This window comes from Stutzerimonas kunmingensis (genome assembly GCF_002929225.1).
GTDB lineage: Bacteria > Pseudomonadota > Gammaproteobacteria > Pseudomonadales > Pseudomonadaceae > Stutzerimonas.
In genome coordinates, this window is sequence record NZ_PISM01000018.1 from 682,832 (window position 1) to 738,600 (window position 55,769).

The following is a 55,769-nucleotide window of genomic DNA, read 5'->3' on the forward strand; positions in this document are numbered from 1 at the left end:
CCGAAGTAGCGGCTGTCGAACGACGCCGGATTGGTCACGCTCAACAGGAGCAGTTCGCCAGGCGCAAGGCGGCGGCATTGCGGCCAGGATGGCAACGGCCGGCCCAGCCGGTCGGCAGGCAGCACGGCGGCCGAAGGCACGCCGTCGATGCGAACCTGACCGGCGACGATGCAGACGTGTTGCGGCGCGACCGCGCCCACACGTTTGAGCAGCGGAACGTGAGCAGGCAGGTAGCCGCGCTGCGCAGCGAGCGCGGCAGCGTTGGCAGGCAATCGGGTCAGGACGATGCTGCCGACCGGCAGCGAGGCGGCCCGATGGTCAAGCGGCTGCACGTGATACCAGCCGACCGGAACGCTGTCGGACGGGTTGTAGATCAGGCGCGGCAGCGGTTGCACGAACGCGGCCCAGGCCAGCGCAGCGAGGCCGACGGCGGCGAAGCCCGCCAGCCCGATGCGAGCGCGCAGGCGCGAGCGAGGATGCGGCGCGGCTTCGGGCGTGCATGCGGTGGTGGAATCAGCGGTCATGGCAGCGCCCTCCCGGCCAGCCAAGCGGCGTGCCGCTCGGCGGTGTATTCGGGCAGTGGCAGGCGGGCCGCCAGACGGTTGCCCAGCGTGCGCCAGTACGCGGGGGACACGTCGATGGCGGCGATGCCTTGCGCCTCGATGCCGTCGATGCGTTCCAGCACGGCACGCACCGCGTTCTCGCCTTCTGCGTGCAGCAGCAGGCGTGCGCCGGGCCGCACGCCGGGGATGCGCTGCACGGTATCGAGCGGCGTGGCGGCTTGCATCACCATGAGCTGCCAGCGGATCGTGCCGTAGTCGTTGGCCTGCCAGCGGATGCGACACAGAACCGCGTTTGGCAAGAACACCGCGCAGCGCCGCCAGCGGTCGAGCTGGAGCGTGCGCGCCGGTTCGCCGAAGCGCAGGTAGAGCTTGAAGCGCGGCTCGATGTAGGCGAGCGATACGCGAGTCAGGGGCACGCTGCCAGCTTGGCCAGCGAGCGTCGAAAGCGAAGGCGGCGGCACGGTAGCCGGTGCAGCCGTCGCCGCATGAGCGGCAGGCAAGGCGGATGCGTTCATGGCAGGTTCTCCGGGCGCTTGTCGGGAAACTCCCGCTCCAGCAGGCCGCGCAGCAGTTCGGCCACGGTCACGCCCTGGCCGAAGGCGGCGATCTTGATGCGCGCGCGCAGCGCAGGCGTCACGTCGAGGGTCAGGCGTGCGGTGTAGAGGTCGCCTTTGTTGAGCGCATCGGCATCGCCCTGGCGAATCCACGCCTCGGCGTGCGGATTCGCGGGCGGACGTGCGCCGATGCCGACGCGCTTGCTGCGCGGGCTGCTCATGTCGGCCACCGCAGCAGTTCATCGACCAGCGCAGCGATCTCGCGTGTGGCGGCGCTGTCAGGCGCCGTTTCGCGGGCGAGTCGGCCAGCGGCCACGCTGTCGGCGAAGACGATGCGCTGACGTACTTCGCTGCGCAGCGCCGGCAGCGGCTGTTCGGCCAGCGATTGCCGTGCTTCCCTGCCGATGATGGTGGTACTGACGCGCCGGTTGATGACGAAGGCCGCGCGCAGCGCAGGCCGGAACACCTGTGCCTCGCGGATCAGCGCCACCATCTCGGCGCTGGCCCAAAGGTCATACGGGCTGGGCTGCACGGGAATCAGCACGCGCTCGGCCGCCAGCAGCGCGGAGCGCGCCAGGGCGGCGATGCGCGGCGGGCCGTCGATGATGACGTGATCTGCGCGGCGGGCGAGTTCTGGCGCTTCCTGGTGCAGCGTTTCGCGGGCCAAGCCCACGGCGCTGAACAACCGTGGCAAGCCCTGCTGGCTTCTGCGCTGTGTCCAGTCCAGCGAGGAACCCTGCGGGTCGGCATCCAGCAGGATGACGTGCTGGCCGCGCATCGCCAGTTCGCCGGCGATGTGCGTGGCGAGCGTGGTCTTGCCGACGCCGCCTTTCTGGTTGAGCAAGGCGACGATCATTGCATGGCCCTCCACGCTGGAAAGCCAGGCTTTGCCTGCCGTGCGAAACGCTGTTCGCCGTGCCGTTCGGTGGTTGTCCACTGAATCGGCGCGCTTCTACCAAAAGTTAGAGATTTATAGTTAGGTAAGTTAGAGGGGACGCAAACCCGCGCCGTTATTGGCTTTCCGGCGTTTTCGTACTCCTGATAGCACGATAGGCGTACTCCTGATAGCACGATACCCGGTACTCCTGATAGCACGAGGCCGTCCACAGGCTTTACCGCAGTTATCCCCGTGCCGTATGCAGCACGGGCCGGAAGGTCAGCAGTTCCAATCCTTCGTCCGGCATCGCCTCGATGCCGAGAACGTAGCCGGGCAACGACTGCCGCGCCACCAGGACGCGCAGGTCGTAGGCGAAGTCCGAGAAGCGTGCCGCGCTGCCCGACTTGCGGTGCAGGTGCCGGAAGTCGAACTGCCAGCCGTCCGGCTGCTTGCCGCCGTGCTTGCGCACGAGGCGGTACAGCCAGCGTTCGATGCCGCCTTTGAGGCGGAAGTACGCGGGGTCGATGGTCAGCACCAGGGCGGCGTCCACCACGCCCGCGTAGAACCAGTCCGGCAGGATCAATTCGAGGCCCAGCGGCACGCCGCTGGCGTCGGCCAGTTCCTTCCACTCGTTGATCCACGAGAAGCGATGCAAGCGCCTTCCCGTGGTTTCGCGGATGGACGTGGCCACGCTGGTCGATTGCAGGCGATCCAGCGCGGCCTTCAGGCGCAGGTAGTCGTTGAGGGATGTTCCTCGTCCAATGAAGCGCAAAATCTCGTAAGGCGTGGCGCGTATCCAGCGCGACGGGCGTATGCCCGCGTCGCGCGCTTCCACGATCTGCGAGGCCGCCCATATCAACACGTCGGCATCCCATATCGTGGCGATGCCGTGCTCGGCCGTGCCTTCCACGCGGATGGTGATGTTCCCGCTGCGAAAGTCGATCGGCGCCGTGCGCCGCGACTTCGCCAGCGAGAAGAACGGAAAGGCCATCAAGTCCTGGCTGTCGCGCGGTGCTATGTCGCCGGGCAAGGCACGGAACAGATCGAGCTGTTCGCGCTCCTGCCGTGGGCTGGACATGACGGCAGCCACCGGCAAGCCAACGATCAGCGGCCATCACGGTAGTCGCCCGCGTGGCGTTCGGCGTATTCCGGGTCGGACGTGGCCTCGTAGCTGCGCTGGTCGGCCCAGGCATCGAGGTCGGCCACCGCGTACATGACACGGCGGCCGAACTTGCGGAACTTCGGGCCGCCGCCGATCACGCGCTGCTTTTCGAGCGTGCGCGGCGACAGGCGCAGATACTCGGCGGCTTCGTCGTTGGTCAGGTAGCGTTGGGGCTGCGCGGGCGCAGCGACAGCAGCGGCGGCAGGCCGCAAGGGTGCGGGTCGCATGGTGTGAACCTCCATCGGTCGGCAAAGCCCGGCCACACAACGCGGCCGGATGGAGGCAGTCTCAAGAAAGCAAGGCTTCCTGCTCAGGGACGTTTTGCAGGGGATGCAGCGCGTCCCTGTGCAACGGACGGAAGCTGTGCCAGGCGGCGATAGCCGCCGCGCATCAGCGCATCGCCCCGGCGCACCAGCCGGCGAACGCGGGCGCGCAAGGCGCTGTCCGCGTGCCAGTCGTTCGCGACCGCATCGGCGCCGAACAGCCCTTCGGCCACGTCGCGCAGGGATGCGCCCGCAAGGGTGCCATCGAGCGCCTGGAGCGTGTTCAACTCCAGCAGCGCAGCGGGTGTCGGCCGCGACCGTGCCGTTCCCGCCGGCGCTGCATCGCCGGCGGCGGCCAGCTTGTCCAGTTCGGCCGCCAGCGCCTGATAGCGTCCGCAGGATGCGGCGCAGGCGCGAATGGCATAGGCGTAAGCCATGCCGTCGGCCAGGGCGGGAGCGATCACCAGCCGCAGGCAGCACCCCGGCCAGCGTGCCAGCACCACCAGGCGCTTGCCATCGTGGATCAGATGCTTCTGGCCGGGAATGCGCCAGAACTCGAAGGCCAACGCATCGGGTGGCGGGTCGGCATCCGGGTAGAGCTGAACCACTGTGTCGGCATCGGGGAACCAGATCGGATGCGCGTCGCGCGCATCCAGGGCGGGATCTTCCAGCAGGCGCAATCCCCAGCGCGCGGCGGCCTCTGGCCGACGGCGACGGCGCAGCCAGTCGCTGCGGTAGTCGGGGTGGCGGCGCAGGTATTCCCACGCCAGCGCGGGGCCGTCGAGGTGCAGCGTGTAGAGATACGCGGCGGTCGGATACCAGTATTCGGCGCTCGGGTCAGCCATGACGCAACCTCCTGTCGTTTAGCAGGAACGTCGCCACGGATTCCGGCGTGCAAGAGCTATCGAGTCGCCATCAAGTCGTCATCAAGATCGGGGTAAGCTGTAACTGCTGGTGTCAAGACTGATTCGCTCCAGGGCATTGCGGAAATCGTCTGAATGCGACGGCTGCACCTCCGCAAAAATGGTGCGCAGCATGGAGCACCGTGCAGCAGCCCGCGCCAAAGATCATGACTGTTTCCAGCAGAAGCGCACCGCTTCGGTGCAAGAGTGTGGATTCAGACCTTCCGGGTCTTGAGTAAGACTGAAATAGTCAGAATGCGCTGTTGTTGACTGGGGTTGGTCAGTCAGTGATCGAGCCGTTTTCCTCGGCCAGCCGCAGGTACTCCGACAGCAGCCGCACCGGCTGGAAGTGGCGATCGCGCATCACCGGCTGCTTGCGCGGCCCGACGATGGACGCCAGATCGGACAGCTTCACATGGCCCAGGCCGGGCATGCCTATTCCCAGGTCGAACAGACCCCATGCCGTATCGCCATCGGCCGGGTCGAGCGCGGCCAGCAGCCAAGTGGCGTGCGCGTCAGGAGTGAACAGCCGTACCGTCGGCATCGGGTCGATGCTCCGACCAGCGGCGCGTGCCTCGCCGACGGCGAGCAGTTGCGCCCGCTGTTCAGCGGTGACGAGCGGCTGGGTCATGGCTCGAATCCCCACGCACCCGAGCATGCACGGATACGATTTTCCACCGAAGCGCGGAACCGCTGAAGCGGATGCGTGCTTTGGCGGAAAAGCACGAAGGCGCAAGCCATCGAATCCGTACATGCACAGAAACGACGAAGCGGAATTGCGCAGGCCAGGAAAGACACGGAGGCGGTTCCCCGCTTTTGAAGAAAGCCGCCGATGCGGATTTCAGTAAAGACACAAAAACACGAAATGAACACTATAGATTGTAGCCCTATAGGATGCAAAAGGTTGTCATTCTGGATTTTGGGGAAAGTTCAGAATGACAGCGTTTAAGCCATCGTTGCCCGATGCACTGCGGCGGATCAGAAAGGCGCGTGGTCTGAGCCAGGAGGCGTTCTCGGATGTGTCCAGCCGAACTTACCTCAGCTCTCTGGAGCGAGGGCTGAAAAGCCCAACATTGAATAAGATTGAAGATGTTTGTGCCGTGCTGGATGTTCACCCACTCACGCTGCTGGTCCTTGCGTATGCAGGTAGTGATCCAAAAAGCGTCCACGAACTGATGGATCACATTGCTCGGGAAGTTTCATTATTTTCCGAGCCTCCGAATAAATAACAGGAGGTGAGTCGTGTTCAAAATTACCGGACTGGATAAGCTTCAGAAAAACCTGAAAGATGCGCAGCGCGCCTTGAGTGAGTTAGACGGCGAACTGGGGGTCGTAAACTTTGATCCACATGATCCCGCCAGCATTGAGGGCGCAATTCAATCGGTCAATCGAATGATCGACGAGCGCTTAGGGGAATATTCTTCGAACCCTATCGTTGGCCCTCTCGCAGAACAAATGAAGGAAAAGTATCGGGAGAGTATTCTTGAAAAATCGGCAGAAGCTAGATTAAAGTCGGATGAGGATGAGTGATGGCTAAAGACTTATTCTCGGAAATAAACAATGCAGTTCTAGACTTGCAGTCCTCACAGCTTCAAACCTACGAAAGACCGCTCAAAAAATTGGCTCAACTGCTACGGCATCCCGACCTTGAGCCATACAACGCCGAGCTCACGGAAGGTCTCGACGTTGAGGCGTTCATCGCTGAAAGTGAAAAGACCGGGGGCAGCATGGTTGGAAGCGCCCAGCTTGCTTGGCCAGATGAGCCCAATCAGGTGCTGGGGTTGACGTTGCTTTTAATCGAGAAGCTGGCGGCAGACCCCGGCTACGCTACCAACTTCGGACACCATTTTTTCTATTCCGGAAAAAAGATCATTGCTGGAATCCACGCACTTACTGGCCAGCTAATCATTCCCTTTGTGCGAGATTACAAGAGTTATATCCAGGCCAAGGGGAGCACGGATGTCATGTTAAAAGCTCAATTTTCGCGCAAGGTCTTTATTGTTCACGGTCACGATGATGGTGCTCGTGAAACAGTGGCACGATTTCTTGAGCGAATCGGACTTGAAGCCATCATCTTGCACGAACAGGCTAACCAAGGACGAACGATTATCGAAAAAGTGGTCGCACACAGTGATGTTGGTTTCGCAGTAGTTCTGCTTACGCCAGATGATGAGGGCTGCGTAAAAGGAGGAACGCCTGAGCCCAGAGCCCGTCAGAATGTGCTTTTGGAGTTGGGGTACTTTATTGGTCGCCTGGGCAGAGACAAGGTATGTGCTCTCAAACGCGGGGCGGTGGAAATTCCAAGCGATTTCGCCGGTGTCGTTTGGGAGACGATGGATAGCAGCGGGGGCTGGAAACAGGCACTTGCGCGTGAGCTTGAAGCTGCCGGTCATAGCATCGACTGGAATAAGGTCATGCGTGCATAGAGTTGTGCCCCGCCGCAATGGGCGGGGCGCGGTGGGCGGCCGTCAGGCCGCCTTGGGCTTGCTGCGCGACCAGATCAGGTCGTGCGTGCTGTCCTCCCGCCGCGTCAGGATAGTTGTCGTGTGAGTTGATTCGATGAGTCTTGGTCGGTGGGCGGAAGTGAGAGCCGTGTGGCGCGTTATTCGATAGAGCATCGGGAGTGGGTGGTGCGGCAGATGATGCTGCTCGATACGCGAATGAGTTGAGGCTTCTAGCCCGGAATTCTCATGGTTACCCAGCCAGTTTTATTGGGTGCCTATGAGAAGTACGGGCTAGAGCGATAATCAACCATATTTTCCGGATACCCCCAATTTAAAAGGCCACTCAGATGAGTGGCCTTTTTTGTGCGCGCAGAACTCTGAGACGCTCGTGTTGGCACCAGACCTTGCAGGACTCGCTAACCTTTTGAATGAAATACGATTTTTTTCCTTCCTTTTGATTGACAACGGGTAACCGGGCTGTAGAATGCGCCCCACAGACGCGGGATGGAGCAGTCTGGTAGCTCGTCGGGCTCATAACCCGAAGGTCGTCGGTTCAAATCCGGCTCCCGCAACCAAATCACGAAAAGGCCACTCAGACGAGTGGCCTTTTTCGTTTGCGCGTCTTTTTTGTCAGACCAGCGCCCCTCTTCGGCCAGTAAGCCGCATCTTGTAACAACAGGTCCGTAGAATTAACTCTTTATCGGAATAGTTGCTCAGCATAGTCGGAATAATATTCCCTTTGTTTATGCATACGTCATTTATGGCCAGCAAAGGAGCAGATGGTTTATTCAGCTTAGAGCTAATTACCGCATTCGCTATAACCATTGATGATAGCTCTAGGCCATCCTGCGTCAAAAACAAAACTCCTTTCAACTCAATAAGTTGGCTCTCATAAACACCTCGCGACCTCCATCCGCAACTTTTTTTTGGCTCCCTAGCTTGACTTGGTTCACGTTATGACGGATATCTAGTCGCAACAGGGAGCAATACGTTGCAGAGCAGTTTAAGACCAACTGGACAGGTCAAGTTTTGCGGCGCAAGAGTTAAACCCCCTGCCTGATTAGTATCGCTTTTAATAAAGCGATGCGGGCTCGTTCGCCATAAGCATTGAGAGAGCCGGGGCTCGCAGAGTGCCCGGAGTGCGGTAGCCATGCCCGATTCTCTCAAGGTCACACGCGGACGTTGGCCGATCGCAGATGACGGGAATACGTACAAGTTATTCAAATCGACATATAAATAAGTCGATGGCGGTAGCTTTGTCTAAATAAAACATTTTAGACCGGCATTAACTTTCGTCACAGGCTAAAAGCCTACTGCCAGGCATTACGCCGTAATTCTTTATTCCCACCCAGGACGCCGATCAGCAGCGGCGCGGCAATAGCTGCGGTTCGACAAACCGTTTCGCCTCGCCTTTGCGCAGGGAGAACTACAGTGTCAACAATCTTTTATGGAACGGAAGATCAGGACAAGGCATTGATTGCGCGGGATATCAATCAGAATGGCTACGCCTGCATACCCGGATACTTGAACAATCTGCAACTAACTCAACTGCGCGAGCAAGTTTACGAGCAGGCTCGACAGCATCACGGGGAATATTTCGCTCATCACGACGGTGAACAGGTTGCGGGCTCGCTGCTTGCCACGTTGAGCAGCGCGCCGGAATTCCAGTCGCTGCTGGACGACGTGTATCAGCTCGGCGCTGGCAAGGCGGCGCCAAGCAAGCGCATCTACCTGGTGATGCGATGCGTGCAGGGGCAGACAGGACGCAAGGAGTCGAACTGCTTCCACTACGACGCTTCTCTGGTAACGGCATTGCTACCTGTGGAAATCCCGCAGGACGGCGACCAGCGCGGCGACCTGCTGCTGTTTCCCAATCTGCGCAAGCTTCGCAAGTACGTGCTGGTCAACGTGGTGGAGAAAGCACTGCTGCAGAACAAGTTGAGTCGCAAGCTGATTAGCCGCGCGATAGGCCTCGGACTGCTCAAGCCACAGCGCCTGCAGCTGGTACCCGGCAATCTCTACCTGTTCTGGGGCTACCGATCCCTGCATGCCAACGAGCCTTGTGATCCGGCGCAGCTGCGCGCTACCGCGATCTTCCACTACGGCGATCCCCACGCCGGCAGCCTGATGACCCGAATGATCCTCAGACACAACCAACGCAGGGCACGGCGGGCTAGCGCGATCGGCGCGCATCAACCTGTCTGAGCGCGCATCTGTAGCACCCAGCGATAACCCCCGAATGCCATTCGGGGGCGGCTGAGCTTCGATAAGGAAATCACCATGATCAACGTGACCAAGTCGTACCTGGGCAGCAAAAACAAGTTCAAGGCTTACATCGACAGGATCTACAACACCGGCTGGCTCACCAACAACGGACCGTTAGTGACTGCACTCGAGCAACGACTCAAGGACTACCTCGGGGTGAGGAACATCATCCTCACCAACAACGGAACCATCGCGCTGCAGATTGCCTATCGAGCGCTGGGATTGACCGGCAGCGCCATCACCACCCCCTTCAGCTTTGTCGCCACCACCAGCTCGCTGCAATGGGAAGGCATCAAGCCGATCTTCGCCGACATCGATTCGGCGACCTGGAATCTGGACCCGGAACAGATCGAGCGAAATATCCAGCCCGACACCTCCGCCATCGTCGCGACGCACGTATTCGGCAATCCTTGCGATGTCGAACGCATCGAGCAGATCGCGCGCAAGAACAATCTGAGGGTCGTCTACGACGGCGCCCATGCGTTCGGCGTTCGTCACAAGGGGCGGTCGGTCTACGACTGGGGCGATATCAGCACGCTGAGCTTCCATGCGACCAAGCTGTTTCACACCATCGAGGGTGGCGCCATCGTCACCAACGACGACGCACTGGCCGACCGCATCCGTCTGCTCTGCAACTTCGGCATCGTCGACACCGACCAGATCGAAGGCATCGGCATCAACGCCAAGCTCAACGAGTTCTCTGCCGCGATGGGCATGTGCGTACTCGACGACATCGAGCTGATTTTCGAATGCCGGGCGGAGATCGGCCATCGTTACGAGCGGCGCCTCGGCGAGCATTTCGAGCTGCAACGAGCGCAGCCCGAATCCCAGTGCAACTACAGCTATTTTCCCGTTGCCCTTGCCGATGAAAGCCAGCTGCTGCGCTGCCGCTCGCAACTGAACGAGAACGGCATCAACCCCCGCCGCTACTTCTACCCCTCGCTGGACACGCTCGACCATCTGCAGCCGCAGGTACCACAACCACGCTCGCGAGCGTTGAGTCGCAAGGTCCTGTGCCTGCCAATCTATCCCGGGCTGCCGCGCAAGGTGCAGGAGAAGGTCATGCAGACGTTGATCCAGGAGGCAATCCACAGTGAGCAGTCGAGCCGCACGCTGTTCCAGCCCCTTGCCGAAGCGTTCGGGCTGTTCAGCGCCACGGAGCGCCTGCCGGGCGCCGAATACCCGCGCATGCCCCTGACATCCGGAGGCCAGCAGTAACCCATGTCAGATCCCAAGCGGTTATCGGTGATCCGCAACACCAGCCTGAACTACCTCGGCCAGGCGTACGCCCTGCTGATCGGCATCCTGATCCTGCCGTTCTACCTGAGGCATCTGGGTGCCGAAGCCTATGGTCTGATCGGTTTCTTCGCGGTGCTCCAGGCCTGGTTACAGTTGCTCGATGCCGGGATGTCGCCTGCACTGGTCCGACAGGTCGCGCACTACCGCGGGCAGGGCGACCTGTCCGCGGCGCCCGGCCCAGCGGGACGACTGCTGCGCTCGTTCGAGCTGCTGTTGCTGCCGATTGCGCTGGCGACCTGCGTGGCGATCTACCTGAGCAGCGGCTGGATCGCCGGAACCTGGCTGCAGGCCCGCGAATTGGGTACCGGCACCATCATGCAATGCATCAGCCTGATGGGCCTGATGGTCGGGCTGAGGCTCTACGCGACGCTGTACAAAAGCGGCCTGCAAGGTGTCGAGCTGCACGGCTGGCTGAACGCAACGAATGTACTGATCGCTACCCTGCGTTACTTCGGTGGCCTGTTTCTGGTCGCCCTCGTGTCGCAAGATCCGCTGGACTTCTTCCTGTTCCAGACGGCCGTCGCCCTGGTGGAAACGCTCGCCTTCGCCAGCAAGGCTTATGTGCAACTGGCCAGCCCACGTTTGCTCACCGGCATCGACTGGCGCGTGGTCAAGCCGGTGCTGCCTTTCGCCGGCGGCATGTTTTTCACCTCGCTGCTGTGGATCGTGCTGACCCAGCTGGACAAAGTGCTGCTTTCCAAGGTGCTGCTGCTCAAGGAGTACGGCTACTTCTCGCTGGTGGCGCTGATCACCACCGGCATCATGACCCTGACCAACCCCCTGGTGCAGACGCTGCTGCCGCGCATGACCATGCTCGTGGCCGAAGGGCGGATCGCCGAGATGGAGCGGCTGTACCTGAACGCCACCCGCTTCGTCTGCAGCGTGCTGTTTCCGATGGCTGCGGTGATCGCCTGGCACGGTCAGGCGCTGATCTACGCCTGGACTGGCGACGCTGCCGCTGCCCAATGGAGCGAACGCATGCTGTTCTGGTACGTGCCGGGCAGCGCACTGATGGCGGTCGGCGCCTTCCAGTTCTACCTGCAGTACGCCTACGGCCAGCTACGCCTGCACATCTGGTACAGCGTGGTTTCCACCGCCATCAGCATGCCGATCGTGATCTACGCAGCGCTTGCACACGGCGCTTACGGTGCCGCACTGGCGTGGTTCTTCCTGCGCCTGGCGACCTTCGTGATCTGGCCGCCGGTGGTGCACCGGCGCTTTGCTCCGGGCCTGCAGGGCGTCTGGGCACGAGACATGTTGCGGATTACCGCCGCGACCGTGATCGGCGTGGCGCTGGGCGAGCCGCTGTTCCTGCTGATCGTCAGCGACAACCGCTTCGACATTCTGATCGCGCTGGCCGTAAGCGGGTTCATCTGCCTGCTGCTGGTCGCGGCGACCTCGAAATCACTGCTACTCAAGCTTCATCTACTCATCACCAAGCGAGCATCCAAAAATGGAATTGAAGAGCGAGCAAGCCTTGATTGAACGTTGGGGCGGCAAGACCGAACCGCTGCTGAGCATCGTCTGCCTGGCCTACAACCACGCATCTTTTATAAGGAAGGCGCTGGAGAGCTTCCTCCAGCAGGAAACGGATTTCCCTTTCGAGGTGATCGTCCACGACGACGCCTCGACTGACACCACCGCCGCGATCATCGCCGACTACGCGGCGCGCTACCCCAGCATCATCAAACCGATCTACCAGACGCAGAATCAGTTCAGCCTCGGCGTGCCATTCAGCACGCGGCTGTTCGCCCGTGCGGGGGGCAAATACATCGCCTATTGCGAAGGCGACGACTACTGGACTGATCCGACCAAGCTGCAGCAGCAGGTGGACTTTCTCGAGCAGCATCGTGACTACGTGATCACCTATCACGATGCGTTCATGTTCAACAGCCAGGGCATCATCCAGAGCCCGCAGCTGACCGGAAAACTGCGCAAGGACGCCACGGCGCTGGAACTGATGCAGGGCCGCCCGCTCTCGACGCTGACCGTGTGCTTTCGCAACCTGATTCAGGAACTGCCACCGGAATTGCTCGGCGTGAAGGTGCTGGATATCTGCTGGTGGTCGCTGCTCGGCGCCTACGGCAAAGGCAAGTTCATGGAAGGCATCAGCCCCGCCGCCTACCGGGTGCACGAGGGTGGCATCTTCTCCATGCAGCCGAGCCGGCAGCGCATCCAGATGGCCATGCATGCCCACTACTCCCTGGCGCGCTACTACAACCGCATCGGCAACAACGCGCTTTACGAGTACTTCCTGATCCAGGTGTTCGGCGAGTGCCTGTCGCTGATCTCGCCGTTCAGCAAGATCCAGGCGCTTTCAACCATCGCCCAAAACATCAGCCTCAACCTGCTGCGCCGGTTGAGCCCACGGCTGGCCAGGAGCTGATCAGCCCGACCCCGCTTCTTTGCAAAAACGCACCATGAGGAAGGATTCCCAATGACTGCCTTGACCCGCTCTTCGCTGGAATATGACGCGGACAACCGCATCGACCTCGCCGGAATAATGCGCACCGCCTACGATCACAAGGCGCTGATCATCACCATTACCGGCTTTTTCGCTGCACTGGGCGTGCTCTATGCCCTGATCGCCACGCCGATCTACCAGGCGACCGCGATGATCCAGATCGAACCGAAAAAAGCCGCGATCACCGGCGTGCCGGAAATATCGGCCCGGCCGGATTCGGTGTCCCAGGCGGTCACCGAAATCTCCCTGCTCAAATCCCGCGCCGTGCTCGGCAAGGCAGTCGAGGAGCTCAAGCTCTACATCGTCGCCAAACCCCTTCACTTCCCGGTGTTCGGCGCATTCATGGCGCGCAAGCACGACCCGGCGACTGATGGCGCGCTGGCCACCCCGCTGTTCGGCTTGACCGGCTATGCCTGGGGTGGGGAAAAGCTCGAAGTATTCCAGCTCGATGTGCCCGAAGCGTATCTGGGCGTAGAGCTGACGTTGATCGCCGGCACTGCCGGCAGCTTCACGCTGCATGACGACGAGCAGCAACTGATTCTGCGCGGCCAGGTCAATCAGGCCGTGGAGAACCAGGGTTTCAAGGTGCAGATCGCCCAGCTGGAAGCGCGTCCTGGCACCGAATTCCAGCTAGTCAGGAACCGCCCGCAGACCACCGCGCTGGATTACCAGAACCGCTTGAAGGTCGGCGAGGCCGGCAAGGATTCCGGGATCATCTACATGTCCCTGGAAGACCCGGACCCGCAGCTGGCCAGCCATGTGCTGGACGAGATCAGCCGGCTGTACGTCAGCCAGAACATCCAGCGCAGCTCGGCAGAAGCGGCCCAGCGCCTGGACTTCCTGCGCTCGCAACTACCTCAGGTGCGCAAGGAGCTGGAGAAGGCCGAAGCCGCGCTGAATGCCTACCAGACCAGCTCCAAATCGGTGGATATCAGCATCGAGACCAAGGGCGTGCTCGACCAGATCGTCGCGCTGGAAACGCAGATATCCGAACTGTCGCTCAAGCGCGTGGAGTACGACCGCCTCTATACCCGCGAGCACCCGACCTATCGCACGCTGATCACCCAGATGAACGAGCTGCAGGCGCAAAAGGCGCAGCTGCTGAAGAAGGTCGACGCCCTCCCCATGACGCAGCAGGAGTTGCTGCGCCTCCAACGTGACATGGAAGTCACGACCCAGACCTACACGCTGCTGATGAACCAGGCACAGGAGCAAGACATCCTGCGCGCCGGCACCATCGGCAACGTGCGCATCATCGACAACGCCTACTCGATGATCGAGAAGCCGTCGAAACCGGTCAAACCGCTGGTGGTGGCCATCGCAATCTTCGTCGGCCTGCTCGTCTCGGCGGCAGTCATCCTGCTGCGCCAGGCCTTCTACCGCGGTGTGGAAAGCCCGGACGTGATCGAGAAGCTTGGCGTACCGGTCTATGCCGGCCTGCCCTACAGCGCCTCTCAGGATCAGCTCAATCGCAGCCGCAAGAGCCGCGACGGCAAGACCCGACTGCTCAGCCTCACCGAACCGACCGATCTGGCGGTCGAATCGCTGCGCAGCCTGCGTACCAGCCTCAAGTTCGCCATGCTCGAGGCGCGTAACAAAGTGCTGATGATCACCAGCCCGACCCCTTCGGTTGGCAAGTCGTTCGTGTCCAGCAACCTTGCTGCGGTGATCGCGCAGACGGGCCAGCGCGTGCTGCTGATCGATGCCGACATGCGCCGCGGCTACCTGCACACGCTTTTCGGCATGGCGCCACGTCACGGGCTGTCGGATGCACTGGCCAGTGGCCTGAACCTGGCGGAGATCACCAACCGCACCGAGCAGAAGAACCTGCACTTCATCTCCGCCGGGTTCTCCGCGCCGAATCCGTCCGAACTGCTGATGCACGACAACTTCTCCCGCCTGCTGCGTGAAGCGGAAAAGCTCTACGACTTCATCATCATCGATACGCCGCCGGTGCTCGCGGTGACCGACGCCGTACTGGTCGCCCAGCAGTCGGGCACCAACCTGCTGGTGGCCCGCTTCGGCCTTAGCACCAGCTCGCAGATCGATGCATCCAAGCGGCGGCTCGCGCAGAACGGCGTGCTGCTCAAGGGCGTGATCCTCAATGCCGTGAAGCGCAAGGCCTCGACCTCGCCGTACGACAGCGGCGCCTATGGTTACTACACCTATACCCAGCAAGCCTAAGCACAGGAGAAGCTTCATGCTCAGGACCATCGGGGTTATGCAACCCTACCTTTTCCCCTACCTCGGCTATTTCCAGCTGATTGCCGCCAGCGATGTCTTCGTGCTCTGCGACGATCTACAGTACGTAAAGGGATCCTGGATCAACCGCAACCGAGTGCTCTGCGATGGCCAGCCCAAGCTGATCAGCTTTCCCCTGAAGAAAGCCGGGCACCTTGAGACGATCCGCGAGCGCTGGCTGTGCGATGACTTCCACCGCGAGGCGGCCGCGCTGTTTCGCCGCCTGGCCCATATGTACCAGCGTGCGCCCCACCGCGAGGAAGTCCTACCGCTGATCAAACGTATCCTCGAGCATCCGGAGCGCAACCTGGCTGCCTTCAACGAGCAATCGCTCCGCGCGCTGTGCGACTACCTGGGCATCCATACGCCGATCTGCCGCGCTTCGGATCTTGGCCTGGATCCCGAACTGGAGATGCAAGAACGCGTCATCCAGATCACCCATCGCATGGATGGTGAGCTATACCTAAACCCCATCGGTGGCATGGAGCTTTACTGCCCTGCCCGCTTCCGCGCTGACGGGCTGCTGCTGCGTTTCCTGCGCATGGACGACATCGAATATCCGCAGCTCAAGCATGCATTCGTGCCGTCGCTGTCGATCATCGATGTGCTGATGTTCAACAGCCGCGAGGCGATCAAGGAGTTGCTACTGCGCTTCAACGTGGTCGAAGGCCACGAGAAAAGGGCGACGCTGACGCTGGCATGACGACATTCAGCCTGCCGTTGGGACAGGGGCAGGCTTATTCAGGGAAGGACATCCACATGAACTCGAGCACTACCGCACGCTGGTATCTCATCCAGACCAAGCCACGCCAGGAGGCCCGCGCCGAGGAAAACCTGCTGCGACAACACTTCGAGTGCTACCGGCCGGTCAAAGCGTCGTCGCCATCGCGCGGCGCGCAGAATGCCAGGCTCGGCGAAGCACTTTTTCCGGGCTATCTGTTCATCAATCTCGATTGCATTCACGACAACTGGTACCCGATTCGCTCCACACGGGGCGTCAGCCGCGTGGTGAGCTTCGGCGGCCAGCCGACGCCGGTACGCGACGAGCTGATCGAACAGTTGCGACAGCGCCTGGCCCAGCCGCAGACCATGGCGGCGGCGCCGTTCTCACCCGGCGAACGGGTCCAGGTCAGCGGGGGCAGTTTCAGCGACATCGAAGCGATCTTCGTCAGCAGCGACGGCGAAGAACGCTCCGTCATCCTGCTCAACCTGCTGCAGCGTGAGCAGAAGGTCCGGGTACCCACCCGTTATCTCCAGTGCTACTCCTGAGCCAGGCGAGTGCCCGTAGGGCCATGCGAGCAGCCTGACAGGTTCAATCAGCGAGCCAACCGATGAAGATCCTATTCCTCAATGCGTTCTACACCCCGCATGTCGGCGGCGGCGCAGAAGTCATCCTCCGGCACCTGGCCGAAGGGTTGCAGCGGCGTGGTTGTGAGGTGGCAGTGCTGGCGACCGGCCCGGATGCCGGGCTGAACATGCAGATTCAGGACGGTGTGCGGGTCTATCGCGCCAATCTGGCGAACAGCTACTGGCATTACACCCAGCAGCGCCCGAGTCGCGTCGCCCGCCTCGGCTGGCACTACCGGGACCGCTACAACCGCGACATGCGCTGTCACGTGCGCGAGGTGATCGCGCGGGAGCAGCCGGATATCGTGGTCTGCAACAACCTCACCGGCTGGTCGATTTCCGCCTGGGACGAAATCACCGCCGCCGGCCTGCCGATCGTCCAGGTGCTGCACGACCTGTACCTGCTCTGCCCGAAGGACACCATGTTCAACCACGGCAAGAGCTGCCAGCGCCAGTGCGGTATGTGTTCGGTGTTCCGTCTCCGCCACGCCGGCGCCTCGGCGCAAGTGGCCACGGCGATCGGCGTCAGCCGCTTCGTGCTCGAGCGCATCACCGCACAGGGCTATTTCAGTGGCGCGCGCCAGCATGTGGTGCACAACTCCACGCCGGCCAACCCCGGGCAGGGCAGCAAGCCCAGGCAGCGCAGCAACCATCCACTGCGCTTCGGCTATATCGGCACGCTGTCGGAGAACAAGGGCGTCGGCTGGCTGATCGAGCAGTTCCAGCGGCTGGACATCGATGCGCGGCTGGATATCGCCGGGCGCGGCAAGCTGGACTACGAAGCCCGGCTGAAGGCCATGGCCGATCCGAAGAAGGTCAGCTTTCTCGGCTACTGCGACAGCGACGAGTTCATGCAGAGCATCGACGTGCTGGTAGTGCCGTCGCTGTGGGGCGAGCCGTTCGGCCTGGTGGCCGTCGAAGGCTGCGCCAACAACCTGCCGGTGATCGCCAGCAACATGGGCGGGCTGCCGGAGATCATCCGCGACGAATGCAACGGCCTGCTCTGCTCGCCCGATGATCCCGATTCACTCGGCATCGCCATGCTCTGGCTCTACATCGACAGCGCACTGCGGCAGCGGCTCGCCAGCCAGGCACGGGCCAGCGTGCTGCCGCTGCTGGATATGGAACGCATGCTGGATCAATACCAGACCATCCTGCGTGAAACACTTCAGGGAACGAGAATCCACCATGAACCAGAGCCTGCTGATTACCCCGCGGCGACGCGACTCGAATCCGTTGGCCTTCGACAAGCCGACATTGTTGACGCTGGTCGTCGCCTCGCTGCTGCTGACTGAAACCTTCTCCGGCGCCCTGCGCTACTACTTCGACATGGCCGGAGTCTCCTGGCTGCTGTACCTGCCCAAGGTTGCCTGCCTGATCGCACTGGGCCTGGAGCTGCTGCGATACCGCGGTTGGCCGGCCTTCTGGCTGGTACTGCTGGGACTGGTGACTTCCAGCCAACTGGCGCTGATGCATGGCGCCGAACTGGCCAACATCGGTTTCAGCCTGTTCATCTACATTCCGCTGCTGTTCGGTCTGATCTGCGGCCGCCATGTGGAGTTGCGGCTCGGGCTGCTGCGCCGAATCATCGGCTTCTGCCTGATCGCTTGCTTCGTCGGCATCGCCCTGGACATGCTCACCAGCGTGCCGTGGAAGGGCTACAGCTACATGGTTGGCGAGGTGGAACTGAGCGCCAACCGCTCGTGGGCGTTCGACGACATCGACCGCATCGGCGGCTTCGCCCGCATGTCCACCGCGCTGTCGGTGATGATCGCGATCTACAGCCTGTTCATCGCCGCATTCATCCAGCCGCGCGTGCTACGCCTGATGCTCTACATCGCAGCGCTGATCGGCATCGTGCTGACCACCAACAAATCCACCGCGGCGGCCTACGTGCTGACCCTGCTGATGCTGATCGTCACGGCCTACCGCTTCGCCAGCGCCACTGCGTTTCTCGTCGCAGTGCTGGTCGGCCTGATGCTGCCGATGGCCAGCCTGGTGCTCAGCCTGGACCCCAACGCCGCCAACAACGGCTCGCTGCTGGCCTCGTTCGCCGACCGCCTGATCAACAGCTGGCCGAACTTCATCGAGGTCATCACCCGTGAGGGATGGGGCTGGTGGGGCGCGGGATTCGGCGCGGTGGGCAGCACTGGCAAGGTCTATCCCGTACCCGGGCTGGAGTTGCTGAGCATTGCCGACAATACCGCGCTGTACCTGTGGGGAATGCTCGGCGTGTTCGGTGTGCTGCTCTACCTGCTGACCTTTCCGCTGATGCTGCGCCTGCATGAGCGGGGCTCGCGACTGCGCAGCGCGTTGCTGCCGATCGTTTTCTGCATCTGCCTGGTGGCCTGGGCCACGGATGTACTGGAGGTGTCCATCGCCACGCTATTCCTGGGCCTGGCGATCTCCCACGTGCTGACCCCGGCCCGCGCCCCGAGCAACAACCTGGCGGCGCAGCGGCTGCCCGAGTTGCAGCACCTGACCTGAGACCTACCTTCACGGATGATCCACATGACGAAGCGCTCTACCCCGCTCAACACCCTGCTGCTGGGCGGCTTGCTTGGCCTTGCTCCGTTTACTCCGGCCCAGACCACCGAGGAGCCTTTCGTGGTCGGCGTATGTGCCCATGAACTGCACAAGGGCGACCCCAGCGGCCGCGCCTACGCGATGATGCGCGATGCCGGCATCACCTCCGTGCGCACCGACGCCCACTGGGCCTATGTCGAACGCCGGCCCGGGCAATTGAAGATCGAACCATCCTGGCACCGTTACCTGAAGGCAACAGCCGCTCACGGGCTAAGCACCCAGTTCATCCTCGGCTACGGCAACTCGCACTACGGCGGTGGTGAAAAGCCCCGCAGCGAGCCGGTAAGGGCGGCATTCAATCGCTATGTCGAGTTCATCACCGAAGAGCTGAAAGGCAAGGTCGCCTATTACGAGATCTGGAACGAATGGGACGTCGAGGACCCGCGCGACCCGGAATTCACCCAGGATTACGCGCGGCTGATCGCCGATGCGTCCGGGATCATCCGGCAGCGCGCGCCCGGCGCCAAGGTGCTCGCCGGCGCCGTGACCAGCCAGGGCATCGACTCCGGTTTCGCCCTGCGCCTGCTGGAGAACGGCCTGATGCAATCGGTGGACGGCCTGTCCTTGCATCCCTACGTGCACTGCCGCGGCTGGCGGCGCAACACCCCAGAGGCCTGGATCGAATGGATGAGCGAGGTCGACAAGGACCTGACCCGCGCCGCCGGACGCCCGGTACCGCTCTACCTGACGGAAATGGCCTGGCCTGCCCACCAGGGCGCATGCGGCATCGATGAAAGCCTGCAGGCGGCCTACCTCGCCCGCGCCTTCTTCCTGGCCAAGACGCTGCCGAGCATCAAGGGCATGTGGTGGTACGACTTCCGCAACGATGGCACCGACAAGACCGAGCGCGAACACAACTTCGGCCTGGTACGGCAGGACTTCACCCTCAAGCCGGCTTATTCGGTGCTCGCCTCCATCAGCCAGATCGTCAGCCAGTACAGCTTCCTCAGCCGCGAAGAGAAAACCCCGGGTGACGTGGTGATGCTGCGATTCGCCCGCGGAGACGATGAACTGATGGTGGCCTGGAGCACCGGCAAACCGCGGACCGTGAAGCTGCAGAACACCGAAGGCCAGGCGGGCCAGGTGGCGCTGATCGATACCGCCCAGCCCCAGCACGGCCGCGTGGTCACCAGTACCGAGTGGAAGTGTCCGGGCAAAGGCCAGGCCTGCAGCACCGAGGTGGAGCTCGATGGATTCCCGAAAATCATCAGCCTGCGCGCGGTGCAGAACGACGGTTGACCCCTGTCGCGACATGCACTGACCGCACCACCGGCCACCCAGGCGAAACGCAACCGGACCAGCACGCGCTGGCCAACCCGCATTGACCGCCACGCACCATGCATCGCTTCGCCAGTCGCCAAAGCCGCCACCTGCCGGCGTTCGCCGCTGGCCAGCATCCGGCGGCGCACGCCATCCCCGCAAGGAGAGCCCTACATGATCGCCATCAACGCCCGTTTCCTGACTCAGGAAACCCGCGGTGTGCAACGTTTTGCCGAACAGGTCTGCCTGGAGCTTGCCGCCATGCGCAAGGACCTGACATTCATTGCGCCGGACGACATCCGCATGCACGCCAGCGCCGAGCGCCTGCAGGTGCGGCGCATCGGCCGCAACCACGGGCATCTGTGGGAACAGCTGGACCTGCCTCTGTGGCTGGCGCGCCATGGCTATCCGCCGCTGGTATCACTGTGCAACACGGCACCGCTGATCTACCGCAACCAGATCGCCACCCATCACGACATCACCTACGTGCGCCATCCGGAGAGCTATTCGCGCGCCTTCCGCAGCGTCTACAAGGGGCTCACGCCGCTGCTGCTCAAGCGCATCAAGGCGCTGATTACCGTCAGCGACTTCTCACGCAAGGAAATCGCCCGCTACTACGGCTACCCGAGCGAGAAGATCTGCGTCGTCCCCAACGCGGTGGCGGCCAAATTCCATCCGCCGAGTGGCGCGGATCGCAGCGGCAATGCCAGGCCATACGTGCTGGCGGTGTCCTCCCCGAACGCGCACAAGAACTTCGCGCGGATGGTCGCGGCCTTCCTCAGCCTGGAAGGCTTCGATGACGTGGAACTGCACATCGTCGGCGACTCGCACTCGGTGTTCTCCGGCTCCACCTCCAGCATTGATGGCAATCCACGCGTACGCATTCTCGGCCGGCTGAACGACGATCAGCTGGTGCGCGAATACCAGGGCGCCACCGCCTTCGTGTTCCCTTCGCTCTACGAAGGCTTCGGCATTCCGCCGCTGGAGGCCCAGGCCTGCGGGTGTCCGGTGATCGCCGCCCGGGCCGCGTCGATACCCGAAGTGCTCGGCGAGAGCGTGCTCTATTTCGAGCCGCTGAACATCGAGGACATTGCCCGCTGCATGCGCCACGTGCTGCAGGACGCGCGCCTGCGCGATGACCTGCGCACCCTCGGCCTGGCCAACGTCGAGCGCTACTCCTGGAAGCGCTCGGCGCAGACCGTGTCGCAGCTGATCGACAAGGCACTGATGGGCAAACCCAGCCCGCCGTCCTTTATCGCCTGGTCATCGGACCGCCCCTGATGCCCGACGAATGCAGTCCCGACACTCAACTCTATCAATCAAGCGAGGCAGACCATGGAACGGTTGGCGCATATCGACGCGCTACGCGGCAGCGCAGCCCTACTCCTGATTTTCCAGACCCTGCTGTTGCCACTGTCAGACGGCTGGGCACTGCAGCACGCCCTGGACCCCGGGCTGCTGGCGATGCTTTGGTTCCTGCTGTGCTGCGGCTTCATCGTGCCGGCCAGCCTGCACGCCAGCGTCGACGGCGGGCGAGGTTTTGTCGTCCGCCGCCTGCTGCGCCTGCTGCCGGTCTACCTGCTGGCGGTGCTGCTGACCGCCATTCTGTTGCCGACGGCACCGGCCTGGCTGCCGGGTGTGGCCGCGCCAGGCAGCGCCATGGCGTTCGAGGTCATCGGCGCTTACGGAGCGCTGCCGCCAATCCTGCTGTTCTACGGGTTCTGCCTGCTGCTGCAGGTGCTCGGCCTGTTGCACAGCGTCAGTCTGCGGACCAGCTGCGCACTCGTGCTGCTGGCGGTGGCGCTGCTGCTCGCCCTGGCGCGGCAGCTGCTGGGCACAGAGCTACCGGTCACGCTGCCGCTGGCGCTATCACTGATGTTTTTCGCGTCACTCAGGTACGAGGCCAAGCATGAAAGCAGCAGCTACGCCCGCAGACGAGCCCGCGAATATGCGCGCTACACGCTGCGAATCTACCTGCTGGTGCTGCCGATCATCTTCTTGGCCGGCTGGTCTGCGGACGCAACCGCCTGGCCCCGGGACCTGCTCACCTATGCCCTGGCCATCGTGACCTTCCTGCTGGTCACCAGCCGGCTACCGCTACGGGCACCGCCGCTCGTCTGGCTTGGAAGCCTCAGCTACTCGCTCTATCTGTTGCTGCCAGCGATGCAGCGCCTGAGCGAACTGCTGACCCAGGCGCTCGGCCTGACCGGCCCGACCGCCAGCCTGGCTGGCGTTGTGTTCGGCCTGCTGCTGGCCCTCGGCAGCGCCCAGCTCTGCCGACAGTTGCTGGATCTACCGCTGGCTCACGCCGGCAGGCGCCTGACCAGACAACACGACCTGATGCCACTGGCACGCCTGCACAGCCGCTGAGGCTCACCGCCTCGCTGCTCACTCTTTCTCGATCAAGGATGTCATGCCATGAAAGTTGCCATCGTTCACGACTGGCTGGTGACGTATGCCGGCGCCGAGCGCGTGCTCGCCGGGCTGTGCGCCGTCTGGCCGGACGCCGATCTGTTCGCCGTCATCGATTTTCTCTCCGACGCCGACCGTGCCCACCTCGGCGGCAAGCGCGCCACCACCACCTTCATCCAGCAACTGCCGAAGGCGCGCACCCATTACCAGAAGTACCTACCGCTGATGCCGCTGGCCATCGAGCAGCTCGACATGTCCTCGTATGACCTGATCATTTCCAGCAGCCACGCAGTGGCCAAGGGCGTGCTGACCGGGCCCAACCAGCTGCACATCAGCTACGTGCATTCGCCCATCCGCTACGCCTGGGACCTGCAGCACCAGTACCTGCACGAAGCCAGCCTGGAGCGCGGCATCAAGGCCAAGCTGGCGCGCATGCTGCTGCACTACATGCGCATGTGGGACCAGCGCACCGCCAGCGGCGTCGATGAGTTCATCGCCAATTCGCACTTCATCGGCCGGCGCATCAACAAGAGCTACCGGCGCCAATCCACGGTGATCTACCCGCCGGTCGACACCCGCCAGTTCACCCTGCACGAGGCCAAGGAAGACTTCTATCTCACCGCTTCGCGGATGGTGCCCTACAAGAAGATGCCGATGATCATCGAGGCGTTCGCGGCCATGCCGGACAAGCGCCTGATCGTCATCGGCACCGGCCCGGAAATGGAAAAGGCCCGTGAAGCGGCCGGGCCCAATGTCACCCTGCTCGGCTACCAGAGTTTCGAGGTGCTGCTGCAACACATGCAGCGCGCCAAAGCGTTCGTCTTCGCCGCCGAAGAAGATTTCGGTATCGCGCCGATCGAGGCCCAGGCCTGTGGCACGCCGGTGGTCGCCTACGGGCGCGGCGGCGTACTGGAAACCGTACGCGGGCTCGAACATGCCGAACCCACGGGCGTGTTCTACCCGGAGCAGACCACCGCCTCGCTCATCGCCGCCATCGGCGAGTTCGAGGCCCAGTGCTCGCGCATCACCGCGGAAAACTGCCGACGCAATGCCGAGCGCTTCTCCAGCGAACGCTTCCAGCAGGAAATCCGCGCCTTCGTCGACGCGCGCCTGCGCGAAGCCAGGGCCTTCGACCTTCAGCAGAGCTCGGCGCCCTTGCCGGCCCCCAGTACGCCGCTCTACCCGGCAGCCGGGTGCCGATCAAGCACGCCTGATGCGTTTACCCATCAACCCCATTCACTTACGAGGTTTCAAGGATGAACACAGTAAAGAAGTGGATGAGAGTGACCCGAGCGCTCGGGTTCGCTCTCGTTGTAGCGATCGAGCCCGCCAGCGCTGCGGTGAACGCCGACACGCTGATCACCGAACCGACCAACCCGTCCGGCCAGTTGCCGGCCTGCACCAGCGCCGGCAGTGCGAGCGTCATCGCCTACAGCGACTCGTCAACCGACGCCACGCCACGCTGTGGCTCCAATGGCGGCGGGCAGCAGGAAAGCCCATCCGGTCATCAACCGTATCGATTCGCGGAACCGGCGTCCGGTTCATTCTGGAGTCCGCCGGCAGACAGCAGGCGCTATTCATTCTGATCCGGGCCGTTACCGCACCGGGTTATGCAGGAGCACAGGCATGAGCACAGAAGAAACATCCAGAACGTCGCTGATTCTGGCCGATGGCTATTCCTACACCGAACTCATTCCCGCACCCGGCGCGCCTGACGGACCGTCGGGCAATGGATTCATCCGCATCTTCCACGCCTTCTTCAGCCCCAATGAAGAAGACTCGACGGTCGACGTGCAGCAGCCTAACTGCCTGCCGCTGGCCGCCCCGGAACAGAGCTGAGGAGATATTCCGTGCAGAACACCGCGCGCGTCGAACCCTGCAAGCAGAGTGCACAGGCAGCCGCCGCCAGCGCCGGCGAGATGCCGGTGCGACGGCAAACCACCATCGTCACAGTGACCTACGGCGACCGCCTGGTTTACCTGCGCCGACTGATCGAGCAGGCCTTCGCCTTCGAACAGATCACCCGCGTACTGGTGGTCAGCAATGCCTCGACCGCACCACTCGAACAACTGACCAGCCGCTGGCCCGGTCAGGTGCGCATCATTCCGCTGGCGCAAAACACCGGCTCGGCCAACGGCTATGCCGTGGGGCTGGAAGCGGCGCTGGCCGAAGGCGCGCAGTACATCTGGATGATGGATGACGACAACGCCCCCACCGCGGCCGCGGTGCGCCTGCTGCATGAAGAACTTGCGCGAATGGCCGACGAGGTAGGGCTGCATCGTGCCGCCGTGCTGGGCTTTCGCCCCAGTCAGCAGGAAGACATCGCCCGCGGCGTACCGAGCCGTTTCGCCATCCAGCCGCGCTCCAGCTACTTCGGCTTTCACGTCGCGCAGCTGCCGTACAAGGTCTGGCGCCGTCTGCCCTGGGGCCGGCCAAAAGGCACGCCGCCGCGGGCCATCGACCTGCCCTTCGCCCCCTATGGCGGCATGCTTGCCCATCGCAGTCTGTACCAGGCGATCGGGGTGCCCTTGCGCGAGCTGGTGCTCTACGCCGACGACACCGAGTACACCCGTCGCATCACCGCCAAAGGTGGCCGTCTGCGTCTGGTGACCGATGCGCTGATCGACGAGCTTGAGCTGTCCTGGAACATCAAGGCGCACACCCGCAACATCTACGAAGCCTTCCTGCTCGGTGATTCCGACTTCCGCGCCTACTACACCGCCCGCAACCAGGCCTGGTTCGACACCTACGTCTGGGCCGCCTCACCCTGGCTCTATCGGTTGAACCGAAGCATATTCCTCGGCCTGCTGCGACACGTGGCCCGGCGACAGCAGGTTCCGGAACGGCTGCAACTGATCGAGCAGGCCATCCGTGACGGCGAGAACCGTTCGCTGGGGATGCATCAGACCTTTCCGTTGCGCTGAACCCATTCCAAGGAGGAGCCGATGCACGCGCCAACCACTGCGCCAAGAGACAACAACTTCGATTTCCTGCGCTTCTTTGCCGCCTCGATGGTCGTGTTCGGCCACAGCTACGGCCTATCCGGTCAGGCGGACCGGGAACCTCTGCGCCTGTTCAGCGGCAGCTACGACTCGGCGGATATCGCCGTACACGTGTTCTTCGTGATGAGCGGTTTCCTCATTGCGGCGTCCTGGCTGAACAGCCGCAGCGTGCTGGATTTTGCCGCCAAGCGAGCCCTGCGCATCATGCCGGCACTGATCGTCTCGGTGCTGTTCGTGGTCCTGCTGATCGGCCCGCTGGCCACCGAGCTGCCGCTTGGCAATTACTTCACCGCCCCCGGCACGCTCGCCTACCTGGCCAATGCCGCGCTGATCACCGAGTTCCGCCTGCCCGGCGTATTCGAGGCCAACCCGTTTCCCCACACCGTCAACGGTTCGCTCTGGACACTGCCTTACGAAGTGCTGATGTACGTCACCGTGCTGACGCTCGGAATCGTCAAGGTATTCGGCCGCAGCAGCGCGCTGATCGGCCTGGCGCTGATGGTGGGTGTGCATTTCCACCTGATGCCGATCTACGAGATGCAGAGCGACCTGCTGCGCAAGGCCACCCGCCTGGGGATGTTCTTCTACGCCGGCGTGCTGCTGTATCTGTATCGGCACCTTGTTCGCTGGAACTGGAAAATCGCCGCGCTGCTGGTTGCTGCCAACCTGGTGAGTGCCCGCAGCTATCACTGGGAGCTGGTGCACGTGCTGACCCTGCCCTATCTGACGCTCTACCTCGCCCAACTGCGCATTCCGAGGCTGTCCGGCTTCGGCAAGGCCGGCGACTTCTCCTACGGCCTGTACATCTTCAGCTTCCCGGTCCAGCAGCTACTGATGCACTGGACCGACGGCCAGCTGCCACTGATTCCCTTCATGCTCCTTGGCTTCGCTGCCAGCCTGGCGCTCGCGGTGCTGTCCTGGCACCTCGTCGAATCGCCAGCGCTTCGGCTCAAGCGCTACCTGCCGCGTGCAGCCAGTGCGCAGTCGACTGCAGGGGCGGCCAGCCTCAACCGCTGAACGCGGCCGGTCAGGGAACGGCGAACGTCCGGACCTCGGCCGAAGCTGCGGCAACCGCCTCGGGCGGCACCTGACCCAGCCCGAGCTGACGGACCTTGCGTAGCTGACGCACCCGCTCCAGGTTGTCCCAGGCGGTGGCGTAGTGCGACGGCGACTGTTCCATGGCGCTGCGGAAGAACTGCTCGGCTTCATCCAGCTTGCCTTCCACCAGACAGATGTAGCCCACGTCGTTGCTCGCTTGGGCGCGCGAGCCGATCTGTTCGAAGGCCGACAGCGCCGCCTCGTAGCGCTGCGTGCGCGCCATCAGCAAGCCGTAGTTGCGCCATAGCGGCGCGTAGCCGCCGTCGCGGTCGAGCGCACGCCGAAAGACCCGCTCGGCTTCCTGCCAGTGCCCGGCCATGTAGTACGAGTAGCCCAAGCTGTTCTGCACCAACAGCGAACGCGGCTCGATCTGCAGCGCCAACCGGTAGTAGCGCTCAGCCAGTGGAAAGTCATTGTTGAGATCGGCCAGTACCCCCAGCGCGTTGTAAAGCCGCAATGGCGACTGCCGGTCGACCTTCAGCGCTGCCACCGCCGGCAGTGCGTTGTGCGGCGCGCCGGCGAGCCGCTGCTGGTCCAGCAGCACGGCTCTTTCGAGCAGCTCCCGCGCCCGTTCCTGCTCCCGCCGGGCCAGTTGCAGCATGCCCATCTCGGCCAGGGCATCGAGGTCGTCCGGCGCCTCGCGCAGTACCTCGTCAAAGGCCATTTCGGCCAGCTGGATATTGCCGCGCTCGCGGTGAATCCGCCCGACCCAGACCAGCGCTTCGAAGCGTTCCGGCTCCAGTTCCAGTGCACGCAGGTACTGGAACAGTGCCTGGTCCAGATCCCCCGCCCGATAAGCCATGTCGGCCAGCTGCAGCGCCTGCTCCAGCGAGCCGGCCTGTTGCCGTGCGCGGTACAGCACCGAATGGTTGCCCGAGTAGATCGAGCGCCCTTCGCCGGGCTCCGGGCCCATGGACTGGCAGCCGGCGAGTACGGCCGCGATGGCCAGCAGCAGTGCGATTCTGTTCATCTCACAGTCCCCCGAACGCTTTGAGTACGCCGATCATGGCGGGGCCGATGGCGACCAGGAAAAAGCTCGGCCACAGGCAGAAAATCAGCGGGAATACCAGCTTGGTACCGATCTTGGCCGCCTGCTCCTCGGCGGCCTGGGTACGCCGATCGCGAAATTCGTCGGCGTAGACGCGCAGGGTGTCGGCCACGCTGGTGCCGAAGCGAATGCTTTGCGCCAGCAGGCTCACCAGCCCGCGGATATCTTCCAGCCCGGTCCGTTCGGCCAGGTGGCCCAGCGCCACCGCGCTGGATATCCCGGCACGCAGCTCGACGTTGACTGTCGCCAGTTCCTCGGCCAGCTCGACCTGGCTCACCGCCATTTCCTCGGCGACACGCTCGATCGCCTGTGGCAACGCCAGCCCCGACTCCACGCAGACCACCATCAGATCGAGGGCATCGGGAAATGCCGCGCGCAGGCGCATCTGCCGCGCATTGCGACGCCGCTCGACGAACATCGCCGGGGCCAGCCAGCCCACCCCCAGCGCCAGAGCCACGGCCAGCAACCCGGGTGTCAGCGAGGCACTGGTCATTAGCGGCAGTGCCAGCAGGGTCGCGACCAGCAGCAACAGCGGCAGCAGCAGGCGGATCGCCCAGTACATCTGCACCGCGGCGGCCGAGCGGTAGCCGGCCTGCGAAAGCAGTGCGCGGGTGCCGCTGTGCTGCTCGCCTTCCCTGCCCACGAAACGCTGGCCGACCTGCTCCAGCAGCAGTTGCAGACCGCCCAGCGGCGGCTCGCCGACGCCATGCTCGGCGCCGTGCTGCCCGCCCCGCTTGATCAGCGCCAGGCGGCGGCGCATCGGATCGTGCAGGCCCATCACCAGCACCGTCGTGGTCGTCGCTGCCAGCACCACGCTCAGCGCCACCGCTGCCAGGAAGATCAGCCGCACCAGCTGCTCATCGGCGACCAGGCTACGCACCAGCCCATACAGATAATCCATGACCACTCCCCCACTCAGACCCGGATGCGGATGACCCGGCGAATCCAGAAAATGCCCAGCAGCATGGCGCCGAATGCCGCCACCCCGAGTTGCCGCCCGATCGGCTCGTTGATCAGCAGAGGCAGGTACTGCGGCGTGGTCAGCATGATCACCGCGGCCAGCACGAATGGCACACAGATCAGCACCCAGGCCGACATCCGTCCTTCGGCGGAGAGCGTCCGGACCTTGCGCTGGAAGCGGAAGCGCCCGCGGATCAGCCGGCTCAGCCGCTCCAGTACCTCGGTCAGATTGCCGCCGGTTTCGCGGTGGATGAGGATGCTGGTCACCAGCATCATCACCGTCATGCTCGGCACCCGTTCCAGCAGACCGAGCATGGCGCGGCGCACGTCGTTGCCGTAGTTGATGTCGGCAAAGGTCAGGCCGAATTCGCGCGCCACCGCGCCTCGCTGCTCCTCGGCCACCAGCCGCAGCGTCTCGCTGAACGGATGGCCGGCACGCAACGCGCGGCACATGGAGTCCAGCGCATCGGCCAGGCCTTCCTCGAACTCGGCAAAACGCCGGCTGCGATCACGCGCGATCTTCAGTACCGGCAGCCAGAACGCCAGCAGCCCCAGCGGCACCGCCAGCCACCACGGACGCAGCAGCAGCGCGCAGGCCACCGCCACCAGCACGCCCAGCAATGCGCCGAGCAGCACCACCCGATAGGCGCGGTAGCCATGGCCGCTCTGCTCGATCAGCTGCGCCAGACGTTCCATCAGCGGCAGCTGTTCCAGCGCCGCTTCCAGGGGCGACAGGCGCGTCAGGTACTTCTGCCGCAGCAGGGTCTGCATGTTCGGCAGATCGTTGGCCTGTTCGAGCAGGTGCAGCCGCGTGCGGATGCGCTTGCGCACCCGTCCCGCCTCACCGAACACCGGCACCGTCAGCCCCTGGCTGAGCAGGAACACGGCGACGAAGCTCATGCCCAGAAAGATCAGGATGAATTCGCCTGGCAGCTGGCTCATGGCTGCAAGCCCTCCATCCAGTCCGGGCGGAACAACTCCAGCGGCAGCTCGATGCCGCGCTTGGCCAGCACGTCGCGCAAGCCCGGCACCATGCCCGTCGCCCGGTAATCACCGAGCACCTCGCCGTGCTCGCCGATGCCGCGGCGCTCGAAGGTGAATATCTCGGTCATGGTGATGATTTCGCCTTCCATGCCGTTGATCTCCTGCACGCTGACCAGCCGTCGCTTGCCGTCTTCCTGCCGCTCGAGCTGGATCACCACGTCGATGGCCGAGGCGATCTGCTGGCGCAGCGCCTTGATCGGAAAGGTCGCGCCGCTCATCGCCACCATGTTCTCCACCCGCCCGAGGGCATCGCGCGGGCTGTTGGCGTGAATGGTGGTGAGCGAGCCATCGTGCCCGGTGTTCATCGCCGCCAGCATGTCCAGCGCCTCCGGGCCGCGCACCTCGCCGATGACGATGCGGTCCGGGCGCATGCGCAGGCTGTTGCGCACCAGCTCGCGCTGGTTCACTTCGCCGCGCCCCTCGATGTTGGCCGGGCGCGTTTCCAGACGCACCACGTGGGGCTGTTGCAGCTGCAGCTCGGCGGAATCCTCGATGGTGACGATGCGCTCGTTGTGCGGGATGAAGCTCGACAGCACATTGAGCATGGTGGTCTTGCCGGTGCCGGTGCCGCCGGACACCAGCACGTTCATCCGCCCACGCACGATGGCCTTGAGCACAAGGGCGATCGCTGGCGTCAGGGTGCCCATCTGGATCAGGCTCTCGGCGTTCAGCAGGTCCACCGCGAAGCGCCGGATCGACAGGCTCGGCCCGTCGATGGCCAGCGGCGGGATGATCGCATTTACCCGCGAGCCATCCTTCAGTCGCGCATCCACCAGCGGCGAGGATTCGTCGATGCGCCGGCCAAGGCTGGAAACGATGCGGTCGATGATGTTCAACAGGTGCTGGTCGTCCCGGAAGCGCACATCAGTGCGCTGCAGCTTGCCGTGGCGCTCGACGTAGACCGAGGCGTGGCCATTGACCAGGATGTCCGACACCGTGGCGTCGGCCAGCAGCGGTTCGAGCGGGCCGAGACCCAGCACCTCGTCGGTGATCTGCTTGATGATCAGTTGTCGCCCGGCCGCGCTGACCGGCGCGGCATGCTCGTCGAGCAGGCGCTGGCAGATCTCGCGGATCTGCCAGCCTGCGTCCGCCGGCTCCAGCGAGTCGAGCAGCGACAGGTCCATGACCTTGAGCAGCTGCTGATAGGTCCGCTCGCGCCAGTCGGCATCGACCGGGCTGAGCTGGCTGCGGGTTTCATACAGCCGCTCGACCGCCGGCATTTCCCAGGCCATGACACCTTCCGCCCGTTCGGGTGCAGAGCCGGTGTCCGGCTGGCGGGTCGCGGGTCGCTTGCCTGTCTGCAGGCGGTTGCGCAGTTCGCTGAGCATGGTCATCCCCTGAATAGTCGGCCGAAGGTGCGCTTGAGCAGGCCCGGCGCGGCGGCTTCGTTACCGAGCAGGTCCTGGGCGATCTGGCGGATGCCCTGGGTCAGCGCCGCCCGCGGCGCGTGCAGCCCCAGCGGCACGCCGGTGTTCTGGCTTTCGTTGATCACCGCATAGTCATTCGGCAGCCGCAGCGGCTCGCCGCAATGCAGCGCCTCGGCGATGTCCTTGAGGCTGACCGGCGCCGACTTGTCGTAGCGATTGACCACCAGCTGCAGACGCTCGCCGCCGATGCCCAGGTCCTCGCGCATGATGCGCACCAGGCGCACGGCGTCCTTCAGATGGCTGAGTGACTGCTGCAGCACAACGTAGACATGATCGGCCTGTTCCAGGGTGATGCCGGTGAGGTGGTCGATCTGCCGTGGCAGGTCCACCACCACCCAGTCGTAGCTCGTGCGCGCCAGCCGCAGCAGCGCCTCGAGCTGCTCCAGCTGCACATCCTGGGTCAGGCACAGCTCGCCGGCGCGGCCACCGAGCACGTCGAGGGTCGGGCTGAAATGGCTGCAGAAGCCGTGCAGCGCCACGCCATCCAGTTCATCGATGCGCTGCAGCACTTCCATGTGGCTGTGGTTCGGCTGCACGTCCAGGCAGTGGGCGACACTGCCGAACTGCAGATCCAGGTCCAGCAGCAGCGTGCGCCGGCCGTGGGCGCTGAGACTGTGGGCCAGGTTGCAGGCGAGCATGGTGGCGCCGGAGCCGCCCTTGGCGTTCATGATCGCGATCAGCTGCCCGCCAGGCGCCGGAACGTCGCGAGCTTCCAGTGCGACCCGACCGATCGCGGCCAGCAACTCCTGCTCCAGCAACGGTTCGGGAAGAAAGTCGCGCGCGCCGACCTGCATGGCCAGACGCATGCAGTCACGATCGTCCTGCGGGCCGCAGACCAGCAGCGGCGGTCGTTGCTGCGACGGGTGCTGCTGCAGAGCACCGAGTTCCTCGCGCCACAGGTGGCTGACGTGCAGCAACAGCATGTCAGGCATCTGCTCCAGCCCGTAGAGCGGGTCGGTGTGCCCGTTGCTCACCTGGCGCGTGCTCACCTGCAAGCCCGGCAGCTGTTCGCTGAGGGCCTTGAGCCGGGCCAGCACGCCGGCATCGCGGCCGCTGATGAGCAGCCGCAGGCCCTGTCGACCGACCGCGACACCGCTGGAAGTTTCGAGGGTGTTCAGCATGGCGTGATCTCCGGAACGGCATCGGGCTCGGCATGGCGACCGAGGCTCTCGCGCGGCAATGTCGAGCTGAATGGCGGCAGCGTGATCGCCCCGCTCAGGCCGGGAATGAGCGAGTCGAAGGTGAAGTTCTCCACCCGCAGCTGGACGAAGCGGATGGCGCTGAATCCGGCGCTGCCGGGCGTCGACGGATTGGCTATCGGCGAGCCGTTGCCGTCGAGGTAGACCAGGGACAGATCGGCGGTCTGCAGGTTGGCGATCAGGCCGCTGGCGGCGCTGTCGTCGGCCTCGTTGAAGATCGCCCGGCGCAGGATGCGTGGCTCGTGGATCTCGCATACCGCAGCCAGCCGGGCACCACGGCGCACCGTTTCGTTGAGCGCGTTGACGGTAAAGAACAGCCGGCCCAGTTCCAGCACGCCGAACAGCAGGATGAACAGCAGCAACCCGACGAGGGCGAACTCCACCACATACACCCCGCGCATCCGCCTGGCGTTCATCACAGCGCCCTCATCACGGAGGTGGCCACCAGCGGAAAGCTCAGCGAGACAGCCTCGCCGCCGAAACCCGGAATGCCGCCGCCGAACAATGGCTGGAACGGATAGCTGATGCTGACCTGCACGTGATCGCTGCCCACGGCACTGACTGCCACCTGCGACGGGCTCAGCCCGGTGACCAGCGGCGCGCTGCCGTCCTGCGCCACCGGCACGCCATACACCGCCAGTGAGCGCGCCTGTTGCTGCAGGCTCGCGCTCAGTTCCAGCTGCCCGAGGGTGCGATTCCAGGCCTGACCGGCGACGAAACGACTGGCATCGCGGCTGGCCTGCAGCAGGCTGTTGTACTGCCACAACAGCCGACCCAGTTCGCCAATGCCCAGAAGCAACAGCAACAACAAGGGCAAGGCGATGGCCAGCTCTACCATCGCCAGTCCCTGCTGGCGCGCCCTGTCCCGAACTCCCCGACTGTTCATGGCGCCTCCTACGAGTCGCTGCTCGGCGTACGGTTGTTGTCGATGTAGGTCTTGTAGAGCTGGATGATCTGCGGGCCGCCATCGTCCACCGGGTTGCTGTCCGGCACGTTGTCGCCTTCGCACTCGCTGACAAACTGGCCGAATATCTGCGCCTCGTTGCCGGCGCCGGTGGGTAGTGGCTGGACCAGGAAGAAGCAACCGAACCCCAGCACCGGCACGGAAACCTGGCCGCCGGAGCTGCCGCTGCAGTCGCCGAGCACGATCTTCAGGATGCGCCGCTCGAACACGCCGTCCGAGCGACAGCCGTTGGGGCAATCCGCCACGCGCTGGCGCCAGTCGTTGTAATCGAGCAAGGCGCTGCTGGCGGTGGAGAGGTTGCCGTCGCTGGCGTTCACCACCTCGCCCTGATACTCGACCTGCGCGGTACTGTTGTTGTAGGTCATGCGTGGCGCGCTGTAGTCGGTGATCAGGTCCGGCGGATACTGATCGCCGCTGTTCGACAACGCCCCGCTGTACTGCCCGAAGCGCGTATTGAAGCCCTGGGCCACCGGGCCGATGGTATTGCCCGGCTCGGTCTCGACCGTCTCGCCGACGCTGTTGCACTGTTCGACGCCACCGGCGAGGGCTTCACGCACGTCCGCACCGCCGCTGCTGTCGCCCAGCCGAATCAGCTGAAAGTTGCCCGGCCCGATGGCCGGCGCATTGCCGGCCGACCCCTTGAGCACTTCCAGATCGCCAAAGCGATAGCCCCAGAACAGGCCAGCGTCCGGCTGGTGCTGCGCCGGGTTGCCGCAAACCATCAGCGGCGCAATGTTGCAGGGACTGGTCGAACTCGGACCTGCGGTAGCCGCGGCGGCCACGGCCTTCTCGCTGCTGTTGCCGAAGACCTGCAGCAGCCCCCAGAAAAAGCCCGTCAGCGGCAGCTGGGTGACGCTGACGCGCACGTAGCGTGCGTCGGTCGGGCCGGGAAAGGAGAACGGTCCGTAGACGCTGGCGGCCAGATCGACCTGCACCAGGCTGGCCGGGTCCTCACCCAGCGCCGCCGCCAGCTCGTCGTTGCCGGCCGCCTGGGCGTTGAGCTGAAAGGTGGCACGCGCCGCGTCCTGAGCCAGGCTGCCGGCATTTCCCGAGCCCATCACCTGCTGCAGGGTCTTGGCGCCGCTCAGCGCAGCGGCATCCACCGCGTTCTGCAGGCGCGTCTTGTTGACCAGCATGTGGCTGCCGTCCAGCGCGAGCGCTGCCATCAACAGGATCGCCGCCAGTGCGACTACGATCAGCACCATCACCGAACCGCGTTGGGCTCGTGGCAGCGGGCGCATCGTGCGAGAGGCGTTCATGATGCGGCCCTTCAGTTTTCCACGTTGATCTGAATCGGCTGGGCGACCTGCTGCGCATCGCCGGTCACGCCGCGGTAACCGTCAAGGACCCGCTCGGTCAGCGGTCCGTCGCTGCCGACAGGCGACAGCGCCGTGCCTGGATTGGCGGCCGTGTGCTTGTCGGCGATCTGCTGATACAGCGTTGCGTTGACCGTGCTGCCGAGCGCACCGACCCGCCCTTCCTGATAGGGAATGCAGCCGGCCAGCAGGAGCAGGACACAGACGGGGAGCAGACTTTTCATGATCGCGACTCCTACTTGAGGTCGTGGCCGAAGCGGCCTTCGCTGATGCCCAGGCTCACCGGCACCGCACGGTCGACGCCGCGGCCCTTGGTCTTGCCTAGCAGGTAGAACTCGGCATCGCTGGGCTCGACGAAATGCTCGGTGGGCAGCCGCACGGTCTTGGCATCCACCGGCTGCGCAAGGTGCGGCGTGACCAGGATCACCAGTTCGGTTTCGCCGTGAATGAATTGCTGGCTACGGAACAACTGGCCCAGCACCGGCACGTCGCCCAGGCCGGGGAAGCGGCTGACGAAATCACGGGTGTTCTGGCTGATCAGACCGGCAATGGCGATGCCCGTTGCCCAGCTCGACGGTGGACTGCGCGCTGCGTTTGGTCAGCGACGGAATCATCTGGCTGACGCCATTGCCGAGAATGCTCTCCAGGCCGGTGTCCAGCACCAGCGAGTTGGCGTTGGAAAGCTCGCTGACCGAGACGTTGAGGTTGAGGTTGATCCGCCCGGAATCGAGCACCACCGGCAGGAACTTGACCCCGACCCCGAACTCCTTGAATTCGATGGTGATGCCATCGTCCTCGGTGATCGGCACCGGAAACTCGCCGCCGGAGATGAACTCCGCCTGCTGCCCGGTCAGGGTGGTCAGCGTCGGTTCGGCGAGCACCTTGGCCGAGCCGTTGTCCTTTGCAGCCTCGAGCACCACGTTGAAGAGGAAGTTGTCGGAGAGAAACTGGCCGAAGATGCCGGTGCCATCGCCGAACAGCGTGGTCGGGTTGACCAGTCCATCCTCATCGAAGCCCAGCCCGGCACCATTGTTGAAGCCGCCGCCGGACCAGCGCCCGGACGAGCCGAAGTCCAGGGCGTTGAAGCGCACGTTGAGGTTCTTGAACAGGTTGCGCTGCATCTCGGCAACCTTTACTTCGAGCATCACCTGCTGACTGCCGCCGACGCTGAGCAGGTTAATCAGTTGCAGCGGCTGCGGCACCGCCGGCGACGCCTGGGCCATGGCGCCCTGCTCCACGGCTTTACCAGACGCCGGCTCGCTGTAGCTCTGGGCCAGCCTTAGCGCGCTGTCCATCACCGCGGCACTGCTGACCTGCCCACGCAGCACCAGCGCCCCCTGGGCGCTGAACACTTCGATGGGCTCGTTCGGCAGTACCTGATGCAGTTTGCTTTTCAGGCCGCTGAGGTCGTGCACCACCTCCAGATCGAGGCTGTCGATCAGGCGGTTGCCGCTGTCCCACAGCAGCACATTGGTACTGCCCAGCGACCGTCCGAGCAGATAGAGCTGCGTCGGGCTGGTGATGAGAATGTCGGCGATCTCCGGATTGCCCACCGAGATGCGCTTCACCGCGGTGCGCGTGGTCAGCACCCGCGACTTGTAGATCGGCACCTGAACGTCGCTGGTATTCGCCGCCGGGGTCGCGACGACCGCCGGGGTCGCCTGGGCGGCCGCCAGGCAGGAACAGGCCGAAAGCGATCAGCCCGGCCAACATCCCCTGCCCCAGCCCGGCCAGACCGCTGACGAAAAACTGCCCAGCCAAGCCCAACGCCAGCCCCAGCAGGATCAGCAGGTTGGGAATGCGATGACGGCGCAGGTCGCTGATCGCCGCCAGTCCCAACAGCGCCAGCAGCAACAGCGTGCTGATCCAGCCTTGACTGCTCATCGCGATGCTCCGGCCTCAGGATGCCGGGGTCCCGCCGAGCGCAGTGATAAGCGCGTTGATCTTTACGAGCACCGCCGCGCCCAGATTGGTGAACGCCAGGGCAACGGCCGCGGTAATCAGCCCTCCGGCCACGGCGTACTCGACGATGGTCAGCCCGTCCTCATCCTTGGCAAACGCCAGCATCGCGGTCTTGATCGATTGAATGGTCATTTCGCTCACCTCACTCGAAAGTGGTTGCTCAAAGGCGGGCAACGCGGCGTGCGTTGCTTGAGGTGAACACTAGTCAGCGGAACGAAGCGGTCGTTAGGACTCAATTGCCGATCGCTAGCACTCAATTTCGCTGGCACTGCACTGCCTACGGATCGCCTCAAGACGGCTGCCGAGACGGATGCAATCAATAACGGCAAATAGCCATCACCGAGGGTGATTAGCAGAAATCGTTATTACCGATAATGGCCAATTGCCAATACTGTGGGTAAGGAAATGTAAAGAGCAGAGCTAGTGCAGATGTCTAACTCTCCGCCGCTACCGATCCTTCGCTGGATCGATCTGACCCACGACCGCAGCACCGCAACGCTGATGAGCCAGTTCACGGCGTTCAGCGACTCCCGCCTGCTGCAAGCGCATAGCCTTGCCGATAGCAAGCCGGGGCAGCGCATCGACATGATCTGCATGCACTTCGACCGCCCCGATGCCCCGGGTCTGAATCAGTTGCAGCAGGTCAAGCATGCCGCTCCATCGATCCCCATCAGCATGTTCACCGTCCAGCATTCCGAAGAACTGGCGGTGTGGGCGATGCGCTCACGCGTCTGGGAATACATCACCCTGCCGCTGTCAGCGGCCGAGCTGCGGCGTTTCCGTCAGGCGTTGCACGGGTTGCTCGAGCTGCGGCAGAACAGCGAGCGCGGCGCACGGCGGATGCTCAGCGAGCATTACCCCGACCTGCCGCCGAGCATCCGCCTGACCGCCGACCACCAGAAGCACCAGCTGCTGGCGCGGGCGACCCAGTACATCGACCTGCACTTTCGCGAGAACCTCGATCAGAAGGAGCTGGCGCGGCTTTGTGAGATGACGCCCTCGCGTTTCAGCCGTCTGTTCCGTGACGTGCATGGCGTCTGCTACCTGGAGTACACCCTGGGCAAGCGCCTGGAGTTCGCCAAGGATCGGCTGGAGAACTCGCAGATGCCCATCACCACCATCGGCTACGAAGCCGGCTTTCGCGACCCTTCCTACTTCGCCCGTGCGTTCAAGCAGTTCGTCGGCTGCACGCCAAGCGAATACCGCCTCGCCGGTGGCGCGAACGCTGCCACGCACGCTACTCAGGCACTACAGGACGCCGCCGCGACACCCGCCCGGCTGGAGCTGGACATCGGCGCCTGAGCGTTGGAGCGTCGACCGTGCCCGTCAGCTGTCGTCCTAGCCACCCACCATCGCGTCTGTCGCCCGCATGCCGCTCAATCTGGCTAAAAAATATCCACATCGGTATACTCGCGCGCCTTTTTCATGCGCGGTTTTCGAGGTTCAAAGTCGATGAGCAAAACGCCAACAGTCGGGTTCGTGAGCTTGGGGTGCCCCAAGGCAACGGTCGACTCTGAACGCATCCTCACCCAGCTGCGCATGGAGGGCTATCAGATCGTGCCGTCCTACGAGGATGCCGATGTGGTGGTGGTCAACACCTGCGGTTTCATCGACAGCGCCAAGGCCGAATCGCTGGACGCCATTGGCGAGGCGATCGCCGAGAACGGCAAGGTGATCGTCACCGGTTGCATGGGCGTCGACGAGAACAACATCCGCGGCGTACACCCCAGCGTGCTGGCCGTCACCGGGCCGCAGCAGTACGAGCAGGTGGTCAACGCCGTGCACGAAGTGGTGCCGCCGAACATCGAGCACGACCCCTTCGTCGATCTGGTGCCGCCGCAGGGCATCAAGCTCACCCCGCGCCACTACGCCTACCTGAAGATTTCCGAAGGCTGCAACCATACGTGCAGCTTCTGCATCATTCCGTCGATGCGCGGCAAGCTGGTCAGCCGGCCGGTGGGCGATGTGCTCAGCGAAGCCGAGCGCCTGGTGAAGGCCGGTGTGAAGGAGATCCTGGTGATCTCCCAGGACACCAGCGCCTATGGCGTCGACCTCAAGTACAAGCTGGATTTCTGGAACGGCCAGCCGGTCAAGACGCGCATGCTCGAGCTGTGCGAGGAGCTGGGCAAGATGGGTGTGTGGGTGCGCCTGCACTACGTTTATCCGTACCCGAATGTCGACGACGTGATCCCGCTGATGGCCGCCGGCAAGATCCTGCCGTACCTGGACATCCCCTTCCAGCACGCCAGCCCGAAGGTGCTCAAGGCCATGAAGCGCCCGGCCTTCGAAGACAAGACCCTCGCGCGCATCAAGAAGTGGCGCGAGCTCTGCCCCGAGCTGACCATCCGCTCGACCTTCATCGTCGGCTTCCCCGGCGAGACCGAAGAAGATTTCCAGTACCTGCTCGACTGGCTGACCGAAGCCCAGCTCGACCGCGTCGGCTGCTTCCAGTATTCGCCGGTTGACGGCGCACCGGCCGAGGTCATGGGCCTGGAACCGGTACCGGACGAGATCAAGCAGGATCGCTGGGACCGCTTCATGGCGCACCAGCAGGCCATCAGCGCCGCGCGCCTGCAGCTGAAGGTCGACAAGGAACTCGACGTGCTGATCGATGAAGTGGACGAGGACGGCGCCATCGGCCGCTCCTGGGCCGACGCCCCGGAGATCGACGGCATGGTCTACATCGACAGCGAGAAACCGCTGCAGCCGGGCGACAAGGTCCGCGTGCGCGTCACCCACGCCGACGAGTACGACCTCTGGGCCGAAGTGATCTGAGCTGATCCGCCATACGAAAACGCCCCGCTTCTGCGGGGCGTTTCATTTCTGCAAGACAAGTCCTCGGCAGCGTAGCGTGGAAAACGGCGAAGCCTTTTTCACTGCCGGGCTGCGGGCTCGTCAACGCTGCGGTGGTTGCCGTACCGGTGCGCCGTTGGCCACGTAGTAGCTCGCCGTGCTGCGCGGCAGCGGCTCGTGACCGCGAATCCGGTCGGCGATCTTCTCGGCCAGCATGATGGTGGTGGCGTTGAGGTTGCCGGTGATGATCTGCGGCATGATCGCGGCATCCACCACACGCAACCCGTCCACCCCATGCACGCGACCCTGCCCGTCCACCACGGCCATATCGTCCGTACCCATCTTGCAGGAGCAGGACGGGTGATAGGCCGTCTCCGCGTGCTCGCGGACAAAGGCGTCCAGCTGGGCATCGCTCTGCGCGTCCACGCCCGGGTTCAGCTCGCGACCACGGTAGGGATCGAGCGCAGGCTGCGCGATGATCTCGCGGGTGAGGCGAATGGCATCGCGGAACTCGCGCCAGTCCTGCTCGTGGGCCATGTAGTTGAACAGGATGCTCGGATCGACCCGTGGATCGGTGGAGCGAATCTCGATGCGCCCGCGACTGGGTGAACGCATCGAGCCGACGTGGGCCTGGAAGCTGTGGCCGTTGTGGGCATTGCTGCCGTTGTAGCTGACCGCCACCGGCAGGAAGTGGAACTGGATGTTCGGCCATTCGAACTCGTCGCTGCTGCGGATGAAGCCGCCGGCCTCGAACTGGTTGCTGGCACCGATGCCGCTGCCGAGGAACAGCCATTCAGCGCCGATGGCCGGCTGGTTCCACCACTTGAGCGCCGGGTACAGCGACACCGGCTTCAGGCACTCGAACTGCAGGTACATCTCCAGGTGATCCTGCAGGTTCTGGCCGACGCCGGGCAGCTCCTGCACCAGCGTGACGCCGAGCTTCTTCAGCAACGCGCCAGGGCCAACTCCCGAGCGCTGCAGGATTTGCGGCGAGGCGATGGCGCCGCCGCACAGCAGCACTTCACGGCGCGCACGCGCCACCTGTGGCTGCTCGCGGCCGCGCAGGTAACGAACGCCGACGGCACGCTTGCCCTCGAACAGCACACGGTCGGTGACGGAATGGGTGCGAATGGTCAGGTTCGGCCGTTCCTTGGCCTGATCCAGATAACCGCGAGCGGTACTGGCGCGCCGGCCCTGGGGCGTCACGGTGCGATCCATCGGGCCGAAGCCTTCCTGCTGGAAGCCATTGAGATCGTCGGTACGGGGATAACCGGCCTGCACGCCCGCTTCCACCATGGCGTGGAACAGCTCGTTGTTGTCTGCCTTGGGTGTGGTCACGCTGACCGGGCCGTCGCCGCCGTGGTAGTCGTTGGGGCCGATGTCACGCGACTCGGCCTTGCGGAAGTACGGCAGGCAGTCGAGGTAGGTCCAGTCCTCCAGCCCCGGAGTCTTGGCCCAGTTGTCGTAGTCCAGGGCGTTGCCGCGGATGTAGCACATGCCGTTGATCAGCGAAGAACCACCCAGGCCCTTGCCGCGGCCGCAGTCCATGCGGCGGTTGTTCATGTGCGGCTCGGGGTCGGTCTTGTAGGCCCAGTTGTAGCGGGTGCCCTGCAGTGGATACGCCAGTGCTGCGGGCATCTGGGTGCGGAAGTCCAGCCGATAGTCCGGGCCGCCGGCTTCCAGCAGCAGCACGCTGACGTCGGCGTCCTCGGTCAGGCGCGCGGCGAGCACGTTACCCGCCGAGCCGGCGCCGATGATGATGTAGTCATATTCCATGGTTCAAACCTCCCTCAGAACACCGAGGCGAACTCGCCCAGCTCTACCTGTACCGATTTGACCCGGGTGTAGTGCGCCAGCGAGGCGATGCCGTTTTCGCGGCCGATGCCAGACTGCTTGTAGCCACCGACTGGCATCTGCGCCGGCGATTCACCCCAGGTATTGATCCAGCAGATGCCAGCCTCAAGGCGATGGATGATGCGGTGCGCCCGCGCCAGATCGGTAGTGACGACGCCGGCGGCAAGGCCGTACTCGGTGTCGTTGGCGCGGCGGATGACTTCGTCCTCGTCCTGGTATTCGAGCAGGCTCAGCACAGGGCCGAAGATCTCCTCGCGCACGATGGTCATGTCGTCGCTGCAGTCGGTGAAGATCGTGGGCGCGACGAAGGCGCCCCTGGCGTGCTCGCCGTCGGTCACCCGCTCGCCACCACAGAGCACCCGCGCACCGGCGGCCTTGCCCTTGGCGAAGTAGTCGAGCACGTTGTTCATGTGCGCGAAGCTGACCAGCGGACCGAAGTTGGTTTCCTCCTGCTGCGGATCACCAAGGCGAATGCGCTGCACGCGCTCCAGCAGCTTGGCCTCGAACGCCGCTTTCAGACCGGCCGGAACGAACACCCGCGTGCCGTTGGTGCACACCTGGCCGGAGCTGAAGAAATTGGCCATCACCGCGATGTCGGCCGCGCGGTCCAGATCGGCATCTTCGCAAATGATCAGCGGCGACTTGCCGCCCAGCTCCATGGTCACGTCCTTCAGCGACGACGCCGCCGCACTGGCCATGACCTTCTTGCCGGTGGCCACGCCGCCGGTGAACGACACCTTGGCGATGCGCGGGTGCTCGGTGATCAGCGCCCCGACACCGGCGCCACTGCCGGTCAGTACGTTAAACACGCCATCGGGCAGCCCAGCTTCGCTGAAGATCTCCGCCAGTTTCAGCGCGCTCAGCGAGGTGACTTCGCTGGGTTTGAAGATCATCGCATTGCCGGCAGCCAGCGCCGGTGCGGCTTTCCACAGGGCGATCTGGATCGGGTAGTTCCAGGCGCCGATGCCGGCCACCACGCCCAGCGGTTCGCGCCGGGTATAGACGAAACTGCTGTCACGCAGCGGAATCTGTTCGCCCTCGATGGCCGGAGCCAGGCCGGCGTAGTACTCCAGCACGTCGGCGCCGGTGACGATGTCGACGCTGCGGGTTTCGCTCAGCGGCTTGCCGGTGTCCAGGGTTTCCAGCAGCGCCAGCTCGTCGTTGCGCTCGCGCAGCAGATCGACCGCGCGACGCATGATTCGCGCCCGTTCGATGCCGGTCAGCGCCGCCCAGATGCGCTGCCCCTGCTCGGCGCTTTCAACCGCGCGCTCCAGATCGGCCGCACCGGCCTCCGCCACTTCGGCCAGGACTTCGCCGTTGGCCGGGTTGATGCTCTCGAAGGTCTGGTTGCTGCTGGCGTCGACGTAGCCGCCATGGATATAGAGTTGCTGCCGTGGGAAACGGGCCATGTTCTACCTCGTTCGTACTGTTCGTGGCGGCAGCGGATCGACGCTGCCGCAACATGATTGGAACGCCCTGGGGATCGCCCGAGGCGTGCAGGGTCAGGGTGTCGGCGCCGCGCCCGGATTGGGCATGCCGCTTTCACCACCGCCGTTCTCGCGTTGCAGATGCAGGAAGTGCATGTGGTGCTCGTAGTGGTCGAGGATGTCCTCGATCAGCTGGCGCCGCGAGTAGCCCATCAGGTCGTAGCCTAGGCTGCCCTGGCGCAGATGCACCTCGAGCCGGTAGTAGTCGGCGTTGCTGCTCTGCGTGCGCAGGGCGAAGGACGGCATGGTGCCGCGCACCGGCCAGATCTGGTAGGTGAAGTCCTGCTCGCTGCCCAGATTGACGTGCAGCGCCAGGTGCTCGTTGCCCGGTTCGCCTTCGACGATCTCCACCGGCACGCCCTTCTCGCCGAGCGCCTTCTGAATCTCCTCCATCGCCGGCTTGCAGACGTCCTTCAGGTAACGACGGATCTGCGAACGGCTGGGGAAGCTCATCGCCCGCGACAGGCGCTGACTCCAGTTCATCTGCGTGTGCTCCAGCGTAGCGCGCCCGGACAGATAGCCGGACAGGCTCTTCTGGTAGCTGTCGGCCATGACGCCTTCGACGTGTAATGCCTTGAACAGCCCGTACATCATGAACAGCAGGACGATGGAGAACGGCAGCCCCATGATCACCACGGTGCCCTGCAGCGCGGTCAGGCCGCCCGCGATCAGCAGTGCCAGGGTGAGAATGCCGATGATCGCCGCCCAGAGGATGCGCATCCACACCGGTGCATCGCTGTTCACATCCTTGAGGATGGAGGTGAAGTTCGACAGCACCAGCGAGCCGGAGTCGCCGGAGGTGACGAAGAACACGATGGCGAGGATGGTCACCACGATGGTAGTGAGACCGGCCCAGGGCAGGCTCTGCAGGAACAGATAGATCGACGAGCCAGGGTTGCTCACCGCCTGCTGACCGAATTCGAGGGCGCCGCCCATGACCATCTCGATGGCACTGTTACCCATGATCGACATCCAGGCCATCATGAAGGCCAGCGGCAGCAGCAACGTGCCGATGACGAACTCGCGGATGGTGCGACCGCGGGAAATACGCGCCAGAAACAGGCCCACGAACGGCCCCCAGGCGATCCACCAGGCCCAGAAGAACACTGTCCAGGCGTTCAGCCAGTCGGTCGGTCGGCGGTAGGCGTAGGTGTCCAGCGACAGGCTTATGAAGTTGGAGAAGTAGTCACCGACGTTCATCACCAGCGCGTTGAGCAGGAACACCGTATCGCCGACCACCAGCACGAACAGCAGCAGCAGGACCGCCAGCAGCATGTTGAATTCGGAAAGCCGGCGAATCCCGCGCTCGACCCCGGTCGCCGCCGAGATTGCCGAGAACACCACGATCAGCACCACCAGCACCGCCTGGGTGAGCGTGCCTTCCGGTATGCCGAAGATGTAGTTGAGGCCGAAGTTGAGCTGGATGATGCCGATGCCGAGACTGGTAGCGATGCCGAACACCGTGCCCAGCACCGCGGCGGTATCGACGGTATGTCCGATGGGGCCGTAGATGCGCTTGCCGAAGATCGGATACAGCGATGAGCGGATCGACAGCGGCAAGCCCTGGCGAAAGCTGAAATACGCCAGCGACATGCCGACCAGGGTATAGACACCCCAACCGGAAAGGCCCCAGTGCAGGAAGGTCAGCTCCATGGCGTGGCGCGCGGCCTGGGTGGTTCCGCCCTCGCCTACCGGCGGTTCGAGGAACTGGGTGATGGGTTCGGCGATGCAGAAGAACAGCAGGTCGATGCCGATCCCGGCGGAAAACAGCATCGCCGCCCAGGTGACCACGTTGAATTCGGGTTTGGAATGATCCGGCCCGAGGCGGATCTTGCCGTAGCGGCTGGTAGCCACGATCACCACGAAGAGCAGGTAGACCAGCACGGCGAGAAAGTAGAACCAGCCGAAGGTGTCGGATATCCAGCCAAGTACCGTGTTGATGACCGCTTGGGAGCGATCAGTGAAGAACATCGTCCATATGGCAAACGCCACGATAGCGATTGCAGAACCGTAGAAAACTACGGGATTGATCCGGTCAGCCGGCGCTTCGGAATCATTGGGCGAGAGCTCAGCCTCGTTCATCAGTTCTATCTCCTGAACTTGTTCTGGCTTTTACGACATCGCGGTGCGACGTATTGCGGCAGGTGGCGGGCAAATCTTTCGAAATTGCTGCGCACCAAGGGCGGGATGGGCATGCATAGCGGCCGTACTGATGACAGCCATGCCCGTCGGCAAGCTGCTGCCGACAAAAATGAAAGTTGAATCATGCTCCCATAATGGCGAAGTCGGCGTGCATCCTACACGATAAGTGTCAATTTCGCGAATCACGGCGAAATCGGCACCATCCCAAGCGCCTTGATCCGCGCCTTCGGTCATGCGAATCGCCTCGCCACGAGCGGCGCAGCGCTCCGCCCCCGCTCGGCGTTTTCAGCGATTGTGCGCTGACTTATGATCGGCCCCGCGTAGCAGCATCCTTCTTCCCATTCCACCTGCAGAGATGAGTTCATGTCGTCCGATCCTCGCTTCACCGCCATGCCCGACGCCAACGGATATTTCGGCCCCTATGGCGGCCAGCTGGTCCCACCGCACCTCAAGCAGGCGATGGACGACATCAACCTCGCCTACGAGGAAATTCGCCAGCGTGATGACTTCCAGCAGGAACTGGCCGCACTGTTCGCCGACTACGTGGGTCGGCCAAGCCCGATCTTCCATGCGCGGCGGCTGTCCGAGCAGCTCGGCGGTGCGCAGATCTATCTGAAGCGCGAAGACCTGAACCACACCGGCGCGCACAAGATCAATCACTGCCTAGGCGAGGCGCTGCTGGCCAAATTCATGGGCAAGAAGAAGGTGATCGCGGAGACTGGCGCCGGCCAGCACGGGGTTGCCCTGGCTACCGCCTGCGCGCTGGTCGGCATTCCCTGCGAGATCCACATGGGCCAGGTGGACATCGAGAAGGAACACCCGAACGTCACCAAGATGAAGATCCTCGGCTGCAAGCTGGTAGCGGTCACCCGCGGCGCCGCGACGCTCAAGGAAGCGGTGGATAGCGCCTTCGAGGAATACCTGAAGGACCCGCACAACTACATCTACGCCATCGGCTCGGTGGTCGGCCCGCACCCGTTCCCGAAGATGGTCCGCGACTTCCAGTCGATCATCGGCACCGAAGCCCGCGAGCAGTTCCTCGCCAAACATGGCCGCCTGCCCGATCACGTGGTTGCCTGCGTCGGGGGTGGTTCGAATGCCATGGGCATGTTCACCGCCTTTCTCGAAGATGCCGCGGTCGAGCTGGTCGGTATCGAGCCAGCGGGTGAAAGCCTGGACAAGCCCGGCCGCCACTCGGCCACGCTGTCCAAAGGCAAGCCAGGCGAACTGCATGGCATGGCCTGCTATGTGCTGGAGGATGCCGATGGCAACCCGTCTGCGGTGCACTCGATTGCGTCCGGCCTGGACTACCCTGGCGTCGGCCCGCAGCACAGCTACCTGAAGGATCTAGGTCGGGTGAACTACCAGACCGCGACCGACCAGGAATGCCTCGACGCCTTTATGACCCTTTCCCGCGTCGAAGGCATCATCCCGGCCCTGGAAAGCGCCCACGCAGTGGCCTGGGCCATCCGCAGCGCACCGACGCTGAGCAAGGAAAGCCATATACTCGTCAACCTCTCCGGCCGCGGCGACAAGGATGCCGATTACGTCGCCAACCTGCTCGGTCTGTAGCGCCCGCGTGGCTGGCCGACGCTGCATATGCGCGTCGGCCGGCCGTAAGCGCAACCGGCGGCCGTAGCGGGTAAGATGCGCAGCCGCCCGACTGCTTCCCAGGCCCGCCTTCATGGATCACAGCGTCTCGCCTATCGGCTACGTCCGCTCCTGCTTCAAGGAGAAGTTCGCAATCCCCCGCCAGCCCAGCCTGGCACCAGCCGCACGCGGTGTGTTGGAACTGCTGCCGCCGTTCGACAGCGGGGAGGCGGTGGCCGGGCTCGAGCAGGTCAGCCACGTGTGGCTGCTGTTTCTTTTCCATCAGGCGCTGGAAAGCAAGCCCCGCCTCAAGGTCCGCCCGCCTCGCCTCGGCGGCAATCGCATGGTCGGCGTGTTCGCTACCCGCGCGACCCACAGGCCCAACGGTATCGGCCAATCGGTTGTCAGGCTGGATCGCGTCGAATCGGATCGGCTGTTCATTTCCGGCATCGACCTGCTGGACGGCACCCCGGTGCTGGACATCAAACCCTACGTGCCCTACGCCGACGCGCTGCCTGATGCACGCAACGAGATGGCCGCCGACGCGCCAGGGTTGATCGAGGTGCAATGGTCGGACGCCGGATTGGTGCAAGCTCGCCGCGAAGCGCAGCGCCTCGACGAGCCATTGGTAGAACTTATCGAACAGTGCCTGGCGCAGGACCCGCGCCCGGCCTATCAGAAACCCGAACCGGAACGGCGATACGGCGCGCAGTTCTGGGATGTGGACGTGCGCTGGCATTACCCGACGCCAGGCGTGATCCGCGTTCTGGAAGTCGCGCCAGCAGCGCCGCAACCGGCGTAGGGCCGGCGCGGCGTCCCTCCTCACTTGCCGGCGGGCGTCAGCAACAGACGCCGGTTGCCGTAGACCTTGTCGAGATTCTCCGTCTTGAACGGGAAACTCATGTAGTTCGCCTTCATCCACGCGTCGATACCATCGGCGTAGTGCGGGCTGGCCGGATCGCCCGACTGGCCTGAACTGTTGAGGCCGATCATCGGCTCGTCGCGGCCAAAGTCGACGATGATGCGCATCGCCGGGATCAGCCAGGTATCGAAGTCCGTTCCCAGGTGATAGGCCGAGGCATTCAGCGTGCTGTGGTCGCCGCCCATGGCAAAGGGGCCGCGATCCAGGTAGCTGCCGATAGCGTTGATCTTGCTCCGCTGGCTGGCCGGCATATGCGGCGCCAACTGCGTCGCGCCGGAGGTCCAACTGGCAGTGTGCAGCTTGCCCCATTGCCAGGCGCTGCGCTCGTTGCCCAGGCGGCCTTCCAGCAGACTCACCGCACCAGCAAGACTGCGTGCCAGAATCGCCGGCTTGTCTTCGGTTTGCGCAGTCCGCTGGTCGTTCCAGAACGGGCTGTCTTCACGTCCGAGCAAATGGTCCGCCTGCGCCGAGTAGGACGTGTTAGCCGTCTGCACCAGCGCTCGCCACGCCTGCGTATCTTCCGGCCCAAGCTCGTCGAGGAACGTCTGCCGTGCGCTTTCGTGCAGGAAAGCGCCATACAGCGCAGCATCGGCCGAATCCGCAGCGAGCTTGCCGTCGAACGCCATCAGTCGATCCAGCGCTTCTCGCGCCTTGCTGCGTTCGGCGGCCGGCAGTGCATCGATCGCCTTGCGCAACGGCTCGGCCATGCCCGGCGCCTCGAACATTGCCCTGAGCTTGACGGCGAACGGCGTGACCTGGTCGTACTGCATCGCGATGGTACTGCGGGTGTCATGCTTGCCCCGCCCCGCCAGTTCCGCCAGGCGCTCATAGCGCTCGGGGCCATACCAGGAGCTGGAAAGCTGCATCCCGTAACCGCGCGGTACACTGCGATGGTTGGCGGTGCCGAGCCAGCCCTGGATAGGATCCTGGTCGTAGGGATGCAGCATCGGATCAGCGAAGCCGTCCCAGTCATAACGATTGTCCCAACCCGGCGACGGCACCAGCCCCAATCCCTCGCGACGATTTGGGAAGCGTCCGGTGACCTGCCAGCCGATTCCCTGCTGGTCAGCAAACACCAGATTCAGCGCCGTCGCACGAATTTCGCGGGTCGCCTCGAAGGCCTGATCCACCGATTGCGCGCGGGACAGATCGAAGAAGGCATCCAGGGTGCGATCGGCCTCCAGCTGCGTGGTTTTCAGCGCAAGGCCGTAACCACTGCGGAGCTGTAGCGGTTGCAAGGGGTGCTTGTGCTCGCCGAGCGCCGTGTTCAGCAGAGGCCCATTACGGGTTTCGTAGATGGTCTCGCGAATCGGCCGCTCGCCTTTGACGAAGTAGGTTTCGTGCCGCTCGCGGGCCTGCAGCCACTTGCCATCGGCCAGGTACATCAGCCGCGAGCCTTCGCGGCGCACCTGCTCGAGATAGAGGTCCTGATTGTCGCCCATCACCATGGTCATGCCCCAGCCGAGCTTGCCGTTGAAACCGGCGACCACTGCGGGCACCCCGGCGATGGTGACACCCGCGGCCTGGAACTTCGGTGCGCGGACCTGCATGAAATTCCAGTACGAAGGCATCGACAGCGGCAGGTGCGTGTCGTTGGCCAGAATCGGTTTGCCGCTACGGGTGTTGCTGCCGGCAATGGCCCAGTTGTTCGACGCAGCCATCCCAGTCGGGGTCAACGATGCCAAGTTTTGCGCCGCCTGCTCGATCGCCGCCAGCCCTGGTACCGATCCACCCAGCGCGAGTCCCTTGAGCTTGTCGGCTTCGGCGAACGGCAATGCTTCGTCCGGATAGATCGGCAGCAACCAGGCGAGCTTATCGCTACCCACCTTCTGCGCCAGCAGCAGCGCCGCCACTTCTTCCTGCAGATTCTGCGAAAGCCCGAAGTTGAGCAAACAGAACACCAGCACCGAGTCCTCGGGCTTCCAGTACTCAGGCTTGTAGCCGGACTCGGCAAGGTCCATCGGCAGCTTGTCCTGATGGCGATACAGGTAGGCGTTCACGCCGCGGGCGTAGACCTCGAAGAACTTCTTCATCCGCGGCGAGGACTCGCGATAGAGCAGCTCGGCGCTCTGGCGCAGATTCACCGCGCGCATGAAGCGGTCGCTCTCCAACACGCCGGGGCCAACCATCTCCGCCAATCTCCCTTGAGCCATCAGCCGTAGGCTGACCATCTGGCTCAGACGATCGGTGGCGTGGACGTAACCCATGGCGAACAGCGCATCGTGGAACGACGAGGTTTCGATCAGCGGCATGCCCAGCGAATTGCGCCGGATACTCGCGCTGCCTGCCAGGCCGGTCAGCGGCTGAATGCCCTGCGGTGGCGGCAGGCTGGCGCTGTAGCGATTATCGAGATAGGCCTGACAACCGCCCAGGCCGGCCAGGCCGAGCGCGGCCCCCAGCGTCAGGCGAACCAGGGCGAACGGCAGACGCAGAGACATCAAAGACTCCTGAGCGAGCTTGGCAAGGGATGGTACTGACAGATTAGAGGGCGCGCGGCGAAGAAGATCGGTCGATCAGGCCGCGTCGCGGGATTTTGGCAGAGCTTCGTCGAGCAGCCAACGGGCCGAACGCCGAGCCTCGGCCTTGTGCTGCAGCTCGAGGGCACTGAACTGCGCTTCATGTCGGCGCCGCTCCTGCTTGTCCAGCGCCTTCCAGGCCGCATGGGTCGGCACTTGCTCGGTGGCTTCGAACAGCTGCTGGAAGACCTGACAACGAGGATGCTGCCCCAGCGCCACATCATAGTTGTCGAGCAGCACCTTGATGCGGATTGCCCCTTCGATGAGCGGGACTTGCTCCTCCAGCAGGCAGCTGGCAAGGATTCGCAGATCCTCCGCCAGCGCGGTCTGCTGCTGCGTCCGCGCCTCTGCCTGCAACCGCTCGTTGCGCCAGACACGCCGCCAGAGATACAGCGCATAGCCACCCAGCGCAGCAATCAGCAGCGCGGCGATGACGAACAGACCGATGGCGAGGGTCATGACAGGCTCAGGCGCCGTGGCATTTCTTGTACTTCTGCTGGCTGCCACAAGGGCACGGATCGTTGCGACCAACGTCCTTCAGCGGATTGCGTACAGGTTCGTGGCTGTGATTGCAATGCGGGCCATGAACGTGATGATGGTCATGGTCGTGATCGTGGTTGCAGTCGGGACCGTGTACGTGGGGTTCTTGACTCATCTGAGTACTACTCCGGAATAAAGTTGCCCGGGATTATCTCGCCATTGTTGGAAATGTGCACGCGCCGGCCCATCATCAGCCCTGTCTTGAGCTCACCGGCCAAGCGGTAGGCGATCGGCCGGTCGGGCTTCTCCAGCAAACGCACGATGTACTTCATATGGCGCCAGAGATTGGTGTGAACCGGCACCTCGTAGTACTCGAAACTGTTGGCAGGTACTGTCAGCCAGCCACTGGACTCGCCGCTGGCCAGTTCCACGTCGTTGAGATGGACTTTGTAGATCAGCCCGCGCACCGGCAGGCTGTGATCGTTGGGGTTGTCGATACGAAAGCGCAGCATGAATTGCTGTTCCAGCAGCCGCGCCTTGATGATATCGACCTTGGTGAGCTCGACCGTAGGGTCCTTGAAATCGCCCGAAAACCAGGTCGAGCATCCGGCCATGCCGCCAAGCAGGCAGAGCAACACGACGGTTCTAAGAATTCTTATTGTGTGTGCCTGGCAAAACATTCCGGTACTCCAAAGGACGGCCAAGTGTAGCAAGCAGCATGCTTGCCGCAACGGGGGCCACCGCAAAAATACCAGTCTCAGGCCGCAATATGACAACGACGTTTCAGACAAAGCGCTCCCGCATTGCAGTGCGCCGCGGATCACTCACGTCGCCAGCACGTTTGCGAGGACCTGTCGCGCCTTGCCTATGCCGGCAGCCAGTGCCGCCTCGATCTCGGTCATGGTGATCACCCCGCTCGCCTTGCCGGCCGCCGGATTGACCACCAGCGCCAGGCAGGCATAAGGCAGATCGAGTTCGCGCGCCAGCGCAGCCTCGGGCATTCCGGTCATACCGACGATGTCGCAGCCGTCGCGTTCCATACGGGTGATCTCCGCTACGGTTTCCAGCCGCGGACCCTGCGTGCAGCCATACACACCGTGGCTGCTGAACGCATAGCCCTCGGCTGCGAGTGCGCCGATCAGGCGCTCGCGCAGCGCTTCGTCATAGGGATAGCTGAAATCGATGTGGGTCACGTGATCTATATCGCCTTCGAAGAAGGTGTGTTCGCGACCGTAGGTGTAATCGACAATCTGATGGGGTACGCAAAAATGTCCGGAGCCCATGGCCGAATGGATGCCACCGACCGCATTGATTGCAAGAATCGCCTCCGCCCCGGCCTGCCTCAGCGCCCATAAGTTGGCTCGGTAATTCACCTGATGTGGCGGAATGCGGTGCGGATGGCCATGCCGTGCAAGGAACAGCACCTCTCGGCCGCTGTATTCGCCACGCAGGATTTCACCGGACGGGCGCCCGTAGGGCGTATCGATGAGCTGCGCGCGCTGCATCTTGAAGCCGCTCAACTGAGTCAGGCCGGTGCCGCCGATGATGGCATGGACAGTCATGGGTATTCCTTGGAAGAAAAAGGGTCAGTCAATCAGGTCGGCGGCCTTGAGCGCGCCAATGGCGTCAAGCCAACGCGGATTCTGCTTGTACTCAGCAGCGTACTCCTGACGAGCGCGCATACGCGAAAGCGCAGGCGGCGCCGTGACGCTGAGGCGCTGCAGCGCAGCCAACGCCAGTTCAGCCGCCGCCCGATCATTGCACACCAGCCCCATGTCACAGCCGGCAACCAGTGCTGCCTGGATGCGATCGGCCGCATCGCCGGCGACGTGCGCGCCCGCCATCGACAGATCGTCACTGAAGATCACGCCCTTGAAGCCGAGCTCGTTACGCAGGATGTCCTGCAGCCAGCGCCGCGAAAAACCTGCGGGCTGGTCATCGACCTGAGGATAGATCACGTGCGCCGGCATGATCGCATCGAGCGTGCCGCTCAGCGCCTGGAAGGGAATCAGATCACAGCGGCGCAACTCGTCAAGACTTCGTTCGTCGACCGGGATCGCGACATGGGAGTCCGCCTCGGCCCAGCCATGACCGGGAAAGTGCTTGCCGGTTGCGGCCATACCCGCCGCGTGCATGCCACGGATGAACGCGTCGATCAGCACTACGGCGGCCTGCGGATCGCCTTCGAATGCACGCGTTCCCACCACGGCACTGCGCTGGTGGTCAAGATCGAGAACCGGTGCGAAGCTGAAATCCAGGCCCGCAGCGAGTACCTCGGTCGCCATCACCCAGCCGCAGGCTTCCGCCAGCCGCGGCGCGTCGGAGCAGCGCGCAAGTTCGCGCATCGGCGGAAGCCGTACGAAACCCTTGCGCAGCCGCTGAACGCGGCCACCCTCCTGGTCCACCGCCAACAGCAGGTCTGGCCGCACGGCTCGAATCGATCGACACAGCTCGTCGACCTGGCGCGAGTGCTCGATGTTTCGGGCAAACAGAATAAGCCCGCCGACCTCGGGCTGGCGAAGCAGCTGGCGATCTTCGGCAGTCAACCAGGTACCAGCAATGTCCAGCATCAGTGAACCGTGCATATGCAGAAGGAATCCTTATTCGAGTTCAGCGGCAGCCCAATCGGGACAGGGCGCCTCGTCGATGCGCACCGCACAGTGAGGCGGCACCAATGGGAAGAGTTGCAGCAGGTCGGCATTGCGCATGCGAATGCAACCGTGGGAAAGAGGCACGCTCATCGGCTCACAATCGGGGGTGCCGTGAATGTAGATGTAACGGCGGAAGGTATCGACCTGCCCCTGGCGATTGACTCCAGGCTCGCACCCGCTGAGCCAGAGAATCCGGGTCAGGATCCAGTCACGACCGGGAGAAATTCCGTGAAGCTCAGGGGACCATACCTCCCCTGTCCAGCGCCGCCCACGCAACACCGCACCTTGAGGCAAACCGTCACCGAGCCGCGCGCGCACCTGATGCAAACCGCGTGGCGTGCAACCGGAACCGTTCAGCTCGCCCACACCATTGCGTGCAGTAGAGACAGGAAAACGCAGACGCAGCTGCCCCTCGGCGAAGCCATAGAGCTGCTGATCGGCGATGGAAATATGCAGAAGATCGAGAAATGCCATGGGCGGCTAGCTTAGCCGATCACCCGGCAGGCTTGTAGCTCAAGCCTTCGCCGGGATAGCCGCCGCGTTGCGCCGCGCGATCGGTTGCGCCGCCGCCAGCGTGTTGTCATCAATGCCACTGTCGGCGCGCATGCCGGCCGCGAGAAACGGCACCATCATACGCATGACCTGCTCTATCGAGGTTCTGACGCCAAAATCGTTCTCGGAAATAGCGCGCAGTGCCTTGATACCCGACATGCTGAATGCCGCCGCACCAAGCATGAAGTGCACACGCCAGAACAGTTCGATGGGCGGAATGGCCGGCGCCGCGTCATGCACCTTGAGCATGTAGCGACGGAACACCTTGCCATACATGTCTTCCAGATAGCGGCGCAGGTGGCCCTGGCTCTGACTGAAAGACAAGCCCAGCAGGCGCATGAAGATGGACAGATCATCGCCGCTGCGCGGTTTGACCGCCAAGGCCTGCTCGACGAGGATTTCCAGCAGTTCCTCGAGCGTGTCCTTCTTGTCGGTCAATGCCTCGCGTCGATCCAGTTCACGCTCGAGACTGGCACAGAATGGCCCGAGAAAACGCGAGAACACCGCCTGGATCAGCGCCTTCTTCGAACCGAAATGATAGTTCACTGCCGCGAGGTTGACCCCAGCCTTGCTGGTGATCAGGCGAAGCGAGGTTTCGGCGAAGCCTTTTTCCGCGAACAGCTGTTCCGCTGCATCAAGAATGCGCTCAACTGTTTCCGACTGCGCCATGCCCCCTCCGAAAGACAAACAACTGTTTGAAACTTACGTTTCACCGACCGGCAAGTCAACCACGAAACGCCTTGTGGCACTAGCGTCATTGTCGCAGACAGACCACGGAGCACGCCGGATGTGCTTTCAAAACCATCATAATCATTCGTTGCCAAGGCCGGATCACTGTATATAATCCCAGTCACTGTATAAAAGAACAGAGACCGACATGATCAAGCTGACGCCTCGCCAGACGGAAATCCTCGCGTTCATCAAGCGCTGCCTGGAAGACAATGGGTATCCACCCACTCGCGCAGAGATCGCTCAGGAACTCGGCTTCAAGTCACCCAACGCTGCCGAAGAACATCTCAAGGCACTTGCCCGCAAGGGCGCTATCGAGATGACGCCCGGGGCGTCTCGCGGGATACGTATTCCGGACTTCGAACCCGCCGCATCCGAAAATGGCCTGCCGATCATCGGCCGCGTTGCTGCCGGCGCGCCGATTCTGGCGCAGCAACATGTCGAAGAATCCTGCCAGATCAGCCCCGCGTTTTTCCATCCGCGCGCCGATTATCTGTTGCGTGTCCACGGCATGAGCATGAAGGACGTCGGCATTTTCGATGGCGACCTGCTGGCCGTGCACACCACCCGCGAGGCCCGCAACGGCCAGATCGTGGTTGCTCGCGTCGGTGACGAAGTCACGGTGAAGCGTTTCAAGCGTGACGGCAAGAAGGTTTGGCTGTTGGCTGAAAACCCCGAGTTCGCGCCCATCGAGGTCGACCTCGAACAGCAGGAACTGGTGATAGAAGGCTTGAGTGTCGGCGTAATCCGCCGCTAAGGAGAAGGTTCATGCAGTACCAGACCAGCACTTCCCGGCCCCAACTTTCGTTGTTCGACGGCGTCATTGCGCAAAGCCTGGCACCGTTTGGCAACCTGAAACCACGCAACAAACCCGAGCAGGACAAGGAATATCTGAGCGAGTTGAGCCTGAGCGGCAGCAGCGAGCACTGCCACCTGCTGCTTGCCCCGATCCTGCGTGAACTCGGCGATGCAGCGGACAGCCGCTGGCTGACGCTGATTGCCCCGCCTGCTTTCCTTTCGCAGAACTGGCTGCGCAAGTGCGGTCTGAATCGCGAACGCATCATCCTGCTGCAGCCACGCGACGCCGAGGGCGCGATGGAACTCGCCTGCAAAGCCCTGGCCTCGGGGTGCAGCCATACCGTGGTCAGCTGGTTTGATCAGCTCGATGGGGCAACACGTAGCAAACTATGCGCAGCCGCCAGCCTGGGCGCAGCTCAGAGTCTGAATATTCGTCTCGGATGTTGAACCGCACGGCACAGGGACGTGCTGAAAATCGCAGATGGAATCCTGAAGCTATAGCGCTCGAGCAATAGCTCACTCAGTGCAGAACACGTGGCTCTTCATCGTCACGCTCGAAATCCCCTTCCGACATGCGACCGGCCATCTGAACGCCG

General features: G+C 63.5%; 57 protein-coding genes, 1 tRNA gene and 2 pseudogenes (2 of these 60 running past the window's edge). 26 read left to right on the forward strand and 34 right to left on the reverse strand.

The window, feature by feature from the left end:
* From CW305_RS13840 to CW305_RS13880, 8 genes are all read right to left on the reverse strand, one after another.
* Positions 1-524 carry the 5' portion of a S26 family signal peptidase gene (locus CW305_RS13840; RefSeq protein ID WP_058201264.1) on the reverse strand. Its footprint begins 64 nt before the window's first position, so 524 of the gene's 588 nt are visible here — the first part of the coding sequence; the start codon lies at positions 522-524; its stop codon lies off the left edge, out of view.
* Positions 521-1,078, reverse strand: a complete 558-nt coding sequence (locus CW305_RS13845) for a DUF2840 domain-containing protein (protein WP_058201265.1) — start codon at positions 1,076-1,078, stop codon at positions 521-523. The genes CW305_RS13840 and CW305_RS13845 overlap by 4 nt, the downstream gene beginning before the upstream one ends.
* On the reverse strand, positions 1,075-1,338 hold the full coding sequence (locus CW305_RS13850; protein WP_023094609.1) for a hypothetical protein: 264 nt from the start codon (positions 1,336-1,338) through the stop codon (positions 1,075-1,077). The genes CW305_RS13845 and CW305_RS13850 overlap by 4 nt, the downstream gene beginning before the upstream one ends.
* Positions 1,335-1,973 carry a ParA family partition ATPase gene (parA, locus tag CW305_RS13855; protein WP_042933700.1) on the reverse strand — a complete coding sequence of 213 codons (639 nt, stop codon included), beginning with the start codon at positions 1,971-1,973 and terminating at the stop codon, positions 1,335-1,337. Before parA ends, CW305_RS13850 begins: the two co-directional genes overlap by 4 nt.
* A gap of 265 nt (positions 1,974-2,238) precedes the next feature.
* Positions 2,239-3,072, reverse strand: a complete 834-nt coding sequence (locus CW305_RS13865; protein ID WP_033938358.1) for a replication initiator protein A — start codon at positions 3,070-3,072, stop codon at positions 2,239-2,241.
* Between the two features lie 26 nt (positions 3,073-3,098).
* Positions 3,099-3,383 (reverse strand): helix-turn-helix transcriptional regulator, encoded by a 285-nt coding sequence (locus CW305_RS13870; protein WP_033938359.1) that lies wholly within the window; start codon positions 3,381-3,383, stop codon positions 3,099-3,101.
* Positions 3,384-3,466: 83 nt separating this feature from the next.
* Positions 3,467-4,264 (reverse strand): DUF2285 domain-containing protein, encoded by a 798-nt coding sequence (locus tag CW305_RS13875; RefSeq protein WP_033938360.1) that lies wholly within the window; start codon positions 4,262-4,264, stop codon positions 3,467-3,469.
* Positions 4,265-4,601: 337 nt separating this feature from the next.
* Entirely contained in the window at positions 4,602-4,952 is a 351-nt protein-coding gene (locus CW305_RS13880; RefSeq protein WP_033938361.1) for a DUF2958 domain-containing protein, read from the reverse strand.
* Positions 4,953-5,256: 304 nt separating this feature from the next.
* Here CW305_RS13880 and CW305_RS13890 point away from each other — a divergent pair, with 304 nt between their 5' ends.
* The 17 genes from CW305_RS13890 to CW305_RS13970 all read left to right on the forward strand — a co-directional run bounded on the left by CW305_RS13890 (position 5,257) and on the right by CW305_RS13970 (position 23,899).
* On the forward strand, positions 5,257-5,550 hold the full coding sequence (locus CW305_RS13890; protein WP_071556405.1) for a helix-turn-helix domain-containing protein: 294 nt from the start codon (positions 5,257-5,259) through the stop codon (positions 5,548-5,550).
* 13 nt (positions 5,551-5,563) lie between these two features.
* A complete protein-coding gene (locus CW305_RS13895; protein ID WP_033938362.1) occupies positions 5,564-5,851 on the forward strand; it encodes a hypothetical protein in 288 nt (95 codons plus the stop codon).
* Complete coding sequence (locus CW305_RS13900; RefSeq protein WP_033938363.1) at positions 5,851-6,747, forward strand: TIR domain-containing protein; 897 nt, start codon at positions 5,851-5,853, stop codon at positions 6,745-6,747. The genes CW305_RS13895 and CW305_RS13900 overlap by 1 nt, the downstream gene beginning before the upstream one ends.
* A 516-nt stretch (positions 6,748-7,263) precedes the next feature.
* Positions 7,264-7,340 (forward strand) — tRNA-Met (locus CW305_RS13905).
* A gap of 856 nt (positions 7,341-8,196) precedes the next feature.
* On the forward strand, positions 8,197-8,970 hold the full coding sequence (locus CW305_RS13910) for a hypothetical protein (RefSeq protein WP_041754410.1): 774 nt from the start codon (positions 8,197-8,199) through the stop codon (positions 8,968-8,970).
* Between the two features lie 75 nt (positions 8,971-9,045).
* Positions 9,046-10,248, forward strand: a complete 1,203-nt coding sequence (locus CW305_RS13915; protein WP_014820564.1) for a DegT/DnrJ/EryC1/StrS family aminotransferase — start codon at positions 9,046-9,048, stop codon at positions 10,246-10,248.
* Positions 10,249-10,251: 3 nt separating this feature from the next.
* Positions 10,252-11,814 (forward strand): lipopolysaccharide biosynthesis protein, encoded by a 1,563-nt coding sequence (locus CW305_RS13920; protein ID WP_104098156.1) that lies wholly within the window; start codon positions 10,252-10,254, stop codon positions 11,812-11,814.
* Positions 11,783-12,715, forward strand: coding sequence for a glycosyltransferase family 2 protein (locus CW305_RS13925; protein ID WP_104098208.1), 933 nt, complete (start codon positions 11,783-11,785; stop codon positions 12,713-12,715). Before CW305_RS13920 ends, CW305_RS13925 begins: the two co-directional genes overlap by 32 nt.
* A 51-nt stretch (positions 12,716-12,766) precedes the next feature.
* A complete protein-coding gene (locus tag CW305_RS13930) occupies positions 12,767-14,977 on the forward strand; it encodes a polysaccharide biosynthesis tyrosine autokinase (protein WP_104098157.1) in 2,211 nt (736 codons plus the stop codon).
* Positions 14,978-14,993: 16 nt separating this feature from the next.
* Positions 14,994-15,737, forward strand: a complete 744-nt coding sequence (locus CW305_RS13935; protein ID WP_104098158.1) for a WbqC family protein — start codon at positions 14,994-14,996, stop codon at positions 15,735-15,737.
* A 56-nt stretch (positions 15,738-15,793) separates the two neighbouring features.
* Complete coding sequence (rfaH, locus tag CW305_RS13940; protein WP_104098159.1) at positions 15,794-16,303, forward strand: transcription/translation regulatory transformer protein RfaH; 510 nt, start codon at positions 15,794-15,796, stop codon at positions 16,301-16,303.
* A gap of 62 nt (positions 16,304-16,365) precedes the next feature.
* Complete coding sequence (locus CW305_RS13945; RefSeq protein ID WP_104098160.1) at positions 16,366-17,676, forward strand: glycosyltransferase family 4 protein; 1,311 nt, start codon at positions 16,366-16,368, stop codon at positions 17,674-17,676.
* Positions 17,570-18,868 carry a membrane protein gene (locus CW305_RS13950; protein ID WP_041014232.1) on the forward strand — a complete coding sequence of 433 codons (1,299 nt, stop codon included), beginning with the start codon at positions 17,570-17,572 and terminating at the stop codon, positions 18,866-18,868. Before CW305_RS13945 ends, CW305_RS13950 begins: the two co-directional genes overlap by 107 nt.
* A 24-nt stretch (positions 18,869-18,892) precedes the next feature.
* Entirely contained in the window at positions 18,893-20,206 is a 1,314-nt protein-coding gene (locus tag CW305_RS13955) for a hypothetical protein (RefSeq protein ID WP_181063890.1), read from the forward strand.
* 195 nt (positions 20,207-20,401) lie between these two features.
* Entirely contained in the window at positions 20,402-21,508 is a 1,107-nt protein-coding gene (locus tag CW305_RS13960; RefSeq protein WP_003300523.1) for a glycosyltransferase family 4 protein, read from the forward strand.
* 54 nt (positions 21,509-21,562) lie between these two features.
* The gene (locus CW305_RS13965) at positions 21,563-22,597 is read left to right on the forward strand and encodes an acyltransferase (protein ID WP_090519579.1); all 1,035 of its coding nucleotides are present in this window, start codon (positions 21,563-21,565) and stop codon (positions 22,595-22,597) included.
* A 48-nt stretch (positions 22,598-22,645) separates the two neighbouring features.
* Complete coding sequence (locus CW305_RS13970; RefSeq protein ID WP_312915798.1) at positions 22,646-23,899, forward strand: glycosyltransferase family 4 protein; 1,254 nt, start codon at positions 22,646-22,648, stop codon at positions 23,897-23,899.
* Here CW305_RS13970 and CW305_RS23455 read toward each other — a convergent pair.
* Complete coding sequence (locus CW305_RS23455) at positions 23,880-24,065, reverse strand: hypothetical protein (protein ID WP_181063891.1); 186 nt, start codon at positions 24,063-24,065, stop codon at positions 23,880-23,882. The two genes, CW305_RS13970 and CW305_RS23455, sit on opposite strands and share 20 nt — an antisense overlap.
* A gap of 200 nt (positions 24,066-24,265) precedes the next feature.
* Between CW305_RS23455 and CW305_RS13980 the strand changes: the two genes are divergently transcribed.
* From CW305_RS13980 to CW305_RS13990, 3 genes are read left to right on the forward strand one after another with little or no spacing between them, the layout of a single operon-like run.
* Entirely contained in the window at positions 24,266-24,478 is a 213-nt protein-coding gene (locus CW305_RS13980) for a hypothetical protein (protein WP_104098163.1), read from the forward strand.
* Positions 24,479-24,489: 11 nt separating this feature from the next.
* The gene (locus CW305_RS13985) at positions 24,490-25,563 is read left to right on the forward strand and encodes a glycosyltransferase (protein ID WP_003300529.1); all 1,074 of its coding nucleotides are present in this window, start codon (positions 24,490-24,492) and stop codon (positions 25,561-25,563) included.
* 21 nt (positions 25,564-25,584) lie between these two features.
* A complete protein-coding gene (locus CW305_RS13990; protein ID WP_104098164.1) occupies positions 25,585-26,658 on the forward strand; it encodes an acyltransferase family protein in 1,074 nt (357 codons plus the stop codon).
* 10 nt (positions 26,659-26,668) lie between these two features.
* On the opposite strand, the gene CW305_RS13995 is transcribed toward CW305_RS13990, so the two are convergent.
* The 12 genes and pseudogenes from CW305_RS13995 to CW305_RS14050 form a co-directional block, all read right to left on the reverse strand.
* Positions 26,669-27,709, reverse strand: a complete 1,041-nt coding sequence (locus CW305_RS13995) for a tetratricopeptide repeat protein (RefSeq protein WP_104098165.1) — start codon at positions 27,707-27,709, stop codon at positions 26,669-26,671.
* A gap of 1 nt (position 27,710) precedes the next feature.
* The gene (locus CW305_RS14000) at positions 27,711-28,688 is read right to left on the reverse strand and encodes a type II secretion system F family protein (protein WP_104098166.1); all 978 of its coding nucleotides are present in this window, start codon (positions 28,686-28,688) and stop codon (positions 27,711-27,713) included.
* A 14-nt stretch (positions 28,689-28,702) separates the two neighbouring features.
* Complete coding sequence (locus CW305_RS14005) at positions 28,703-29,689, reverse strand: type II secretion system F family protein (protein ID WP_104098167.1); 987 nt, start codon at positions 29,687-29,689, stop codon at positions 28,703-28,705.
* Complete coding sequence (locus CW305_RS14010; RefSeq protein WP_104098168.1) at positions 29,686-31,119, reverse strand: TadA family conjugal transfer-associated ATPase; 1,434 nt, start codon at positions 31,117-31,119, stop codon at positions 29,686-29,688. The genes CW305_RS14005 and CW305_RS14010 overlap by 4 nt, the downstream gene beginning before the upstream one ends.
* A gap of 2 nt (positions 31,120-31,121) precedes the next feature.
* Entirely contained in the window at positions 31,122-32,339 is a 1,218-nt protein-coding gene (locus CW305_RS14015; protein WP_042922123.1) for an AAA family ATPase, read from the reverse strand.
* The gene (locus CW305_RS14020; protein ID WP_101275531.1) at positions 32,333-32,833 is read right to left on the reverse strand and encodes a TadE/TadG family type IV pilus assembly protein; all 501 of its coding nucleotides are present in this window, start codon (positions 32,831-32,833) and stop codon (positions 32,333-32,335) included. The genes CW305_RS14015 and CW305_RS14020 overlap by 7 nt, the downstream gene beginning before the upstream one ends.
* Positions 32,833-33,303, reverse strand: coding sequence for a TadE/TadG family type IV pilus assembly protein (locus tag CW305_RS14025; RefSeq protein WP_104098169.1), 471 nt, complete (start codon positions 33,301-33,303; stop codon positions 32,833-32,835). Before CW305_RS14025 ends, CW305_RS14020 begins: the two co-directional genes overlap by 1 nt.
* 8 nt (positions 33,304-33,311) lie before the next feature.
* Positions 33,312-34,640 (reverse strand): Tad domain-containing protein, encoded by a 1,329-nt coding sequence (locus tag CW305_RS14030; RefSeq protein ID WP_104098170.1) that lies wholly within the window; start codon positions 34,638-34,640, stop codon positions 33,312-33,314.
* An 11-nt stretch (positions 34,641-34,651) separates the two neighbouring features.
* Positions 34,652-34,921: a hypothetical protein gene (locus CW305_RS14035; protein WP_104098171.1), complete on the reverse strand. Its 270-nt coding sequence runs from the start codon at positions 34,919-34,921 to the stop codon at positions 34,652-34,654.
* Positions 34,922-34,932: 11 nt separating this feature from the next.
* A pseudogene (locus CW305_RS23725) lies at positions 34,933-36,307 on the reverse strand (type II and III secretion system protein family protein).
* A 64-nt stretch (positions 36,308-36,371) separates the two neighbouring features.
* Positions 36,372-36,581 (reverse strand): annotated as a pseudogene (locus tag CW305_RS23730) (prepilin peptidase); the annotation flags it as partial.
* A 15-nt stretch (positions 36,582-36,596) separates the two neighbouring features.
* Complete coding sequence (locus CW305_RS14050) at positions 36,597-36,791, reverse strand: Flp family type IVb pilin (RefSeq protein WP_023445670.1); 195 nt, start codon at positions 36,789-36,791, stop codon at positions 36,597-36,599.
* Positions 36,792-37,088: 297 nt separating this feature from the next.
* Between CW305_RS14050 and CW305_RS14055 the strand changes: the two genes are divergently transcribed.
* Positions 37,089-37,961: a helix-turn-helix transcriptional regulator gene (locus CW305_RS14055; RefSeq protein WP_104098172.1), complete on the forward strand. Its 873-nt coding sequence runs from the start codon at positions 37,089-37,091 to the stop codon at positions 37,959-37,961.
* Between the two features lie 150 nt (positions 37,962-38,111).
* Positions 38,112-39,434, forward strand: a complete 1,323-nt coding sequence (gene rimO / locus CW305_RS14060) for a 30S ribosomal protein S12 methylthiotransferase RimO (RefSeq protein WP_104098173.1) — start codon at positions 38,112-38,114, stop codon at positions 39,432-39,434.
* Positions 39,435-39,554: 120 nt separating this feature from the next.
* On the opposite strand, the gene betA is transcribed toward rimO, so the two are convergent.
* The 4 genes from betA to CW305_RS23220 form a co-directional block, all read right to left on the reverse strand.
* Positions 39,555-41,228 (reverse strand): choline dehydrogenase, encoded by a 1,674-nt coding sequence (betA, locus tag CW305_RS14065; protein ID WP_104098174.1) that lies wholly within the window; start codon positions 41,226-41,228, stop codon positions 39,555-39,557.
* A 14-nt stretch (positions 41,229-41,242) separates the two neighbouring features.
* A complete protein-coding gene (betB, locus tag CW305_RS14070; protein WP_104098175.1) occupies positions 41,243-42,715 on the reverse strand; it encodes a betaine-aldehyde dehydrogenase in 1,473 nt (490 codons plus the stop codon).
* Positions 42,716-42,808: 93 nt separating this feature from the next.
* Positions 42,809-44,875 carry a choline transporter gene (locus CW305_RS14075; protein ID WP_014820583.1) on the reverse strand — a complete coding sequence of 689 codons (2,067 nt, stop codon included), beginning with the start codon at positions 44,873-44,875 and terminating at the stop codon, positions 42,809-42,811.
* Positions 44,876-44,905: 30 nt separating this feature from the next.
* Positions 44,906-45,169 (reverse strand): hypothetical protein, encoded by a 264-nt coding sequence (locus tag CW305_RS23220; RefSeq protein WP_125861777.1) that lies wholly within the window; start codon positions 45,167-45,169, stop codon positions 44,906-44,908.
* Positions 45,170-45,298: 129 nt separating this feature from the next.
* On the opposite strand from CW305_RS23220, the gene trpB reads away from it, so the two are divergent.
* Both trpB and tsaA read left to right on the forward strand, forming a co-directional pair.
* A complete protein-coding gene (gene trpB, locus CW305_RS14080; RefSeq protein ID WP_042922094.1) occupies positions 45,299-46,507 on the forward strand; it encodes a tryptophan synthase subunit beta in 1,209 nt (402 codons plus the stop codon).
* Between the two features lie 112 nt (positions 46,508-46,619).
* Positions 46,620-47,327: a tRNA (N6-threonylcarbamoyladenosine(37)-N6)-methyltransferase TrmO gene (gene tsaA / locus CW305_RS14085; protein WP_104098176.1), complete on the forward strand. Its 708-nt coding sequence runs from the start codon at positions 46,620-46,622 to the stop codon at positions 47,325-47,327.
* A 20-nt stretch (positions 47,328-47,347) separates the two neighbouring features.
* Here tsaA and CW305_RS14090 read toward each other — a convergent pair whose 3' ends face one another.
* The 8 genes from CW305_RS14090 to CW305_RS14125 all read right to left on the reverse strand — a co-directional run bounded on the left by CW305_RS14090 (position 47,348) and on the right by CW305_RS14125 (position 54,315).
* The gene (locus tag CW305_RS14090; RefSeq protein ID WP_104098177.1) at positions 47,348-49,885 is read right to left on the reverse strand and encodes a penicillin acylase family protein; all 2,538 of its coding nucleotides are present in this window, start codon (positions 49,883-49,885) and stop codon (positions 47,348-47,350) included.
* Between the two features lie 75 nt (positions 49,886-49,960).
* Positions 49,961-50,422, reverse strand: coding sequence for a DUF2489 domain-containing protein (locus CW305_RS14095; protein WP_003302495.1), 462 nt, complete (start codon positions 50,420-50,422; stop codon positions 49,961-49,963).
* Between the two features lie 7 nt (positions 50,423-50,429).
* Positions 50,430-50,618 (reverse strand): SEC-C metal-binding domain-containing protein, encoded by a 189-nt coding sequence (locus tag CW305_RS14100; RefSeq protein WP_003302497.1) that lies wholly within the window; start codon positions 50,616-50,618, stop codon positions 50,430-50,432.
* A gap of 7 nt (positions 50,619-50,625) precedes the next feature.
* The gene (locus CW305_RS14105) at positions 50,626-51,123 is read right to left on the reverse strand and encodes an LEA/WHy family protein (RefSeq protein WP_036999573.1); all 498 of its coding nucleotides are present in this window, start codon (positions 51,121-51,123) and stop codon (positions 50,626-50,628) included.
* A 144-nt stretch (positions 51,124-51,267) separates the two neighbouring features.
* Positions 51,268-52,005, reverse strand: coding sequence for an S-methyl-5'-thioinosine phosphorylase (locus CW305_RS14110; protein ID WP_023445660.1), 738 nt, complete (start codon positions 52,003-52,005; stop codon positions 51,268-51,270).
* 24 nt (positions 52,006-52,029) lie between these two features.
* Entirely contained in the window at positions 52,030-53,028 is a 999-nt protein-coding gene (nagZ, locus tag CW305_RS14115) for a beta-N-acetylhexosaminidase (RefSeq protein ID WP_104098178.1), read from the reverse strand.
* 15 nt (positions 53,029-53,043) lie between these two features.
* On the reverse strand, positions 53,044-53,568 hold the full coding sequence (locus CW305_RS14120; RefSeq protein WP_104098179.1) for a L,D-transpeptidase: 525 nt from the start codon (positions 53,566-53,568) through the stop codon (positions 53,044-53,046).
* A gap of 39 nt (positions 53,569-53,607) precedes the next feature.
* Entirely contained in the window at positions 53,608-54,315 is a 708-nt protein-coding gene (locus tag CW305_RS14125; RefSeq protein ID WP_014820592.1) for a TetR/AcrR family transcriptional regulator, read from the reverse strand.
* Positions 54,316-54,523: 208 nt separating this feature from the next.
* Between CW305_RS14125 and lexA the strand changes: the two genes are divergently transcribed.
* Entirely contained in the window at positions 54,524-55,132 is a 609-nt protein-coding gene (lexA, locus tag CW305_RS14130; RefSeq protein WP_014820593.1) for a transcriptional repressor LexA, read from the forward strand.
* 11 nt (positions 55,133-55,143) lie between these two features.
* Positions 55,144-55,620 (forward strand): SOS-induced cell division inhibitor SulA, encoded by a 477-nt coding sequence (gene sulA, locus CW305_RS14135; RefSeq protein WP_014820594.1) that lies wholly within the window; start codon positions 55,144-55,146, stop codon positions 55,618-55,620.
* 73 nt (positions 55,621-55,693) lie between these two features.
* Here the strand turns inward: sulA and CW305_RS14140 are convergent, their stop codons facing one another.
* Positions 55,694-55,769 carry the end of a hypothetical protein gene (locus tag CW305_RS14140; RefSeq protein ID WP_014820595.1) on the reverse strand. The gene runs 161 nt beyond the window's last position, so 76 of the gene's 237 nt are visible here — the last part of the coding sequence; its start codon lies beyond the right edge, outside the window; the stop codon is at positions 55,694-55,696.

Bases quoted from the DNA above. Each gene is read 5' to 3' on its own strand.
- CW305_RS13845 (WP_058201265.1), bottom strand. From the start codon at position 1,078: ATGAACGCATCCGCCTTGCCTGCCGCTCATGCGGCGACGGCTGCACCG.
- CW305_RS13850 (WP_023094609.1), bottom strand. From the start codon at position 1,338: ATGAGCAGCCCGCGCAGCAAGCGCGTCGGCATCGGCGCACGTCCGCCC.
- parA (WP_042933700.1), bottom strand. From the start codon at position 1,973: ATGATCGTCGCCTTGCTCAACCAGAAAGGCGGCGTCGGCAAGACCACG.
- CW305_RS13865 (WP_033938358.1), bottom strand. From the start codon at position 3,072: ATGTCCAGCCCACGGCAGGAGCGCGAACAGCTCGATCTGTTCCGTGCC.
- CW305_RS13870 (WP_033938359.1), bottom strand. From the start codon at position 3,383: ATGCGACCCGCACCCTTGCGGCCTGCCGCCGCTGCTGTCGCTGCGCCC.
- CW305_RS13875 (WP_033938360.1), bottom strand. From the start codon at position 4,264: ATGGCTGACCCGAGCGCCGAATACTGGTATCCGACCGCCGCGTATCTC.
- CW305_RS13880 (WP_033938361.1), bottom strand. From the start codon at position 4,952: ATGACCCAGCCGCTCGTCACCGCTGAACAGCGGGCGCAACTGCTCGCC.
- CW305_RS13890 (WP_071556405.1), top strand. From the start codon at position 5,257: ATGACAGCGTTTAAGCCATCGTTGCCCGATGCACTGCGGCGGATCAGA.
- CW305_RS13900 (WP_033938363.1), top strand. From the start codon at position 5,851: ATGGCTAAAGACTTATTCTCGGAAATAAACAATGCAGTTCTAGACTTG.
- CW305_RS13915 (WP_014820564.1), top strand. From the start codon at position 9,046: ATGATCAACGTGACCAAGTCGTACCTGGGCAGCAAAAACAAGTTCAAG.
- CW305_RS13920 (WP_104098156.1), top strand. From the start codon at position 10,252: ATGTCAGATCCCAAGCGGTTATCGGTGATCCGCAACACCAGCCTGAAC.
- CW305_RS13925 (WP_104098208.1), top strand. From the start codon at position 11,783: ATGGAATTGAAGAGCGAGCAAGCCTTGATTGAACGTTGGGGCGGCAAG.
- CW305_RS13930 (WP_104098157.1), top strand. From the start codon at position 12,767: ATGACTGCCTTGACCCGCTCTTCGCTGGAATATGACGCGGACAACCGC.
- CW305_RS13935 (WP_104098158.1), top strand. From the start codon at position 14,994: ATGCTCAGGACCATCGGGGTTATGCAACCCTACCTTTTCCCCTACCTC.
- rfaH (WP_104098159.1), top strand. From the start codon at position 15,794: ATGAACTCGAGCACTACCGCACGCTGGTATCTCATCCAGACCAAGCCA.
- CW305_RS13945 (WP_104098160.1), top strand. From the start codon at position 16,366: ATGAAGATCCTATTCCTCAATGCGTTCTACACCCCGCATGTCGGCGGC.
- CW305_RS13950 (WP_041014232.1), top strand. From the start codon at position 17,570: ATGAACCAGAGCCTGCTGATTACCCCGCGGCGACGCGACTCGAATCCG.
- CW305_RS13955 (WP_181063890.1), top strand. From the start codon at position 18,893: ATGACGAAGCGCTCTACCCCGCTCAACACCCTGCTGCTGGGCGGCTTG.
- CW305_RS13960 (WP_003300523.1), top strand. From the start codon at position 20,402: ATGATCGCCATCAACGCCCGTTTCCTGACTCAGGAAACCCGCGGTGTG.
- CW305_RS13965 (WP_090519579.1), top strand. From the start codon at position 21,563: ATGGAACGGTTGGCGCATATCGACGCGCTACGCGGCAGCGCAGCCCTA.
- CW305_RS13970 (WP_312915798.1), top strand. From the start codon at position 22,646: ATGAAAGTTGCCATCGTTCACGACTGGCTGGTGACGTATGCCGGCGCC.
- CW305_RS23455 (WP_181063891.1), bottom strand. From the start codon at position 24,065: ATGACGCTCGCACTGCCGGCGCTGGTGCAGGCCGGCAACTGGCCGGAC.
- CW305_RS13980 (WP_104098163.1), top strand. From the start codon at position 24,266: ATGAGCACAGAAGAAACATCCAGAACGTCGCTGATTCTGGCCGATGGC.
- CW305_RS13990 (WP_104098164.1), top strand. From the start codon at position 25,585: ATGCACGCGCCAACCACTGCGCCAAGAGACAACAACTTCGATTTCCTG.
- CW305_RS13995 (WP_104098165.1), bottom strand. From the start codon at position 27,709: ATGAACAGAATCGCACTGCTGCTGGCCATCGCGGCCGTACTCGCCGGC.
- CW305_RS14000 (WP_104098166.1), bottom strand. From the start codon at position 28,688: ATGGATTATCTGTATGGGCTGGTGCGTAGCCTGGTCGCCGATGAGCAG.
- CW305_RS14005 (WP_104098167.1), bottom strand. From the start codon at position 29,689: ATGAGCCAGCTGCCAGGCGAATTCATCCTGATCTTTCTGGGCATGAGC.
- CW305_RS14010 (WP_104098168.1), bottom strand. From the start codon at position 31,119: ATGCTCAGCGAACTGCGCAACCGCCTGCAGACAGGCAAGCGACCCGCG.
- CW305_RS14015 (WP_042922123.1), bottom strand. From the start codon at position 32,339: ATGCTGAACACCCTCGAAACTTCCAGCGGTGTCGCGGTCGGTCGACAG.
- CW305_RS14020 (WP_101275531.1), bottom strand. From the start codon at position 32,833: ATGAACGCCAGGCGGATGCGCGGGGTGTATGTGGTGGAGTTCGCCCTC.
- CW305_RS14025 (WP_104098169.1), bottom strand. From the start codon at position 33,303: ATGAACAGTCGGGGAGTTCGGGACAGGGCGCGCCAGCAGGGACTGGCG.
- CW305_RS14030 (WP_104098170.1), bottom strand. From the start codon at position 34,640: ATGAACGCCTCTCGCACGATGCGCCCGCTGCCACGAGCCCAACGCGGT.
- CW305_RS14035 (WP_104098171.1), bottom strand. From the start codon at position 34,921: ATGAAAAGTCTGCTCCCCGTCTGTGTCCTGCTCCTGCTGGCCGGCTGC.
- CW305_RS14050 (WP_023445670.1), bottom strand. From the start codon at position 36,791: ATGACCATTCAATCGATCAAGACCGCGATGCTGGCGTTTGCCAAGGAT.
- CW305_RS14055 (WP_104098172.1), top strand. From the start codon at position 37,089: ATGTCTAACTCTCCGCCGCTACCGATCCTTCGCTGGATCGATCTGACC.
- rimO (WP_104098173.1), top strand. From the start codon at position 38,112: ATGAGCAAAACGCCAACAGTCGGGTTCGTGAGCTTGGGGTGCCCCAAG.
- betA (WP_104098174.1), bottom strand. From the start codon at position 41,228: ATGGAATATGACTACATCATCATCGGCGCCGGCTCGGCGGGTAACGTG.
- betB (WP_104098175.1), bottom strand. From the start codon at position 42,715: ATGGCCCGTTTCCCACGGCAGCAACTCTATATCCATGGCGGCTACGTC.
- CW305_RS14075 (WP_014820583.1), bottom strand. From the start codon at position 44,875: ATGAACGAGGCTGAGCTCTCGCCCAATGATTCCGAAGCGCCGGCTGAC.
- CW305_RS23220 (WP_125861777.1), bottom strand. From the start codon at position 45,169: ATGACCGAAGGCGCGGATCAAGGCGCTTGGGATGGTGCCGATTTCGCC.
- trpB (WP_042922094.1), top strand. From the start codon at position 45,299: ATGTCGTCCGATCCTCGCTTCACCGCCATGCCCGACGCCAACGGATAT.
- tsaA (WP_104098176.1), top strand. From the start codon at position 46,620: ATGGATCACAGCGTCTCGCCTATCGGCTACGTCCGCTCCTGCTTCAAG.
- CW305_RS14090 (WP_104098177.1), bottom strand. From the start codon at position 49,885: ATGTCTCTGCGTCTGCCGTTCGCCCTGGTTCGCCTGACGCTGGGGGCC.
- CW305_RS14095 (WP_003302495.1), bottom strand. From the start codon at position 50,422: ATGACCCTCGCCATCGGTCTGTTCGTCATCGCCGCGCTGCTGATTGCT.
- CW305_RS14100 (WP_003302497.1), bottom strand. From the start codon at position 50,618: ATGAGTCAAGAACCCCACGTACACGGTCCCGACTGCAACCACGATCAC.
- CW305_RS14105 (WP_036999573.1), bottom strand. From the start codon at position 51,123: ATGTTTTGCCAGGCACACACAATAAGAATTCTTAGAACCGTCGTGTTG.
- CW305_RS14110 (WP_023445660.1), bottom strand. From the start codon at position 52,005: ATGACTGTCCATGCCATCATCGGCGGCACCGGCCTGACTCAGTTGAGC.
- nagZ (WP_104098178.1), bottom strand. From the start codon at position 53,028: ATGCACGGTTCACTGATGCTGGACATTGCTGGTACCTGGTTGACTGCC.
- CW305_RS14120 (WP_104098179.1), bottom strand. From the start codon at position 53,568: ATGGCATTTCTCGATCTTCTGCATATTTCCATCGCCGATCAGCAGCTC.
- CW305_RS14125 (WP_014820592.1), bottom strand. From the start codon at position 54,315: ATGGCGCAGTCGGAAACAGTTGAGCGCATTCTTGATGCAGCGGAACAG.
- lexA (WP_014820593.1), top strand. From the start codon at position 54,524: ATGATCAAGCTGACGCCTCGCCAGACGGAAATCCTCGCGTTCATCAAG.
- sulA (WP_014820594.1), top strand. From the start codon at position 55,144: ATGCAGTACCAGACCAGCACTTCCCGGCCCCAACTTTCGTTGTTCGAC.